This window comes from Brachybacterium sp. Marseille-Q7125, from assembly GCF_023062615.1.
Lineage (GTDB): Bacteria > Actinomycetota > Actinomycetes > Actinomycetales > Dermabacteraceae > Brachybacterium.
Genome location: NZ_JALLAL010000020.1, coordinates 1 through 51,161, shown reverse-complemented (window position 1 = coordinate 51,161; position 51,161 = coordinate 1). Strand labels below are relative to the sequence as shown.

46 protein-coding genes and 1 riboswitch are annotated in these 51,161 nt (G+C 71.0%); of the genes, 27 read left to right on the top strand and 19 right to left on the bottom strand.

Annotated elements, in window-relative coordinates; genetic code table 11:
• Positions 1 to 225: 225 nt before the first annotated feature.
• Positions 226 to 975, bottom strand: a complete 750-nt coding sequence (locus MU407_RS06975) for a nucleotide exchange factor GrpE (RefSeq protein WP_102236442.1) — start codon at positions 973 to 975, stop codon at positions 226 to 228.
• Entirely contained in the window at positions 975 to 2,840 is a 1,866-nt protein-coding gene (dnaK, locus tag MU407_RS06970; protein ID WP_246956413.1) for a molecular chaperone DnaK, read from the bottom strand. Before dnaK ends, MU407_RS06975 begins: the two co-directional genes overlap by 1 nt.
• A gap of 479 nt (positions 2,841 to 3,319) precedes the next feature.
• Between dnaK and MU407_RS06965 the strand changes: the two genes are divergently transcribed.
• The 3 genes from MU407_RS06965 to MU407_RS06955 all read left to right on the top strand — a co-directional run bounded on the left by MU407_RS06965 (position 3,320) and on the right by MU407_RS06955 (position 5,856).
• Positions 3,320 to 4,249, top strand: a complete 930-nt coding sequence (locus MU407_RS06965) for an endonuclease/exonuclease/phosphatase family protein (RefSeq protein ID WP_246956411.1) — start codon at positions 3,320 to 3,322, stop codon at positions 4,247 to 4,249.
• Between the two features lie 202 nt (positions 4,250 to 4,451).
• Positions 4,452 to 5,273, top strand: coding sequence for a fused MFS/spermidine synthase (locus tag MU407_RS06960; protein ID WP_246956409.1), 822 nt, complete (start codon positions 4,452 to 4,454; stop codon positions 5,271 to 5,273).
• A 238-nt stretch (positions 5,274 to 5,511) separates the two neighbouring features.
• Complete coding sequence (locus MU407_RS06955) at positions 5,512 to 5,856, top strand: hypothetical protein (RefSeq protein ID WP_246956407.1); 345 nt, start codon at positions 5,512 to 5,514, stop codon at positions 5,854 to 5,856.
• Between the two features lie 138 nt (positions 5,857 to 5,994).
• Here MU407_RS06955 and MU407_RS06950 read toward each other — a convergent pair whose 3' ends face one another.
• Positions 5,995 to 6,594, bottom strand: coding sequence for a class I SAM-dependent methyltransferase (locus tag MU407_RS06950; RefSeq protein WP_102236446.1), 600 nt, complete (start codon positions 6,592 to 6,594; stop codon positions 5,995 to 5,997).
• A 105-nt stretch (positions 6,595 to 6,699) separates the two neighbouring features.
• Between MU407_RS06950 and MU407_RS06945 the strand changes: the two genes are divergently transcribed.
• Together MU407_RS06945 and MU407_RS06940 are read left to right on the top strand one after the other, a co-directional pair.
• Positions 6,700 to 8,019 (top strand): glycosyltransferase, encoded by a 1,320-nt coding sequence (locus MU407_RS06945; protein WP_246956405.1) that lies wholly within the window; start codon positions 6,700 to 6,702, stop codon positions 8,017 to 8,019.
• The gene (locus MU407_RS06940) at positions 8,016 to 8,804 is read left to right on the top strand and encodes a PIG-L family deacetylase (protein ID WP_246956403.1); all 789 of its coding nucleotides are present in this window, start codon (positions 8,016 to 8,018) and stop codon (positions 8,802 to 8,804) included. The genes MU407_RS06945 and MU407_RS06940 overlap by 4 nt, the downstream gene beginning before the upstream one ends.
• 9 nt (positions 8,805 to 8,813) lie before the next feature.
• Here MU407_RS06940 and MU407_RS06935 read toward each other — a convergent pair whose 3' ends face one another.
• Positions 8,814 to 9,518, bottom strand: a complete 705-nt coding sequence (locus MU407_RS06935) for an endonuclease/exonuclease/phosphatase family protein (RefSeq protein ID WP_246956401.1) — start codon at positions 9,516 to 9,518, stop codon at positions 8,814 to 8,816.
• A complete protein-coding gene (locus MU407_RS06930; protein ID WP_246956399.1) occupies positions 9,518 to 10,582 on the bottom strand; it encodes an ADP-ribosylglycohydrolase family protein in 1,065 nt (354 codons plus the stop codon). Before MU407_RS06930 ends, MU407_RS06935 begins: the two co-directional genes overlap by 1 nt.
• Before the next feature lie 67 nt (positions 10,583 to 10,649).
• Here MU407_RS06930 and MU407_RS06925 point away from each other — a divergent pair, with 67 nt between their 5' ends.
• The 8 genes from MU407_RS06925 to MU407_RS06890 all read left to right on the top strand — a co-directional run bounded on the left by MU407_RS06925 (position 10,650) and on the right by MU407_RS06890 (position 18,054).
• A complete protein-coding gene (locus MU407_RS06925; protein ID WP_246956397.1) occupies positions 10,650 to 11,444 on the top strand; it encodes a hypothetical protein in 795 nt (264 codons plus the stop codon).
• A gap of 38 nt (positions 11,445 to 11,482) precedes the next feature.
• Positions 11,483 to 13,498, top strand: a complete 2,016-nt coding sequence (locus MU407_RS06920; protein ID WP_246956395.1) for a M13-type metalloendopeptidase — start codon at positions 11,483 to 11,485, stop codon at positions 13,496 to 13,498.
• The gene (locus tag MU407_RS06915) at positions 13,495 to 14,061 is read left to right on the top strand and encodes a hypothetical protein (RefSeq protein ID WP_246956393.1); all 567 of its coding nucleotides are present in this window, start codon (positions 13,495 to 13,497) and stop codon (positions 14,059 to 14,061) included. The genes MU407_RS06920 and MU407_RS06915 overlap by 4 nt, the downstream gene beginning before the upstream one ends.
• Positions 14,062 to 14,081: 20 nt before the next feature.
• Positions 14,082 to 14,186: riboswitch (TPP riboswitch) on the top strand.
• 44 nt (positions 14,187 to 14,230) lie between these two features.
• Positions 14,231 to 14,866 carry an ECF transporter S component gene (locus MU407_RS06910; RefSeq protein WP_246956391.1) on the top strand — a complete coding sequence of 212 codons (636 nt, stop codon included), beginning with the start codon at positions 14,231 to 14,233 and terminating at the stop codon, positions 14,864 to 14,866.
• Entirely contained in the window at positions 14,863 to 16,983 is a 2,121-nt protein-coding gene (locus MU407_RS06905) for an ATP-binding cassette domain-containing protein (RefSeq protein WP_246956390.1), read from the top strand. The genes MU407_RS06910 and MU407_RS06905 overlap by 4 nt, the downstream gene beginning before the upstream one ends.
• A 90-nt stretch (positions 16,984 to 17,073) precedes the next feature.
• The gene (locus MU407_RS06900; protein WP_246956387.1) at positions 17,074 to 17,280 is read left to right on the top strand and encodes an antitoxin MazE-like protein; all 207 of its coding nucleotides are present in this window, start codon (positions 17,074 to 17,076) and stop codon (positions 17,278 to 17,280) included.
• Positions 17,277 to 17,603: a type II toxin-antitoxin system PemK/MazF family toxin gene (locus tag MU407_RS06895; protein ID WP_246956385.1), complete on the top strand. Its 327-nt coding sequence runs from the start codon at positions 17,277 to 17,279 to the stop codon at positions 17,601 to 17,603. Before MU407_RS06900 ends, MU407_RS06895 begins: the two co-directional genes overlap by 4 nt.
• A gap of 37 nt (positions 17,604 to 17,640) precedes the next feature.
• Positions 17,641 to 18,054 (top strand): ankyrin repeat domain-containing protein, encoded by a 414-nt coding sequence (locus MU407_RS06890; RefSeq protein ID WP_246956383.1) that lies wholly within the window; start codon positions 17,641 to 17,643, stop codon positions 18,052 to 18,054.
• On the opposite strand, the gene MU407_RS06885 is transcribed toward MU407_RS06890, so the two are convergent.
• The 4 genes from MU407_RS06885 to MU407_RS06870 all read right to left on the bottom strand — a co-directional run bounded on the left by MU407_RS06885 (position 18,023) and on the right by MU407_RS06870 (position 20,775).
• Entirely contained in the window at positions 18,023 to 18,511 is a 489-nt protein-coding gene (locus MU407_RS06885; protein ID WP_246956381.1) for a GNAT family N-acetyltransferase, read from the bottom strand. The genes MU407_RS06890 and MU407_RS06885 overlap by 32 nt on opposite strands.
• On the bottom strand, positions 18,504 to 19,574 hold the full coding sequence (locus tag MU407_RS06880) for a DNA-formamidopyrimidine glycosylase family protein (RefSeq protein ID WP_246956380.1): 1,071 nt from the start codon (positions 19,572 to 19,574) through the stop codon (positions 18,504 to 18,506). The genes MU407_RS06885 and MU407_RS06880 overlap by 8 nt, the downstream gene beginning before the upstream one ends.
• Positions 19,574 to 20,083, bottom strand: coding sequence for a ribose-5-phosphate isomerase (locus MU407_RS06875; protein WP_246956378.1), 510 nt, complete (start codon positions 20,081 to 20,083; stop codon positions 19,574 to 19,576). The genes MU407_RS06880 and MU407_RS06875 overlap by 1 nt, the downstream gene beginning before the upstream one ends.
• 83 nt (positions 20,084 to 20,166) lie before the next feature.
• On the bottom strand, positions 20,167 to 20,775 hold the full coding sequence (locus MU407_RS06870; RefSeq protein ID WP_246956376.1) for a DsbA family protein: 609 nt from the start codon (positions 20,773 to 20,775) through the stop codon (positions 20,167 to 20,169).
• A gap of 110 nt (positions 20,776 to 20,885) precedes the next feature.
• On the opposite strand from MU407_RS06870, the gene MU407_RS06865 reads away from it, so the two are divergent.
• Complete coding sequence (locus MU407_RS06865) at positions 20,886 to 22,673, top strand: ABC transporter ATP-binding protein (RefSeq protein WP_246956374.1); 1,788 nt, start codon at positions 20,886 to 20,888, stop codon at positions 22,671 to 22,673.
• On the top strand, positions 22,670 to 24,541 hold the full coding sequence (locus tag MU407_RS06860; protein WP_246956372.1) for an ABC transporter ATP-binding protein: 1,872 nt from the start codon (positions 22,670 to 22,672) through the stop codon (positions 24,539 to 24,541). Before MU407_RS06865 ends, MU407_RS06860 begins: the two co-directional genes overlap by 4 nt.
• 49 nt (positions 24,542 to 24,590) lie before the next feature.
• On the opposite strand, the gene MU407_RS06855 is transcribed toward MU407_RS06860, so the two are convergent.
• Positions 24,591 to 25,883, bottom strand: coding sequence for a hypothetical protein (locus tag MU407_RS06855; RefSeq protein WP_246956370.1), 1,293 nt, complete (start codon positions 25,881 to 25,883; stop codon positions 24,591 to 24,593).
• A gap of 10 nt (positions 25,884 to 25,893) precedes the next feature.
• Here MU407_RS06855 and MU407_RS06850 point away from each other — a divergent pair, with 10 nt between their 5' ends.
• The 5 genes from MU407_RS06850 (at position 25,894) to MU407_RS06830 (ending at position 32,563) form a co-directional block, all read left to right on the top strand.
• Positions 25,894 to 27,264 carry a serine/threonine-protein kinase gene (locus MU407_RS06850; RefSeq protein WP_246956368.1) on the top strand — a complete coding sequence of 457 codons (1,371 nt, stop codon included), beginning with the start codon at positions 25,894 to 25,896 and terminating at the stop codon, positions 27,262 to 27,264.
• Positions 27,265 to 27,522: 258 nt separating this feature from the next.
• The gene (locus MU407_RS06845; RefSeq protein WP_246956366.1) at positions 27,523 to 28,176 is read left to right on the top strand and encodes a DUF402 domain-containing protein; all 654 of its coding nucleotides are present in this window, start codon (positions 27,523 to 27,525) and stop codon (positions 28,174 to 28,176) included.
• Positions 28,177 to 28,353: 177 nt separating this feature from the next.
• The gene (pepN, locus tag MU407_RS06840; protein WP_246956363.1) at positions 28,354 to 30,903 is read left to right on the top strand and encodes an aminopeptidase N; all 2,550 of its coding nucleotides are present in this window, start codon (positions 28,354 to 28,356) and stop codon (positions 30,901 to 30,903) included.
• A 208-nt stretch (positions 30,904 to 31,111) separates the two neighbouring features.
• On the top strand, positions 31,112 to 32,062 hold the full coding sequence (locus tag MU407_RS06835; protein ID WP_246956362.1) for a mechanosensitive ion channel family protein: 951 nt from the start codon (positions 31,112 to 31,114) through the stop codon (positions 32,060 to 32,062).
• A gap of 27 nt (positions 32,063 to 32,089) precedes the next feature.
• Complete coding sequence (locus tag MU407_RS06830; RefSeq protein WP_246956359.1) at positions 32,090 to 32,563, top strand: globin; 474 nt, start codon at positions 32,090 to 32,092, stop codon at positions 32,561 to 32,563.
• Positions 32,564 to 32,575: 12 nt separating this feature from the next.
• Here MU407_RS06830 and MU407_RS06825 read toward each other — a convergent pair whose 3' ends face one another.
• Positions 32,576 to 33,190 (bottom strand): thioesterase family protein, encoded by a 615-nt coding sequence (locus tag MU407_RS06825; RefSeq protein WP_348648019.1) that lies wholly within the window; start codon positions 33,188 to 33,190, stop codon positions 32,576 to 32,578.
• Between the two features lie 32 nt (positions 33,191 to 33,222).
• Here MU407_RS06825 and MU407_RS06820 point away from each other — a divergent pair, with 32 nt between their 5' ends.
• Together MU407_RS06820 and MU407_RS06815 are read left to right on the top strand one after the other, a co-directional pair.
• On the top strand, positions 33,223 to 34,164 hold the full coding sequence (locus tag MU407_RS06820; RefSeq protein WP_102236471.1) for an acyl-CoA thioesterase II: 942 nt from the start codon (positions 33,223 to 33,225) through the stop codon (positions 34,162 to 34,164).
• Positions 34,161 to 35,861 carry an anti-sigma factor gene (locus MU407_RS06815; RefSeq protein ID WP_246956357.1) on the top strand — a complete coding sequence of 567 codons (1,701 nt, stop codon included), beginning with the start codon at positions 34,161 to 34,163 and terminating at the stop codon, positions 35,859 to 35,861. The genes MU407_RS06820 and MU407_RS06815 overlap by 4 nt, the downstream gene beginning before the upstream one ends.
• A gap of 358 nt (positions 35,862 to 36,219) precedes the next feature.
• On the opposite strand, the gene ettA is transcribed toward MU407_RS06815, so the two are convergent.
• The 3 genes from ettA to MU407_RS06800 form a co-directional block, all read right to left on the bottom strand.
• The gene (ettA, locus tag MU407_RS06810; RefSeq protein WP_102236473.1) at positions 36,220 to 37,902 is read right to left on the bottom strand and encodes an energy-dependent translational throttle protein EttA; all 1,683 of its coding nucleotides are present in this window, start codon (positions 37,900 to 37,902) and stop codon (positions 36,220 to 36,222) included.
• 348 nt (positions 37,903 to 38,250) lie between these two features.
• Positions 38,251 to 38,955, bottom strand: coding sequence for an HAD family phosphatase (locus MU407_RS06805; RefSeq protein ID WP_102236474.1), 705 nt, complete (start codon positions 38,953 to 38,955; stop codon positions 38,251 to 38,253).
• A complete protein-coding gene (locus MU407_RS06800) occupies positions 38,955 to 40,082 on the bottom strand; it encodes a PDZ domain-containing protein (RefSeq protein ID WP_246956355.1) in 1,128 nt (375 codons plus the stop codon). The genes MU407_RS06805 and MU407_RS06800 overlap by 1 nt, the downstream gene beginning before the upstream one ends.
• Before the next feature lie 142 nt (positions 40,083 to 40,224).
• Between MU407_RS06800 and MU407_RS06795 the strand changes: the two genes are divergently transcribed.
• The 3 genes from MU407_RS06795 (at position 40,225) to MU407_RS06785 (ending at position 43,292) form a co-directional block, all read left to right on the top strand.
• Positions 40,225 to 41,811 (top strand): zinc-dependent metalloprotease, encoded by a 1,587-nt coding sequence (locus MU407_RS06795; protein ID WP_246956353.1) that lies wholly within the window; start codon positions 40,225 to 40,227, stop codon positions 41,809 to 41,811.
• On the top strand, positions 41,795 to 42,424 hold the full coding sequence (locus MU407_RS06790; protein WP_246956351.1) for an NUDIX domain-containing protein: 630 nt from the start codon (positions 41,795 to 41,797) through the stop codon (positions 42,422 to 42,424). The genes MU407_RS06795 and MU407_RS06790 overlap by 17 nt, the downstream gene beginning before the upstream one ends.
• A gap of 361 nt (positions 42,425 to 42,785) precedes the next feature.
• Positions 42,786 to 43,292, top strand: coding sequence for a hypothetical protein (locus MU407_RS06785; RefSeq protein ID WP_246956349.1), 507 nt, complete (start codon positions 42,786 to 42,788; stop codon positions 43,290 to 43,292).
• Here MU407_RS06785 and MU407_RS06780 read toward each other — a convergent pair.
• Entirely contained in the window at positions 43,270 to 43,866 is a 597-nt protein-coding gene (locus MU407_RS06780; RefSeq protein WP_102236479.1) for a M48 family metallopeptidase, read from the bottom strand. The genes MU407_RS06785 and MU407_RS06780 overlap by 23 nt on opposite strands.
• Positions 43,867 to 44,560: 694 nt before the next feature.
• On the opposite strand from MU407_RS06780, the gene MU407_RS06775 reads away from it, so the two are divergent.
• Entirely contained in the window at positions 44,561 to 44,719 is a 159-nt protein-coding gene (locus MU407_RS06775; protein ID WP_102236480.1) for a DUF5679 domain-containing protein, read from the top strand.
• Positions 44,720 to 45,021: 302 nt separating this feature from the next.
• Here MU407_RS06775 and MU407_RS06770 read toward each other — a convergent pair whose 3' ends face one another.
• The 3 genes from MU407_RS06770 to nudC all read right to left on the bottom strand — a co-directional run bounded on the left by MU407_RS06770 (position 45,022) and on the right by nudC (position 48,951).
• Complete coding sequence (locus tag MU407_RS06770) at positions 45,022 to 45,315, bottom strand: WhiB family transcriptional regulator (protein WP_102236481.1); 294 nt, start codon at positions 45,313 to 45,315, stop codon at positions 45,022 to 45,024.
• A 394-nt stretch (positions 45,316 to 45,709) separates the two neighbouring features.
• Entirely contained in the window at positions 45,710 to 47,833 is a 2,124-nt protein-coding gene (locus MU407_RS06765; protein ID WP_246956347.1) for an ATP-dependent DNA helicase UvrD2, read from the bottom strand.
• 200 nt (positions 47,834 to 48,033) lie between these two features.
• Positions 48,034 to 48,951 (bottom strand): NAD(+) diphosphatase, encoded by a 918-nt coding sequence (nudC, locus tag MU407_RS06760; protein ID WP_246956345.1) that lies wholly within the window; start codon positions 48,949 to 48,951, stop codon positions 48,034 to 48,036.
• 268 nt (positions 48,952 to 49,219) lie between these two features.
• Here nudC and MU407_RS06755 point away from each other — a divergent pair, with 268 nt between their 5' ends.
• On the top strand, positions 49,220 to 50,203 hold the full coding sequence (locus MU407_RS06755) for a phosphotransferase (protein ID WP_102236484.1): 984 nt from the start codon (positions 49,220 to 49,222) through the stop codon (positions 50,201 to 50,203).
• A gap of 120 nt (positions 50,204 to 50,323) precedes the next feature.
• On the opposite strand, the gene MU407_RS06750 is transcribed toward MU407_RS06755, so the two are convergent.
• Positions 50,324 to 50,995 carry a PD-(D/E)XK nuclease family protein gene (locus MU407_RS06750; RefSeq protein WP_246956343.1) on the bottom strand — a complete coding sequence of 224 codons (672 nt, stop codon included), beginning with the start codon at positions 50,993 to 50,995 and terminating at the stop codon, positions 50,324 to 50,326.
• Positions 50,996 to 51,161 lie beyond the last annotated feature (166 nt).

The window sequence follows — 51,161 nt, the reverse complement described above, 5'->3', positions numbered from 1 at the left end:
GTTATTCTGGACGTCTGGGGGGTGCGTGTTTCTCCTCTCCGCCGCCTCGACCCACAGGTAGGCGAGAGACTCGGTGACATCCGTATCATGGCGCTGTTCTCCCCAAACAGTAAGATTCTGGAAGTGAGGGGGGACTGCAGCGCACGGGGGGGGGGGGGGGGAGGGGGGGGTGGGGCCGGGGGGGGGGGGGGGCGGGGGGGCCCCGCCTCGCTGTGGGGGCGTTGGTCAGGCCGGGCCGCGGGTGCCTACGCGAGCGGGCCGCAGGACGCGGTCCTTCATCACGTAGCCGGGCTGCATGACCACCGCGATGGTGGGGGACTCAGCGTCCTCGTCGTCCTCGTGCATGAGCGCCTCATGGCGGGTGGGGTCGAACTCCTCCCCCACCTTCCCGTAGCGGGTCATGCCGTGGGAGGCGAGGACCTCCTCGAGCTTCTGGGCGATCGCGTGGAACGGTGTGCCTTCGGCGATATCGCCGTGCTGGCGGCCCAGCTCGAGGTCATCGAGCACGCCGATCAGCGAGGAGAGGACCCGCGCCACGGCGGCCTCCTTCGCGACCTCCGCGGCGCCCTCGATGCGGCGTCGGGAGTTGACGTACTCGGCCTGCTCCCGCTTGAGCTGCTCGGTGAGGGTGGCCACGGCCGCCTCGAGCTCGGCGATGCGGGCGGCGGAGGCATCCTGGCCGTCGGAGGCCTGCTGGTCCGTGCCCTGCTGTTCCGTGCCGGGGGCGTCCTTGCGGGCCTCCTGCTCGAACAGCTCGGCCGCGGCGGCGTCGATCGGGTCCATCGGCTGATCCTGCGCTGCCTGCTGACCCTGCTCCGCCGGCCCGTCGGCCGCTGGGGAGTCCGGGGCGGGGGTGTCCCCCGTGGGGCGGCTCGCGCCACCCTCGGGGGTCACCTTCCGCTTGTCGGTGAAGGAGAACCTCGGCTCGCCCTCAGGGCGCTGCGCGTCGTCGGGAGTGCTCTGGTTCTCGCTCATCACTTGTTCTCCTCGTCCTCGTCCACGATCTCGGCGTCGACCACGTCATCGTCCTCAGTGGACGCACCCTCGGGCTGCTCGCCCGCGGCACCGTCGGCACCCTCGGCCTGAGCCTGGGAGTAGATCGCGGTGCCCACGGCCTGCAGAGCCTCGTTGAGGCTGTCGCGCTTGGCTTCGAGGTCCGCGGTCTCCGCGTCCTCCTTGGCCAGAAGCTCCTTGGCCTCCTTGATGGCGTCCTCGGCGGGGGTCTTCTCCGCGTCGCCGATCTTGTCCGCGTTGTCCTTCAGCAGCTTCTCGCCCTGGTAGACGAGCTGCTCGAGAGTGTTGCGGGCGTCGGCGTTCTTGCGGCGCTCCTCATCCTCGGCGGCGTGGGCCTCGGCGTCCTTCACCATGCGGTCGATGTCCTCCTCGGACAGCGCCGAGCCACCGGTGATCTGGATGGACTGCTCATTGCCGGTGCCGCGGTCCTTCGCGGTCACGTGCACGATGCCGTTGGAGTCGATGTCGAAGGTGACCTCGATCTGCGGGATGCCACGGGGGGCCGGGGCGATGCCCGTCAGCTCAAAGGTGCCCAGCATCTTGTTGTCCCGGGTGAACTGACGCTCGCCCTGGAACACCTGGATCGCCACGGAGGGCTGGTTGTCCTCAGCGGTGGAGAACACCTCAGAGGTCTTGGTGGGGATGGCCGCGTTGCGCTCGATGAGCTTGGTCATCACACCGCCCTTGGTCTCGATGCCGAGGGAGAGCGGGGTGACGTCCATGAGCAGAACGTCCTTGCGCTCGCCCTTCAGCACCGCGGCCTGCAGGGCAGCGCCCACGGCCACGACCTCATCGGGGTTCACGGACTTGTTGGGCTCCTTGCCGCCGGTGAGCTCCTTGACCAGCTCCGAGACGGCCGGCATACGGGTGGAGCCGCCCACCAGCACCACGTGGTCGATCTCGGACACGGAGATCGCCGCGTCCTTGATGACCTGGTGGAAGGGCGCCTTGGTGCGCTCGAGCAGATCCGAGGTCATGTCCTCGAACTGGGCGCGCGAGAGCTTCTCATCCAGGTGCAGCGGGCCGTTCTCCGTCATGGAGAGGTACTGCAGGGAGATCGAGGTGGAGGTGGAGGAGCTCAGCTCCTTCTTGGCCTGCTCCGCGGCCTCCTTGAGGCGCTGCAGGGCGATGCGGTCCTTGGAGAGGTCCACGCCGTCCTTGTTCTTCACCTGGGAGATCAGCCAGTCCACGATCTTCTGGTCCCAGTCGTCGCCGCCCAGGCGGTTATCGCCCGCAGTGGCCTGGACCTGGATGGCGGCGCCGTCCTCGTCCTTGGAGACCTCCAGCAGGGACACGTCGAAGGTGCCGCCGCCGAGGTCGAACACGAGGATCTGCTCGTCGTCCTTGCCCTTCTCGAGGCCGTAGGCGAGGGCCGCGGCGGTGGGCTCGTTGATGATGCGCAGGACGTTCAGGCCTGCGACGGTGCCGGCGTCCTTGGTGGCCTGACGCTCGGCGTCAGAGAAGTATGCGGGCACGGTGATGACCGCGTCGGTCACGGTCTCGCCCAGGTAGGACTCGGCATCCTTCTTGAGCTTGCCGAGGGTGCGGGCGGAGATCTCCTGGGGGGTGTACTTCTTGTCGTCGATCTCCACGGTCCAGTCAGTGCCCATGTGGCGCTTGACGGAGGAGACGGTGCGGTCGACGTTGGTGACAGCCTGACGCTTGGCGACCTCACCCACGAGGACCTCGCCCTGCTTGGAGAAGGCGACGACCGACGGGGTGGTGCGCGAGCCCTCCGCGTTGGCGATCACGGTGGGCTGACCGCCCTCGAGGACGGCGACGGCCGAGTTGGTGGTGCCGAGGTCGATTCCGACGACACGGGACATAGTTGCCTGCCTTTCCGCGGCATGTGCCGCGAGCTGGTTCGGTGGGCGCCGTCCGGGACGCTCCCTGAGGGGCATCCGGGCGACTCCGCCGGCCGCCGGGGCCGACGGCAAGATCTGAGTTGTACGGGCTCAAGTAGAGGGACGCCGGGCCTGAGGTGTCAAACCCCGCGGCACCCTTCTTGAGTGCATCAGGCTCAACTCTGGTTCAGGCGGATTCATTCCCGGGTGGGCGAACTGTGAGGGAGGGCACGTTACGGAGTAGGGCGCCGATGCGAAGCGGCGCCGATGTGGTGGGGTGCCGGCACCGCTGCGGCCCGTGCGCCCCGCGCGGTCGGAGCCCGCGGCCCGCCTGACCGGGCAGCCTGGTGCGCGCACGGGGAGCGGGCCCGGTCGAGATCCTGTGGAGACCCTGCGCCCGCGCTGCGCCGCACGGCAGAGGTGTCCGATGATCATTCCAGCGACCACAGGAAGGGGAGTCGATGACCGGCAAGCTGCTGCTGAGGAGCCTCGGCTGGATGCTGCTCATCCTCGGCGGGACGGGGGTGCTCGTGCTCGGCACCTTCCGCCTGGTGCCCGCGACGCATGCGCTGAACGTGTGGACGCTCGCCGCCTCAACGTTCATCCCGTGGCTGTGGATCCCGGCGCTCGTGGCATGCGCGGGTCTCGCGCTCATGCTGCACAGAAGGTGGCGCTGGATCGCTGCCGCGGTCACGGTCGTGACACTCGCTCTGATGGCCTGGCCGCTCGTGCCCCTGGATGCGGACCGCCCCTCCAATGCCGAGGTGAGTGAGGTCAGCGCCCTCATCACGGAGGACGTGGACGTGCTCGCCTTCCAGGAGTACACCCCGGCCTTCGCCGCGCAGCTCAAGGCCGCCGGGGTGCTTGAGGAGTTCCCGCACCAGGTGGGCACGGCGGAGGAGTCCGCGGCCGGGTCGATGCTGCTCTCCCGCACGCCGCTGGCGATGGTGGCGCGCGCACGGGGCACCGTGTTCGAGAACCTCGTGGCGAGCACCGAGGTGGACGGTATGACCTGGCATATTGCGGCGATCCACACCGCTCCGCCGACGATGGGCGGGCCGCGCTGGGAGCACGACGGGGCAGCTGTCGCGGAGATGCTCGCGCAGTTCGCCGGCGAGCACCTCGTGGCCGTCGGCGACTACAACGCGATCGCCCAGCACTCGATCCTGCGCGAGATGACCGACGACGGCATGGTCCGGGACCTCGCCGGGCCGCACACTGGGGCGCTGCGCTGGCACCCCACCTGGCCGACCGGCGGCATGATCCCGCCGTTCGCGCGCATCGACCACGCACTCGTCTCGCACTCCGTGGTGGGGCCCGTGCCCGAGTACCACCAGATCCTTGGCAGCGACCACGCCGCGCTGCGCGTCACCGTCGGCCCGCGGGAGTGACACCGCCCGGCCCGCGGGAGTGACACCACGCGGGGCGCAACTCGCGAGCGCGGCACCGCGCGAGCCACGGGAGCGGCATCGGGCGCAGACGTGACATCGCCGCCCCGCCCCTCGGCCCGGCGCGCCATGAGCTGGCGGCTGTTCCCACCCCAAGCGCACGAGCCTGCGCAGCCCTGAGCCGCCCATCGCGCACACTGATCCCATGAGCCCTGATGCCCTTCTGCCCGGCGCGCAGCGCAGCGCGCAGCTGAGCTTCTCCGATCAGGCCGCGTGGATCGTCAAGGACGAGGTCGTGGGCGGCTGGGTGCTGCAGATCGGCGGGGTGGAGCAGTCCCATGTGGATCTCGAGGATCCCACGCGCGTGGTCCACGAGTACCTGCGCCGCATGGCGACGGTGCTGGATGTGTGCTGGCCGGCGGGCCAACCGATCCGCGTGGCGCACCTGGGCGGTGGAGCGCTGACGCTCCCCCGCTACGTGCAGGCCACCCGGCCGGGCTCGGCGCAGCTCGTGATCGAGATCGAACGGGAGCTGCCGACCCTCGTCACCACGGCGCTGCCGCTGCCGGAGGGCACCGATCTCGAGGTCGTGATCGGCGATGCGCGCGAGCAGCTCGCTGCGCTGGAGGGCCGACGCTTCGAGGCGATCGTGCTGGATGTCTTCTCCGGCTCCGAATCCCCCGCGCACCTAACCACGTGCGAGTTCTACGCCGAGGCTCTGGAGCACCTGGAACCCACGGGGATGCTGCTGGTGAACGTGGGTGATGACGCGGGGCAGCGCTTCCTTACCGCGCAGGTGCGCGAGCTCGAGCAGGCGACGGCGAGCGCAGGCCTGCCCGGGGTGTGGACGCTCACCGACGCGAACCTGCTGGAGCGCCCGGCCGACGGGAACATGGTGCTGCTGGCGGGCGGGGCGCTCGCCTCCCCCGCCATGGCCAACTGGGCCGATGCGTGGCGGGCCGCCGGGCCGCATCCCGCCGCGGTACTCGACCCGGAGGAGACGATGCGGGTCTTCCACGGGCGGTGACGTCCCGACTCTCACAGCGCACCCGACACCCCGCTCTGCGCTGCCCCCTGGCCTGCTCCGCACTGTGCGTTCCGGGCACCTTCCCCGTCGGCCCATCAGATCTGCCCCACGCTTCGCCCACGCTCCATATCCTCTGCAGTAACCGCACCCGCGAGAACGACCTCTCCCGTGAAGGAGGGGTAGGCGCTCGAGGCGCGCCTGCGCTCGTCTGTCGCACCCCGCCCCTACGGTCTAAGGCATGTCCTCGCTGCGTTCCTTCCCCACGCACCTCCCCCGCCCCACGCCCTTCTCCGGGCAGGAGGCTGCCCATCAGGAGCGGGAGTCGATCCGCGCCCTGCTGCTCGAGCGTCGGCCGAGCCTCGCGCGTCGGCTCTCGGTGGGACCGAGCGGTGCGCTCGTGATCCCGCTGCCCGGTGGCGGCAGCGTGGAGGTCGGCAGGATGCGCCGACGGGGCGCGGCGCGTTGGGTGGTCGTGGCGCCGACGGCGGACGCACCGGGCGGGGTGAAGGTGCGCGAGCCACACACGCTGGGCGGGATCACCCGTGCGGTGCTCACCGCACTCGACAGCACCGACATGCGGTAGGTCAGCGCCGACGGGGGTACGCCAGCGCCGACGGGCGCTTGATCGCTCAGCGCCGACGGGCACCGGGATGCCGTCAGCCTGCTGCGGCAATACCGGAATAGGCGAGCCCAGTGCGGCGCAGGGCCGCGGGATCGCTTTTCAGCGCAGCTTTCGCGCCAGTGTCGTGATGACGTGCCAGTGCTTCTTATCGGCCAGGAAGCGGCCGTCCTCATCGCGCACTGTGCGGTCGATGATGTGGAAGTCGCGGAACATCGCGTCGATCTGCGGCAGTGGCAGGGTGGCGACATCGGGCCGTTCAGCCCACGAGTCGTTCTCCCCGAACAGGTCCACCGCCATCACACCGCCGCGCGGCAGCGCCGCCACCAGGCGGTCCCACACCCGCGGCAGGGCATCCGGGCCCAGCAGCCCCAGCGTGTACGTGGAGTAAACGATCTGCGCGGTGGGGAACTGCTGCACATCGGTGATATCGGTGTGGTGGAAGTGCACGGTGCCGCTCATGCGCTCGTTCTCCACCAGGCGCGCGGCGAGGGTGTCGTCACTGTCGTAGGCATGGACCATCCAGCCGCGGCGCGCGAACTGCAGGGCATCCGCGCCCGCTCCGGCGCCGATCTCAAGCACCACTCCGGGGGACCGTTCGCCGCCGGCCGCCGTGATCGCCTTCGTCACGAGCCGACGTGCGGGGCGGCCCGCCGCATGGGCGTTCAGCGCCGCCCAGTCCACCTTCTCCGCCGTGTCCATGCCTGCCAGGCTCCATCAGCTGTGGTGACCTTTTCAACTTTCCGTGACCCAGACCGCCCCCGGCTTCACCGCTGGCGAACAGACGCCCAGCCTAGTATGAGGCGCATGTCTCCCGATGTGCTGCGCATCGCAGCGATCTGCCTGCACACCTCCCCGCTCGACGAGCCGGGAGCAGCCGATGCAGGTGGCATGAACGTCGTGGTCCTCGAACAGTCCAGAGCTCTGGCGCGCCGCGGCCACACCGTCGAGATGTTCACCCGCCGCAGCTCCCCCGACCAGCCGGACACAGTCGAGGTCGCCGAGCGGCTGCGCCTGCACTATCTGGATGCGGGACCGGCCGAGCCGCTCGCCAAGAGCGCGATGGAACAGGCGATCACGCCGTTTCGTGAGCAGCTGCGCGCCCGATTCGCGGCGCTCACGCCCGCCACCGAAGACCCCGCGCATCCCGCCGCCCCACACTCCGCAGGCTCCACCGGAGACGCCCCGACGGACACCGCCACCGCCTCCTCCGCCACGCCGGTGGATCTGATCCACTCGCACCACTGGTTCAGCGGGGTTGCCGCGCTGCCCGTCGCCCGGGAGCTCGGCATCCCCCACCTGCAGTCCTACCATTCGGTGGCCGCACCGGAGGGCTCACGCACCCTGGATGCCGGGGAACCCGCAGAGTCGGGGGGCCGCCTGCCCGGGGAGCGCTTCGTCGCCCAGGGATCGGACCTCGTCATCGCGGTCTCCACCGCGGAGGCCCGCACCGTCGCTGAGCGCTACGACGTGCCCGAGACGCGCCTCGCGACCGCTCGGCCCGGGGTGGATGCCGCCTGCTTCCGCCCTTGCGAGGACCTGCGCGAACGCCGCGAGCAGCCGCGGCTGCTGTTCACGGCGCGACTCCAGCCGCTCAAAGCCCCGGACCTCGCCCTGGAGATCCTCGCGCACCTGGATCCCGCGCTCGAGGCGCGTCTGGTGCTCGCCGGCGGTGTCTCCCAGGATTTCTCCGACTACCTCACCGAGCTGCGGGAGCGCGCGCAGGAGCTGGGTATCGCGGACCGCGTGGATTTCGTCGGCTCCCTGGATCGTGACGCCCTGGCCGACCAGATGCGCTGCGCCACCGCTCTGCTGCTGACCAGCTGGTCCGAGACCTTCGGGCTCGTGGCACTCGAAGCACAGGCCAGCGGCACCCCGGTGATGGCCTGGCGCTGCGCCGGCGGGGTGCGCGAGGCCGTGGGCCCGGACGGGCTGATCCTCGAATCCCGCGACCCCGACGTGTGGGCAGAAGCGCTGCAGACCCTGCTCGCGGATCAGGAGCGCTACGCGCGCGCCGTCGCATCCTCCCGCGAGTTCGCGATCTCGCGCTCCTGGGACGCGACCGCCCTCGCCCTCGAGACCGCCTACCGCACGGCCCTTCCCTCACGACCGGCAGGAGACTCATGAGCACCAACCCTTGGGATCTGCTGGATGCGGCGAGCACCGTCGTCGCCTTCCACGCCCACCCCGATGACGAGGCCCTGGCCACCGGGGCGCTGCTGACCGCGCTGACCGCCCGCGGCACCCGCGTGATCCTCGTGACCGCCACCCGCGGGGAGGAGGGCGAGATCGTGCCCGGCACCGTGGCCGACGGGGAGCAGCAGCCGCTCGAGGAGATCCGGGAGGGGGAGATCGCCGCGGCGACCGCCGCACTCGGCATCGCCGAGCGGCACTGGCTGGGCACCGCCCCGGCCCTCGCCCCCGATGCCGCTCCTCGCCGCTACCGCGACTCCGGCATGCAGTGGGTGCGGCCGGGACTGGCCGGCCCGGCGGACACCGCGGGCGAGGACAGCTTCACCCATCGACCCCTCGATGATGCCACCGCGGATCTGGCGGCGCTGCTGCAGAGCGTCCAGCCCGATGTGCTGCTGAGCTACGACGATGAAGGCACCTACGGCCATCCCGATCATGTGCGCGCCCACCTCGTGGCCCGCGCCGCGAGCGAGCTGACCGACGTGCCGTTCGTGCAGGTCGCGAGTGATCCGCAGGCCGCCCAGGAGGTGCGGGAGCATCCGGGGACCGCGGAGGCGGTGCATCGGGCGCTGAGCGCCTACCGCACCCAGCTGACCGTCGTGGATCCGGCCCCAGCCAGCGATCCCGCATCGGAATCCATCCCGATCCGGCACGTGGGCGGGCAGGATGATGCGGTTCCTCTGGCCACCGGGCTGCGCCCGCTGGAGACCAGCGCCTGAGCTTCCGCGTCAGAGGGTGACGTCCAGCAGCGTGGGCAGGTGATCGCTCGCCGCCGCGAGCCGCTCGGCGCTGACCGTGCGGGTCTCCCGGACGGCGCGGGATTCGCGCACCCGCACCCCCTCGGTGACGAGGATCGCGTCGATCCGCCGGGTCGGGGCCTTCGCGGGAAAGGTGTGCTCGCTCTGGGAGGCGGGATCGCGCAGCAGCGGCTGCAGGAAGCTGCGGGCCGCCCCTTGCGCCGTCTCGTTGAGGTCCCCGCCGATGATGACGGGCGCCCCTGCCCCGCGCACGAGAGCGGCGATGTGCTCGGCGTGACGCATCCGGTTGTCCTCCTGCAGCGCCAGATGCGTCGAGGAGACCACGACCGCGCCACCGCCGGGCACGGACAGCCGCACCGCGGCGACGCCACGCGGGTACGTCGAGTTCAGATCGGAGAGGGTCTGGGCGACAGGGTGGGCGCCGCGGCGGATCACCTGGGCGGCCACCGCCTCCGTCGCCAGAACCGCGAGGCCCCGGCCGAAAAGACCGCCGCCGACGAGGACCCGACGGTCCACCTGGCGGGCGAAGCGCGCGAGCCGCAGACCCGGCAGCACCAGGCGCGGCGCCTCCTGCACGAGCAGCACATCGGGGTCCAGATCCTCGATCGCAGCGGTGACGGCGGGAATGTCGCCGCGCAGCTCCCACAGATTCCAGGCCATCACCCGCAGATCCATCAGCTCTCCTGCTCCTCAGGCCCCACCATCGGCGCGATCACGCGCTCGACAAGAGAGGTCAGCTCCTCCACCCCGTAGCCGGGCCAGCCGAACAGGGTGCGCCGCCACTCCGGGGGCACGGCCTTGGGTCCCAGCGCCGCCCCCAGCAGCGCTCCGGTGATGCAGGCGACGGTGTCGGTGTCATACCCGGCGCCGACGGCGACCTTGAGCGCCGTGACCATGGCATCACGCTGCGCGAACTTCCCCTCCGGGAGCGGGGTGACCGCGCTGATCGCCGCCCAGGCGACCTGGAAGGCACCGACGACCCAGCCGTTGCGGCGGAAGCTCACGGGGGAGGAGATCTCCGCCTCGTCGATCCGCTCCGCCCACAGCTCACGCCGCTGCGCCTCGAGCCGCGGCAGCCCGATGCGCACATCCACCTCGCCGCTGCGCACGGCATGCCGCACCGCAAGCCCCCACAGCAGGCACGCCTCGAGAGTGTCCGGGTGCACATGTGTCAGTGCGCACACCGTCTCGATGCCGGCTGCGGCGTCGTCCTCGCTCGAGAGCAGGTACGGCAGCACGGAGGCATGGGCACGCATGAGCGAGCCGTTGCCGGCGTTGGCAGGCAGCTCGGTGTGGGCGGTGCGGGCGGCGCGCCGGAAGTCCTCGGCACGCGGGGCGTAGTGACCGCTCTCGCGCGCCGAATCGGCGGCGGTGCGCATCACGTGGGAGGTGAGGGAGCCGATGTCCGGGGTGCCCAGCGACCACGAGTACCACTCACGGGCGATGTGGTCCTGCGCGGCGGGAATCCGCAGGTCATGGTGCTCTCCGGCGGCGAGCGAGGCTTCGAGCACGACGATCGCCATAGCGGTGTCGTCGGTCCACTCCCCCGGCTGCCAGCCCAGGACGCCACCGCCGATCATGTCGATGTCCTCGGCGTCCAGCACGGGGCCCTGGAATTCGAAGGGAGCCCCGAGGGCGTCGCCGGTGGCGGCGGCAATGACCGAGCCGATGGCCCGTCGGCGCTGGATGGGCGTGAGCCCGGATCCGTTCGACGTCGTCGTCGTGTCCTCGGCGCTCATCTCTCTCCTCCTTCCAGGGGCAATGTTTTCACACCAGTACCCTGGTGGGGACGTGTGAAGGAGCCTCATGACCAACACCCCGGCGGCCGCCCGGCCGCACTGTGCTGACCCACATGACCATACCGGTCACGACCATCCTCCCACCGGCGCGGAGCTGGTGCGGGACCTGGTCAAGGGGCTGTCGATCCAGGCGCTGCTGATCCCCGCCCTGGCCCTGGTGATGCTCATCGCGATTCTGCCCCTCGCGCCGACGACGCCGCTGCCGCTGCTGGTCGGTGTGGTGCTGGGCGGGGTACAGCTGGCGCTGCTGGTAGGAACGAGCGTGATCGTCTCCCGCCGGCTCGCGCAGATGGCTATGAATCCGGGCCTCGCGGCGGTGCGCAGCGTCCTCGATGAGGTGCTACGCGTCGGGGCGGTGCTGCTCGCGGTGCTGCTGTGGCCCGCGGACGTCCGCACCGAGCTGGGCGTGTGGATCGGTGCGGGCTGCGCGCTGGTGTGGCTGATCCTCGCGACGGCGCAGACGGTTGCGACCCGTCGGCGCATCGCCCGGCCCGGGGACTGGTCCAAGGAGGCGATCTCCACGCTGCTGGCTCACCGCGTGGGGGCGCGCGACACCGTGGTGATGCGCCTGCTGGATGTGGTGGGCATGATCGCCTTCCAGATCGGTGCGACGGTGCTTGTGATCCTCTCGCCGATTCTCGCCGCGGGCACCGCGGTGCTCTCGCTCGGCTCGGCGCTCGCGACGCTGGTGCTGCAGCGCCGCTCCCCCGCGGAGCGCTCCCGCAGCCCGTGGGCCTATGCCCCGCTGCTGCTGGGCCTGCTGACCCTGCTACTCGCGGTGCTCGCGAGCGTCATCCCCTGATCCACCCCTGTTCCATCCTCTTTTTCCAGGAGACATCGATGTCCACTGAACCCCGTCCCTCCGGTATCGACCGCGACCACGTGGATTCCTCCGTGCGCGTTCAGGATGACCTGTTCGGTCACGTCAACGGCGCCTGGCTCGCGGAGCACACGATCCCCGCTGACCGGTCGAGCGATGGTGCCTTCCATGCTCTGCGCGATCTGTCCGAGGAGCGGGTGCGGGCGATCGTGGAGCAGGCCGCGGCCGATGTCGAGGCCACCCCGGGTACCGCGCCCGCTGAGCTCGATGACCACGCGAAGATCGGCCTGCTGTACAGCATGTTCATGGACACCGCAGCGATCGAGGAGAAGGGCCTTGTGAGCCTCGAGGAGCTGCTGGAGACCTTCACCGCCGCGACGGATCTGCCGGCGCTTGTGCAGGCGATGGCTGCCCCGGATTCGGGCACCTCGGCGCTCCTGGCGTATGTGTGGACCGATGACGATGACTCCTCCCGCTACCAGGTGAAGCTGCACCAGGGCGGGCTGGGTTTGCCCGATGAGTCGTACTACCGCGAGGAGCGGTACGCCCAGATCCGCGACGCCTACGTGCAGCATCTGGAGAACCTCGCGCAGCTCGCGGCGCTGCCGGGGCGCGATGGCCTGCCGGAGGGTGATGCGGCGACGCTGGCGCGCACGGTGATGGATTTTGAGACCCGCCTGGCGGCCTGCCACGTGGATGTGGTCCGGGTGCGGGACCGCGAGAAGTCGCACAACCCGATGGATGCCGCCCAGCGCACGGAGCTGGCGCCGGCCTTCCCGTGGGACGCGTTCTTCACGGGCACCGGCGCTCCCGCCGCGGCCATCGAGGTGGTCTCCGTCAGCCAGCCGGAGTACGTCACGGCCGCGGCGCAGCTGCTGGCCGATGAGCAGCTGCCGGTGCTGCGCGCCTGGCTCATGCTGCACGCCGTCTCCTCCTACGCCCCGTATCTCACCGAGGCGCTGGTGGCGGAGGATTTCGCCTTCAGCGGGAAGGTGCTCTCCGGGGCGGAGGAGCTGCGGGAGCGGTGGAAGCGGGGCGTCGCCTTCGTCGAGGGCGTGGTCGGTTTCGCCGTCGGCCAGGAGTATGTGGCCGAGCACTTCCCGCCCGCGCATAAGGAGCGGATGGACGAGCTGGTGGAGGCGCTGCTGGCCGCCTACCGCGACTCCATCTCCAACCTGGAGTGGATGACTCCGGCAACGCGCGAGAAGGCGCTCGAGAAGCTCGAGAAGTTCACTCCGAAGGTGGGCTACCCGGAGAAGTGGCGCACCTACGAGAAGCTGACGGTGGTGCCGGGGGATCTGGTGGCCACGCTGCGATCCTCCCGCCGTTTCGAGGCGGAGTTCGAGTATGCGAAGGTGCTGGGCCCGGTCGATGAGACCGAATGGCATATGACCCCGCAGACGGTCAACGCCTACTACAACCCGGGGGCGAACGAGATCGTGTTCCCCGCGGCGATCCTGCAGCCGCCGTTCTTCGACGCCGAGGCCGATGACGCCGTGAACTTCGGGGGGATCGGCGCGGTGATCGGCCACGAAGTGGGGCACGGCTTCGATGACCAGGGCTCGAAGTTCGATGGTGACGGCACCCTGCGCTCCTGGTGGACGCCGGAGGATCGCGAGGCCTTCGAAACCCTCGCGGCGCGTCTGGTGGAGCAGTACTCGCAGCTGTCCCCCCGGGAGCTCGATGACAGCCATACCGTCAACGGCGCCCTGACCATCGGCGAGAACATCGGGGACCTGGGCGGGCTGTCCATCGCGGTGAAGGCCTATCTGGCCAGCCGCAGCGAGTCGGAGGTCCGCGAGGAGCTCGATGGGATGACGGGTCTGCAGCGCGTGTTCTGGTCCTGGGCCACGGTGTGGCGCGGGAAGAACCGTCCGCAGGAGGCGATCCGACGCCTGGCGATCGACCCGCACTCCCCCGCCGAGTTCCGCTGCAACACCGTGGCGAGCCATCTCGAGGAGTTCCACACGGCCTTCGGCGTCGTCCCAGGTGATGGCATGTACTGCGCCCCCGAGGACCGGGTGAGCATCTGGTGAGGCCTGAGACCCCGTTCTATGTGGGCACCACCCGCCCCTCCTCCGTGGGGTGGACGCGCATCGGCGTGACAATGCTCGCGGGAGTGGCGGTGGCGCTGCTGATGCTGCAGCGCGGGAACGCCCCGGCGGCGGTGGCGGGCATCGTGATCTTCGCGCTGCTGGCGCTGTGGACGTGGATGACTCAGCACACCCGCTTCATCGTCGACGGCCACGGGGTCACGGTGAGCCTGGGCGGGTTCTGGCCGCAGAAGCCCTGGCCGCTCGCGGATTTCCGCACCGTCCAGCTGCGGGACATTCCGCAGTCCCGCACCGGTGTGAGCGTGGGCGGCTACGGCTGGCGGCGCACCACCGTGATCACCCCGGAGCCGGAGGAGCTCGCCCCCGTCGGCTCCCGCAAGATCTTCACCCTGCGGGAGAACCGGGCGCGCTACCGGGCGCTCGTGACCCGGCCGGGGCTGATGGTGGAGATCATCGGGCATGAGGCTCCGCATTACCTCATCAGCCCCGAGGATCCGGTAGCGACGGCCGAGGCGGTGGACCAGGCGATCCGCGCCCGCCGCTAGAGGTAGACTGCCTGATCGTCATCCGCTGACAGGGGAGCACCATCGGGTGCTGAGAGTGCGCATCCGCGCAGACCCTCGAACCTGATCCGGTCAACACCGGCGTAGGGAGTCGGGAATTCCGCACAGCACAGAGTGTGCCGTGCGCCCCTTCCATGAGGAAGGAGACGAGATGACTGAGACGACCGAGACCACCGGCACATCCGCCACCACGGGGGGCCGACGGGCCGGCTCCTGGCGCACGATCGACCTGCTGGTCACCGTGCTGATCGGCGCCGCCTTCGGGGTCGCATTCCTGGGCTACGGCCAGCTGTACACCCTGATCGGCCCGCTCACCTCGGCGTTCAAGCCTGCCGAGGGCCTGCTGATGGGGATCTGGTTCCTGCCCGCGATGGTCGCGATGCTCCTGGTGCGCAAGCCCGGGGCGGCGCTGCTGGCGGAGATGATCGCCGCCGTGCTGTCGATGCTGCTCGGCTCCCAGTGGGGCTGGGGCACCGCGATGTCCGGCCTCGTGCAGGGCATGGGCGTGGAGCTCGCCTTCCTGCTGACCGCCTACCGCCGCTTCACCCTGCCGGTCGCGATGCTGGGCGGCGTGATCGCCGCGGCGGTGGAGTGGCTGTACGAGAAGTTCTCCTACTACCAGGACATGGCCTGGAGCGCCTCGTTCCTCATGCTCGCCATGTGCCTGATCTCCGGCGCTGTGCTGTGCGGCCTGCTGGGCTGGGCGGCGAGCCGTGCCCTGGTCGCCACCGGGGCGGTGGACACCCTCGCCGCCGGGCGGGAGCACTCGCGCGCCGCGGCGGTGTGAGCAGCCCGCACCCCACCACCGGCCTCGCCCTGCGGGTGGCGGGGCTCTCCTGGCGTCCGCTCACGCGGCAGGAGCCCACGATCGACGGGCTCGACCTGGAGATCCCCGCCGGGCAGAAGGTGCTGCTGACGGGCGCGAGCGGCAGCGGGAAGTCCACGGTGCTGCGGGCGCTGGCGGGTCTGCTGGATCCCGAGGACGGCGAGGGCCGGGGGCTGCCTGCCCCGCCGTCCCGGCCCGGCGAGCGCGGCCTGCTGCTGCAGAATCCCGCGCATGCGCTGGTCGCCGTGTCGATCACGCGGGATGTGGCGTTCGGGCCGGAGAACGCGGCGCTGCCTCGGCCGCAGATCCACGAGCGAGCCCGCGCCGCCCTTGCGGCGGCGCGGGTTCAGCTGGATCCGCGGCGCGCCCCGCTGGATTCGTCCGGTGGCCAGCAGCAGCGCATCGCTCTGGCCGGGTCGCTGGCGCTGGACCCGCAGGTGATGCTGCTGGATGAGCCGACGAGCATGCTCGATGCGGCGACGGCCCGCGAGGTGCGCGAGGCGGTCCTCGAGGCGGCCGAGGGCAGCACGCTGGTGCTCGCCGAACACCGCTTTGCTGACTGGGTTCCGCACATGGACCGGATGATCGTGCTCGGGGATCGAGCACGGATCCTCGCCGACGGGCCGCCCGACCAGGTGCTCGCCGAGCAGCGGGGCCTGCTCGAAGAGCTCGGCGTGCTCGCCGCTGATTCCGGCGCCTTGGATCGGACCGCCACCGCAGCATCGACAGCACAGTCTCACGCCGAGGGCACGTCCCAGTCGACCAGCACCGAGGTGGCGGCCCTGCATCAGGTGACGGTGCCGCAGCGAGGCCTGCTCACCCCGGTGGACCTCTCGGTTCCGGCCGGGAGCATCACGGCGCTCACCGGCCCGAGCGGTGCCGGGAAGACGACGGTGCTGCGCACCCTGCTTGGGGAGATGAGCCCAGGCACCGGCAGCGCGCATCGGCCGCCGCGTGAGCGCATCGCCGCGGTGCCGCAGGATCCCGCGCACTCCTTCGTCGCCTCGACGGTGCGCGAGGAGCTGCTGGCCTCCCCCTGGGCGGATGATGAGCAGCTCGCGCAGCACCTGCTGGAGCGAGCCGGCCTCGCACACCTGCAGGGGGCGCAGCCGCATCGTCTCTCCGGCGGGGAGCAGCGGCGTCTCGCGATCGCCGCGGCGCTCGCCCAGCAGCCGGATCTGCTGGTGCTCGATGAGCCGACGGTGGGCCTGGACGCCGCACGCCGCGCCGAGGTCGCCGCCCTGCTGCGGGAAGCCGCGGCGGAGGGCTGCGCAGTGCTGATCGCGACGCACGATGCGGAGATCATCGAACTCGCGGACCGCCATATCTCCCTGCCCGCCCCGGCGGCGGAGCCGCCGCTCACACTCCCCCGCCCGATCCCCGCGGATCACCTGAATCCCCTGACGCTCAGCCTGATCGGCATTCTCGCGCTGATCGGTTCCTTCGCAGTGCAGACCTGGCAGGGCGGGCTGCTGGCCCTCGCCCCGACGGTGCTGCTCGCGCCGCTCGCGGTCCGGACCCTGCGCGGCGGCGCGCTGCGGATGCTGCCGGTGCTGCTGTCTGCCGCGGGGCTCGCCTGGACCACGGCCCTGCTGGGCGATGCGCCCTCGCTCTCGCGCGAGGCCTGGCTCGTCGGGCTCAAGGAGGCTGCGCGGATCACCGCATTCGTCGCTCCCGGGGTGCTCGCGCTCGGCAGTGTGCAGCCCACACCGCTCGGCGATGCGGTGGCGCAGCATCTGCGGGCACCGGCCCGCGTGGTCGCGGCCTCCGTGGTGGCGCTCGTGCGGGTCTCTCACCTGGGGCGCCAATGGGACATCCTCACCGCCACCCGGGTTCGACGGGGCCTCGGTACCCGCCGCTCGCCGCGACTGCTCGCGAGCAGCACCCTCGCACTGCTCATCGACACGCTGCGCGGCGCCGAGCAGCAGGCCCTCGCCATGGACTCACGTGGCTTCGCGACCGCGCAGAGGCGCACCTGGGCTGAGCCCAGCCGCTTCACCCGGGCGGACCTCCTGGGCGGGGCGATCGCCATGCTGTTCCTGGTGTGGCCGCTGGTAGCCGAGCTGGTGGTGGGCTGAGGTGCCCTCCACCGTGAGGTGGGGAGGCTCGTGAGCTGCCGCGCAGTTTCCCGGTCGACCGACCCTCGGCGTTACATGTAACATTGAGGTATGACGATCAGCCAGCGTGTGAGCGACCATCGTCGGCGCATGCGCGCCCGCGGATATCGGCCGGTCCAGATCTGGGTCCCGGATGTGCGTACCGCCGCCTTCGCCGAGGAAGCGCAGCGGCAAGCTCGGCTCGTCGCGCGCGCCGACGCGCACACCGACGACCAGGACTTCACGGAGGCCATCTCGGTCAGCTGGGATGACGCGTGAAGCGCGGGGAACTGTGGACCGTCGCCGGCGGCGTCTATGCGTCGACACCACGCCCGGCTCTGATCCTGCAAGATGACGTCTTCGGGGAGACATCGTCCGTCACCGTCGCACCACTGACCTCCACGCTGACCGATGCACCACTGCTGCGATATCGGGTCGAGGCGAACGACATCTCAGGCCTCGCGACGGGCAGCGACGTGATGATCGACAAGATCACGACCGTGCGGCGCACACACGTCAGAGCGCGGGTGGGACGACTGAGCAGCCAGCAGATGATTGAGGTAGAACGCCTGATCGCGGCGTTCCTCGGACTCGCCCGCTGACCCGAAGGCCCTCTCCCGCACCCTCTAGGCTGGGGTCATGACCTCCCATGATGGGGCCGATGCGCCCGACGATGATGCGATCGATCTCGCCCACGCCCTGCTGGATGCCGCCCGCAACGGCGATGCGGCGTTCCTGCTGCCGGTGCTGGATCAGGGTGCGCCGATCGACCTGCGGGCCGCCGATGGGAACTCCCCGCTCATGCTCGCCGCGTACCACGGGCATACGGCGCTCGTGCGCGAGCTTGCCGCCCGGGGCGCGGACGTGGATCTGCTGAACGAGCGGGGGCAGTCTCCGCTCGCCGGTGCCGCATTCAAGGGCTTCCCCGAGGTGGCCCGGGTCCTGCTCGAGGCCGGCGCAGACCCCGACGCCGGCGCGCCGAGCGCCCGGGAGACCGCGCAGTACTTCCAGCGCGAGGAGATCAGTGCGCTGATCGCTCAGTGCGAGGGCTGATCCTCGGGGCGTCGAGCACCATCGCCACATGCTCGATGCCGGCCTCCATGAACACCTCGCTCACGGTGCGAAAGCCCATCGACGTGTACCAGTCCTCGAGGTAAGCCTGCGCGTCGATGTGCACCCCGCCGTCCCCGGCGATCTCGCGGGCCCGGGCGATGCCGGCCTCCATAAGACGCCGCCCCAGGCCGCCGCGGCGGCGGTCCGCGCGCACGGCCATGCGCCCGATCCGCACCGTTCCGTCGGCCTCGCGCAGGATCCGCAGATGCGCGATGGCCTCACCATCCTCCTCGACCCACAGCAGCTCGGTGCTCTCCTCGAGCTCGCGGCCGTCGAGGTCTGCGTCGGTCGCCCCCTGTTCGAGGGTGAACACGTCCTGCCGCAGCTTCGCCAGCTGGTAGACGGTGCGGGCGTCGAGGTCCAGCAGGTGCGCGCTCTTCACGATCAGCTCAGGCATGGGCGTCACCGTACTGCGTGGCCGCCGGAACCTCGGCGAGCGCCCACGGCGCAGCGGGATGCTCGCGGGTCCAGCGAGCGGGCCGGGTGCGGCGGGTCTGGCAGCGGGGGCACCAGAACACAGTGCGCCCGGTCATATCGGCGCTACGGATGATGGTGCCGCACAGGCGGCAGGGCAGGGTCTGGCGGTGGTAGACGTAGAAGGACTGCTCACGAGGCACCACGCCGGGGTCCTCATCGCCGTTCTGGCGGGTGCCGCGGGAACGTTCGATGATCCGTGCCTCGATCTCGCGGTGCTCCACCTGGGTGGTGACGATCCGTCCGGTGCGCGCCCCGTAGGTCATGAGGGCCACGAGGTCCTCCCACATGTCCTGAAGCAGCCCCGGGCCCAGCTCGGTGCCGGGCACGAAGGGGTCCAGGCGGGCCCGGAACAGCAGCTCGGCGCGATAGATGTTCCCGATTCCCGCGACGATCTTCTGGTTCATGAGCAGGGTGCCGATGGGGCTGCGGGAGCGGCGCACCGCCGCCGTGAACCTCGTGCGCCCTGCGTCCCCGGCGTGGTCGGCGCGCAGCGGATCTGGTCCCAGGCGCGCGAGCACCGCCGCGCGGCCGGCGGCGTCGAGGACCTCGCAGGCTGTGGGACCGGTGAGGTCCGCCAGGCCCGTCGGCCCCATGATCCGCAGCCGCACCGTCTCGCGCGGCACCAGCTGCCGCCAGTTCTCACCACCGGCGAGGGCATCCTCGCGCTCTCCCATCCGCACGCGTGGTGCGCCGATCGCATGGGCATCCGCGAAGCCGGGCTCCCCGGCGAAAGTCCACGAGCCGTACAGCCCCAGGTGCACGTGCACCCAGCGCACCACGGGCGCGTCCAGCTCCACATCGGCCGACGGGGCGAAGGCCAGGAACAGGTGCTTGCCCGCCGCTTCGGCGGCCAGCAGCACCATGCCGTCGAGGTCGGCGGCCTCGAGGAAGCGGCCCTGGGGGCTCGAGGTGCGCACGCGATGCCCGGCAAAGGCACGGCCGAGCGCCGCGGCGAGCCGGTGGACGGTATGCCCCTCCGGCATCAGTCGGTCGTGGCGCCCGCAGCGGGGGTGTTCTCCTCAGGGCCACCAGCGTCCTCGTAGCCGCCGGTGCGCTCGTAGCGGGCCATGAGGTCGATGCGGCGCTGGTGCCGCTCGGCGCCGGAGAACGGCTCGGCGAGGAACACGTCGATCAGCTGCTCGAGCTCCTCCTCGCTGTGCTGGCGGGCGCCGACGGAGATGACGTTCGCGTCGTTGTGCTCACGGGCCAGGCGCGCGGTGTCCTCGTTCCACACCAGGGCGGCGCGCACCCCGGCGACCTTGTTCGCGGCGATCTGCTCGCCGTTGCCGGAGCCGCCGATCACGATGCCGAGCGCGCCGGGCTCGGCGACGACGGCTTCGCCGACCGCCGTGCAGAACGGCGGGTAGTCATCCAGCGCGTCATAGGTGTGGGCGCCGTGGTCGGTGACCTCGTGGCCCTTGGCCTGCAGCTGCTCGACCAGCCGGTTCTTGAGCTCGAAACCGGCATGATCGGTGCCGATGTGGATGCGCATGCGGGGGTGCCTTTCAGTGCGGGGGCGACAGTGCGGTGCGGGGTGCGACAGGGCGGGGATGCGCCGGGCAGGGGCGCGGCGGGTCAGTCGAAGATGGGGCCGACGGTGCGGGTGCGCTTGATCTCGAAGAACCCGTCGACGCTCGCGAGGGCCGCGAGACCATCCAGCAGAGCGCCGGCCTCCTCCCCCTTCGGGGCCGGGGAGATGACGGGCCCGAAGTAGGCGCGGCCGGTGCCGAACGAGATCACCGGGGTGCCCACCTCATCGCCCACCAGGTCGATCACAGCCTGCTGGCGGCGGCGCAGCTCATCATCCAGGGAGGTGTCCTCGTACGCGGTGATGAGCTCCGCATCCAGGGAGGTCGCCGCTAGGCCCGCCTCCGCGGCGGCGCGCAGATCGCCGTGGCCGCCCACATGGTGGTGGGTGCCGAAGGCGGTGTAGTACGCGGCGACATCTTCCTGGCTGCCCTGCTGCGTGATGGCCAGGGCCACGCGGGCGGGGCCCCACGCGGCGTCCATCGCCTCGCGGTAGCCGGGATCCAGGTCACGGCCCTCGTTCAGGGCGGACAGGGACATGATCGAGAAGGTGACATCGAGGTCGCGGACCTCGGCGGCGTTCAGCAGCCAGCGGCTGGTCATCCAGGCCCAGGGGCAGGTGGGATCGAAGAACATCTCGACGCTCTGCGTGGTCACGGCAAGCTCCTTCACGGCGCGAGGCACCGGTAGCGGTCGGTGATGCGTTCCATCATCTCACCTCGAAAAAGACATTGCGTCTGTGCGCGCAGGTGGTGTGGGATTCTGGGGTGCCTCGCCGTGATCGCTCCCCATCGTCCAGCACATCATCGCGCCCCACCTCCGCGGCGCCGTCGGTGATGCGCTCGATCCTGCGCGGCCACCGTCGGCGCATCCCGGGGGTCATGGCGCTGAGCATCCTGGTCGAGGCCGTGGATATGGCGATCCCCGTCGTGGTGGGCCTCATCATCGATGTAGGGATCGTGCGCGGGAACCTCGCCCTGACGCTCGCCGGGGCCGCCGGCATCTTCGTGGTGCGCCTGCTGTCCACCTGGGCGTGGGCGCTGCTGTTCGAGATCTCCCAGCGGGCCCGCATGTATGAGCGGCACCGCCTGCGGGTGGCGGTGACCGGCGCGGTGCTGGATCCGCGCTCGCGGCAGGTGCGTCGGCCCTCCGGGGAGGTGCTGTCGATCGCGACCTCCGATGCGGACAAGGCCAGCGATGTGATCGACCTGCTGACGTGGGCGGCACCCGCCTCCGCCGTCGTGCTGGCCGCCTGCGGGTGGATGGCCTGGCTGGATCCGTGGCTGGGGCTTGCGACCCTCATCGGCATCACGGTGATGATCCTCGTGATCCGGGTGATCTCCCCCGTGCTCTCGGACCGCTATGACGCCCAGCAGTCGAAGGCCGCCGATGCCGCCGCGACCGCCACCGACCTCGTCCACGGGCTGCGGGTGCTGCAGGGCCTGGGCGTGCAGTCACGCGCCCGCGCCCAATACCGTCGGCGCTCCCGCATTGCCCTGGACGCAGCGCTGGTCAACGCCCGCTACTCCGGGATCGCCGGAGGCCTGACCACGCTCGTGACCGCCGGGATGATGGCGGCGGTGGTGATCATCGCCGCACAGCGCACCATCGCAGAGGCCATGACGGTGGGCACCCTCATCGCCGTGGTGGGCGTGGCCCGCAACACGATGGGCATGCTGCAGGGCCTGTCCGGCATCCCGGTGTGGTGGGCCTCGATGTCCACCTCGGGTCGGCGCGTACGCGACCTGCTGGCGGACCTCGGCCGGACGATCGATGACCCGGACCTGCAGATTTCGACACTGCGCGAGGCCCATGACGACCGCGGCGAGACCCGCCGCGGGGAGCGACGCGGCGCCGCCGGCGGACTGCATCTGCACGGTGTGGATGCCGGCACCCTGCGCGGCCTCACCCTGCAGGTGCCCGACGGGCGCGTGGTCGCGCTCGCCTGCGCGGATGTGCGCGATGCGGAGTCGGTGATCGCCGCGGTCTCCGGTCGCTCCGAGTGCGCCGGGGTGCATGTGGGCGCCCAGGAGATCACACCGGAGAACCGTTTCAGCACCCGCGCAGATCTGCTCGTGGAACCGCATGTGGTGGATCTGTTCGATGGGACGCTGCGCGAGCAGCTCGCCACCCGCTCCCCCGCCTCCGCGGCCCCCGGCTGGGAGGAACGGGCCCTGCACGCGGCGGGGGCGGAGGATCTGCTGCGGATCCTGCCCGAGGGTTTCGACACCCGCATCCTGGATCGCGGCGCGAACCTCTCCGGCGGCCAGCGTCAGCGGATCGCCCTGGCCCGCGCCGTCGCCGCCGACGCACCGGTGCTCGTGCTCCATGACCCCACCACCGCGGTCGATGCCGTCACCGAGGGGCATATCGCCGAGGCGCTCGTGGCCGCCCGCCGCAGCGAGGACCGCGCGACGCTGCTGGTCACCCGCGCCCCGGCGCTGCTGCGTGAGGCCGATGAGGTGGTGTTCATGCGCGGCGGCCGGATCGCCGCGACCGCCGACCACACCGTGCTGATGGACCGCGACGATTACCGGGAGATGGTGCAGCGATGAGCCGACGCAGCACGCAGGCCGCGCCGCTCGCGGATCTCACAGACGTGGACTGGGATGCCTCCCCTGAGGAGCTGCTGGCCGCCGATGCCACGGCCGCACGCCAGCTGGATGAGCATGCCCAGATCCTGCCGATCGCCGATGTCCCCACCACGCTGCGGCACATGCGGGCACGGCTGTGGCGCTACCGCGGGATGGCGCTGCTGACCTTCCTGGTCGTCACCGCCGGTGCGGTTGCCGCAGCCTGGATGCCGCGTCTGATCGGCGGGGCGGTGGACCTCGTTGTCTCCGGGGCCACGAGCGCGGATCTGTGGCGCCAGGGCGGATTGATCATGCTGGCCGGCGTGCTGCAGGCGGCGCTCACGGCGCTCGGGTGGTCGCTCGTGAGCGCGCTCGGGCAGCGGGTGCTGGCGGGCATGCGCGAGGACGTGATCGACCGGGCCCTGGACCTGCCTGCGCAGACCATGGAGATCACCGGGATCGGCGATGCTCTCTCCCGCGTGGCCGATGACGTGGATGTCACGGCCCGGGCCGTGAACAACGTCGTGCCGAACCTGATCCAGATGGGCTTCTACGTCCTGGTGACGATGCTCGGCATGGTCACCCTCTCCCCGTGGCTGCTGATCCTGCTGGCCGTGGTGGTGCCGATGTATCTGGGTGCCGCCGTGTGGTACCTGCGGCGCACCGCCCCGATCTACCGGCGGGAGCGCGTGGCGATGGGGGCCCGCGCCCAGGGTCTGCTCTCGGCGATCCACGGCATCCCCACCGTGCACGCCTATGGCATCGAGCGCCGCGAGACCCGTCACGTCGCGGTGCTGTCCGAGGCGGCGGTGGTGCTCGGCATGCGGGTGATGACGATGGTCGTGCGGCTCGTGCGGTTCATGGTGTGGCCGGAAAACATCGCGATCGCCCTGGTGCTGATCCTGGGCTACGTGATGGTGAACGTCTCCGGCGCCCCGGTGGGGCTTGTGACCGCGGCGGCGCTGTACCTCATCAGCCTGCTGTGGCCGATGATGAACCTCATCTTCAGCCTCGATGATGTGCAGGCGGCCGCCGCGTCCCTCACCCGCATGGTGGGGGTGATCGAGACGATCGATCCCGCGGCCTCCCCCGGCGCGGAGGTCCCCGCGGATGCGTCGATCCGTCTGCGCGGCGTCTCCCACGCCTACCTCGAGGATGAGGACGGCACCGAGCATGTGGTGCTGCAGCCGATCGACCTAGACATCGCCGCCGGGGAGACGATCGCGCTGGTCGGGGCGTCCGGGGCGGGGAAGTCCACGCTCGCCTCGATCCTCGCCGGCACTCTCGAGCCACGCCACGGCCGCGTGCTGCACGGCGGTGCGGATCTGCGCCGCGCGGCCCTCGAGGCGATCCGGTCGCACGCGAGCATCGTCTCGCAGGATGTGCACGTCTTCCGCGGCACTCTCGCGGAGGATCTGCGGCTGGCCCGCCCCGAGGCGACCGAGGAGCAGCTGCTTCAGGCGCTGCGGATCGTCGATGCGGAGGCGTGGGCGCTCGAGCTGCCGCAGGGCCTGGACACCGAGGTGGGTGAGAAGGGCGAGCGGCTGACGGCCGAGCAGTCTCAGCAGCTGGCGCTCGCGCGGATCGCCCTGCAGGATCCGCAGGTGCTGATCCTCGATGAGGCCACGGCCGATGAGGGCTCCTCCGGGGCGCGCGTCCTCGAGCGTGCGGCGCTCGAGGTGGCCCGCGGCCGCACCACGGTGATCGTCGCCCATCGGCTCTCGCAGGCGAAGGAGGCGGACCGGATCCTCGTCATGGAGGACGGCTCCGTGGTGGAGCAGGGCACGCATGAGCAGCTGGTGGCGCTCGGCGGAGTGTACGGACGGCTATGGGAGGCCTGGTCGGGCTGACCGGTACGGCGGCGCGGTCCCGGCCTGCATCCCGACGGTCCCGGGCCTCTCAGCCGCGGCGGCGCAGCACGAGCACCCCACCGGTGAGCAGGACGATGCCCAGAAGCCCCAGCGCCCCGGCGCCGGCGAGCATGGCGACGCGCTGCCAGTCCAGGGTGCTGTCGTCGCGACCGAGGTCCAGCACGTCCTCGCTATCCTGCGCCTGGCCCTCGACCTCGAGGGTGAGGATCAGCCGCACCGGCTCTGAGCCCTCGGGCTTCTCGGACTCGGCGTCGACCGTGCGGGGCAGGCGGGTGATGATGACGCGCTGCTGACCGGGCAGCCAGGTGGAGGCGATCCCAGAGTCATCGGCGCCGCGATTGCCCAGCGCCAACGGGGCGGGCATGCCACCGCCGGCGATATCTCCGACTGCCCCGATCTGCCAGCTGCCGCCGCCGACGGGCACGAGTTCGCGGGCGCTGTTGTGCACGCGCAGGGACATCTGCCCGGCATCCGGCGGAGCGGCGGTGATCTCGGTGCGCCAGCGCAGACGCTGCCCGAGCTCGACGGGGATGGACAGCACCGCGCTCTGCCCGGGGTTCAGCTCGAGCACCACGGAACCCGGGCCCACCTCCTTCGGATCGGCGAGGGACCGCCCGGGGGTGAGCGGCTCGGCATCGGCGGGGGCGATGGGGCTCGCGCCGTCGTCGTCCTGGGGTTCGGTGACCGACGGCTGTCCGGCGGCCAGTCCTGCCGGCTGTACAGCCACCTGCACTTCCATGGGCAGCGGCTGCTCGGCGAAGACCTCGCCGCGGCGCTGCACACGCAGGAACAGGGCGCTGCCGGGGCATTCCTCCGGCCCGAGCGCCCCGGACAGCACCGTGGCGGTCACCGGCCCCGCACCGGTGCTCGGATCGCCGATGCCCTGCTCGGAATCGGCGATGCAGGAGTCCCCGGAGGCGGTCACCACGGTGAGATCCGCGTCAAGCCGCGTGCCATAGGAGTCCTCGATCCCCTCCGCAGGAGCCGGGGCGGCGATGGTCGCGGCCGCGTGGATCCGCTCCCCCGGGTCAAGCTCCACCTTGTAGTACTTCACGGTGCCGCCCTCACCCTCGGCATCGGGCCCGGTCTCGAAGGAGTCGCGGTACTGGCCCGGCTCGATCGTGGTGGCCTGCGCGATCGAGGAGCCGCCGGCCACCTCGGTGCCGGTCGCGGCGTAGGCGCCCTCGGGGATGGAAGGCTCCTCGGCCGGGTCCGCGGCGGCGGGGATGACGCTCAGCGGAGCGAAGGTCAGCAGGAGGCACCCGATGAGCGCGGCCCCCAGGGAGCGGCGGGGTCGGCGGGCGCGCGAGTGCTCTAGCATGTGCCCCATCATGGCCGATGTCATCGCCGGTCGCATCGCACTGATCGACCCTCTCGCCCGCGGCGCCTCCGGGTCGCTGTGGCGCGCCGTGGACCGCCGATACGAGGCAGTGTGCGCCGCGAAGGTGATGCTCCAGCGCGATGGCGCGGAAGTGCTGCGCTTCGTGCGCGAGCAGACCGTCGGCGGCGCACAGGATCTGGGCTCGCATCCGCATCTGCTGCCGCCGTACACATGGGTCGCCGAGGATGACACGATCGTGCTGGTCATGCCACTGATCCACGGCGGGACGGTGGCCGATGCGCTCCGGGAGCAGGGGGCGCTCAGCCCCGGACTCGTGGCGCATCTGCTGCGGCAGCTGCTGGATGGCCTCGCGGCCCTGCATGCGGCCGGCTGGGTGCACCGCGATGTGAAGCCCGCGAACCTGCTGCTGCAGCTCAGCGGGGAAACGGCCCCGCATCTGCTGCTCGCGGATTTCGGAATCGCCCTGCACGAGCAGGACATCCGCCTAACAGACACCGGGATGGTGGCTGGCACCCCCGGCTTCATCGCCCCCGAGGTACGGATCGGCGAAGGCTCCGGCGGGTCACAGGATGTGTGGGCCGCGGCGGCCTGCGCCCTGGAAGCGCTCGAGCCGGTGCGGCTGGCGGATCTGCCCGAGGCGGAGCAGCAGGATCCGGCGCTGCGGGTGCGCCGCGTTCTGGCGGCGAGCAGCGATCCGGCCGCGCGTTCGCTCATGTGGGTGCTGCTGCGGATGCTGGATCCGGATCCGCTCATGCGTCCGAGCGCCGCGGAGGCCCGGGATCTGCTGCCGGTGGCGGATCCGTCGGCGTCCGAGTCGTGGTCGCTGCGCGCCGACGGCGAGCCCTTCGTCGTGCGTGATCGGATTCCCGCGCCGCCGCCGGGTTCGGTGCCCGCCGCGGAGGTGGGGGCCGATGGGCCCGGCAGCATCGCCCCGGCGGCTCCGGGTCTGCATGAGCGCATCACCGCGCAGAGCCATCCCACGCGAGTTTCCACCTCAGCGCCCGGGCAGTCACCATCGGGCGCTGCGCGTTCTGCGTCTGCACCATCCCCGGTGGCCACGACCCCGCTGACCCCGCAGTCCGCGGCGCCGGCCTCAGAGCAGACCCCAGCACGTGGGGCCTCCCCAGCCGGCGGGGCCGCCCCCGTCGGGGCCGCCGGATCGGTCGCCTACTCCCCCACCCCCGTCTCCCCGTTCCTGCCGCTCGAGCCGGGCTCCCTGGGGCCGGCCACGGATCCGACCGTGCCGCGCGAGGTGGCGCGACGCCGAGCCGTCCGCACGGTGCTGGGCAGCGTGATGCTGGTCGGGTCAGCGGTGTGTCTGGTGGGGGCGGGGACGCTCGCGGTGCTCGCTCTCGGCTGATGGGGCTGGCGCTGAGGTGGCGGGGCTCCCGCCGAGCTGATAGGGCTGGCGCTGAGCTGATAGGGCTGGCGCTGAGCTGATAGGGCTGGCGCTGAGCTGATGGGGCTGGGCTGGGCTGACGGCGCGCCGCCGCGGATGGATCTGCCGACGCGGTAGGGTCGAGCCATACGCCTACCCCTTCTCGGGCAGAGCAGCCCCGGCCCGGTGGCCGGACGGTACGGGGCGTCCGCGGAGGCCGAGCCGGCCAGGAACCCCACCATGTCTTCGACCCCGCGCTGGTCGCCCGGCGACCAGGTGACCTGGACCTACTACACCCCACAGCACCCCACCCGCACCGTCCGCCCCGGCACCGTCGTGCTCGATGACGACCGCGGGGTGGTGGTGTGGATCGCCCCCGGCACCGAGGTGCTGCTGCCCGTCCTCGAATCCGGGGCGGCGCTGCGCCGTGCCGGCGATGAGGGCATGTTCACCGCCCGTCGGGTGCAGTCCAAGCAGCTGTGGACCGGCAACGGCATCCTCATGATCGGCCTGCCGGACAAGCCCTATTCGATCTGGCTGTTCTACAAGGACGACGGGTCGCTGGGCTGCTACTACGTGAACCTCGAGACACCGTATGAGCGCACCTCCGAGGGAGTGCGGACCCGTGACCTGGTGCTGGACCTGGTGGTGCTGCCGCGCCGCGACTGGCACTACAAGGACGAGGACGAGCTGGAAGGCGCCGAGCGCACCGGCTACTTCAGCCCCGAGGAAGTGGCGGGCATCCGCGAGGCCGGACGCGAGGCGGAGCAGCACATCGCCGAGTGGACCTACCCCTTCGCCGCCGGTTACGAGTACTTCTTCCCCGACCCGAACTGGCAGATTCCACGCCTGCCCGAGCACTACAGCTGGGAGCTGGACCTCACGCGGCGCTGACCTGCTCCGCAAACAGCTGCGCGTGATGCCGAAAAGCATCGTTTTCGACTCGAAAGTGAGTCGGAACCGTTGCTTCATCGGGAATCACTTCGCGCAGCGACGCACCTGCCCGCCACGCCCCGCACCCGAGGACCTGTTCGCCTGCGGGTCCCGCGGCCGGGTGGCAGGATGGTGCCCATGTCATCCGAGAACCTCACCCGGGACGAGGCGCGCCGTCGCGCCTCCTTCCTCAGCACTGATACCTACGCCATCCGCCTGGACCTGACCACGGATCCGCGGACCTTCCTCACCGAGACCACGCTGCGTTTCTCCTCCACGGAGGCAACCGAGACGTTCGTGGACTTCATCGGCGAATCCGTGCAGGAGATCGAGCTCAACGGCGAGCTGCTGGCCGATCCCGCCTCCCACTTCGACGGGGCCCGCGTGAAGCTGCCCGCCCTGGTCGAGGGCGAGAACACGCTGCGGATCCTCGCCACCGGCCGCTACATGAACACCGGCGAGGGCCTGCACCGCTTCGTGGACCCCGTGGACGATGAGGTGTACCTGTACACCCAGTTCGAGGTCTCCGACGCTCGGCGCATGTTCGCCTGCTTCGAGCAGCCCGACCTCAAGGCCACCTACCAGCTGACCGTCACCGCCCCCGACCACTGGCGGGTCATCTCCAACGCCCCCACTCCGGACCCCTCCGCGGCCGGCGAGAACACTGCGACCTGGGCTTTCGAGCCCACCGAGCGGATCTCCACCTACCTGGTGGCGCTCATCGCCGGGAACTACCAGGGCGGGGAGGGCTCCTGGCAGACCCGCGACGGCCGCACCATCCCGATGGGCGTGTACGCGCGCGCGTCGCTGGCCGAGCATGTGGATGCCCAGAACGTCATCGACGTCACCGGTGCCGGCATCGACTTCTACGAAGAGGCCTTCGACCAGGACTTCCCGTTCCGCAAGTACGACCAGGTGTTCGTGCCCGAATACAACATGGGCGCAATGGAGAACCCCGGGGCGATCACCTACGTCGAGTCCTACGTGTTCCGCTCCGATGTCTCCGACGCAATCCGCGAGCGGCGCGACCTCACCATCCTCCACGAGCTCGCGCACATGTGGTTCGGGGACCTGGTGACCATGCGCTGGTGGGATGACCTGTGGCTGAACGAGTCCTTCGCTGAGTACGCCTCCACGCTCGCCTCCGCCGAGGTGACGCGGTGGACCGACGCCTGGACCACCTTCGCCCTGTCGGAGAAGGGCTGGGCCTACCAGCAGGACCAGCTGCCCTCCACCCACCCGATCGTCGCCGACATGGTGGACTTCGACGCGGTCGAGACGAACTTCGACGGCATCACCTACGCCAAGGGCGCCTCGGTGCTGCGCCAGCTCGTGGCCTACGTGGGCCGCGAGGAGTTCTTCGCCGGGGTGCGCACCTACTTCGCCAAGCACGCCTGGGGCAACACGGAGCTGACCGATCTGCTGGTCGAGCTCGAGAAGACCAGCGGCCGCGACCTCACCACGTGGGCGCAGCTGTGGCTGCAGCAGGCCGGCGTGAACACTCTCACCCCGGAGATTGAGAAGGACGCCGACGGGACGGTCACGCGCTTCGAGGTCCTCCAGACCGCCCCGGAGGAGCATCGCACCCTGCGCCCGCACCGGCTGCGCATCGGCGGCTTCACCGTGCAGGACGGCGCCCTGGTGCGCACCACCTCGGTGGAGACCGACGTGGACGGTGAGCGCACCGAGATCCCCGAGCTCGCCGGGCAGACGGCCGATCTGTGGCTGGTCAACGACGGCGACCTCGCCTACGCGAAGGTGCGCCTGGATGAGGATTCTCTGGCCGTGGCGATGGAGCATCTGCGCGAGCTCGAGGATCCGCTGGCCCGCACACTGCTGTGGTCGGCCGCCTGGGACATGGTGCGCGATGCCGAGCTCCCCAGCCGCCGCTACCAAGAGCTGCTGCTGACGAACCTGTCCGGGGAGACCTCCTCCTCGGTGGTGCGGACCCTGCTCCAGCAGCTGGAGACCGTCAGCGGCCCCTACGCCGCCCCCGAGCAGCGGGGCGTGCGCACCGCAGAAGCCGCGGACGCCGTGTGGGAGCTGGCGCAGGCCGCCGAGGCCGGTTCGGATACGCAGCTGCAGCTGGTGGAGACGTTCACGCGTCTGGCCCGCACCGAGGAGCACCGCCACACCCTGGAGGGGCTGCTGGGCGGGCAGGTCACGCTGCCGGGCCGCGAGATCGACACCGATCTGCGCTGGAAGATCGTGATCGCCCTGGCGATGCTGGGCGGGATCGACTCCGCGGGCATCGACGAGCAGCTCGCGGCCGATGACACCCAGTCCGGCCGCAAGCAGGCCCTGACCGCCATGGCGGCGCTGCCCACCGAGGTCGCCAAGGCCAAGGCGTGGAAGCGCACCGTCAAGAAGGACGAGCTGGCCAACGAGTCGATCACCGCGGTGGTGCAGGGCTTCCGCCGGGTGGCCGATGAGTCACTGCTGGCGCCCTACCGGCAGCGCTACTTCGATGTGATCCAGAAGGTGTGGGACACCCGCTCCAATGAGATCGCGACCCGTCTGGTGGCCGGCTACTTCCCGCACGCTTACGGCGGCCAGCAGGTGCTGGATGCGGCCGATGCGTGGCTGGCCGAGCATGAGGATGCGCCCTTCGGGCTGCGCCGCATCATCGTGGAGGGCCGCGACACCGTGGCCCGCCAGCAGCGGGTGCGCGCCGCCGATATCGCCTGACGCCCCACGTGCCCCGTCGGCCCCCTGTGCGCCATGCCGTGTGCGCAGGGGGCCGCATGGCGTGTGCGCAGGGGCCGATGGGCACGGGGCCCGTCGGACGCAGTGACCGTCGGACGCTGAGATAGATTGCGCACTCGGAATACCCGGGGTGAGGGACCTCGCCCCGGGCATCCGGCGTCTGCGGCGCAGCGGGCGTTAGGGTCGGAGCATGCCTGATCTGCTTCTCTCCCCCGGCTCGCTGCTGGCCTCCCCGTCCCCCGGTGAGGCCCTCACCCTCGCGGACCAGGCGGTGAGCTGGCTGTTGACCCGCGGTCTGAAGATCGTCGTGATCCTCGTGGTCGCTGCCGTGGTCAGCTGGCTGGTCTCCTGGCTGCTGCGGCGCTTCTTCACCACGATGGTGGACTCTTCCTCGAAGCTGTCGTCGGTCACCGGCTCGGTGATCCGCCGCGATCCGCGCTCGCAGAAGGCCGCGCAGGCCCGCCGGGAGCAGCGCGCCGACACCCTCTCGAGCGTCTCCCGCAACATCGCGCGCATGGTGGTGTGGGCCGTCGCGACCGTGATGATCCTCTCGGAGATCGGGGTGAACGTCGCCCCCGTGATCGCCTCCCTCGGCGTGGTGGGGCTCGCGGCTGGCATCGGCGCGCAGACCATCATCAAGGACGTCATCGCCGGGGTGGTGATGCTGTTCGAGGACATCGTCGCCGTCGGTGACTGGGTGGACCTGGAGTACGCCGAGGGCACGGTGGAGTCGGTGAACCTTCGCGCCACGCAGGTGCGTGGCCTGGACGGGGTGCTGTGGACGGTGCGCAACGGCGAGATTATCCGGGTGGGCAACTATGCGCGCGGCTTCTCCACGGCAGTGGTGGTGCTGGACATCGACGCCGGCGCCGACGATGCGACCGTCACCCACGTGGTGCAGGACGTCCTGGACACCTTTGCCGCCGATGAGGAATGGGGCGAGCTGCAGCTGACGCCGGCCGAGCTCAGCGGCATCCTCGATGTGGACGGCAACCGGTATCAGCGCCGCGTCACCGTCCGTACCCCGCCCGGCGAGCAGTGGGGAGTGGAGCGCGAGCTGCGCGCCCGCATCCGCGCCGGTTTCGCCGCGAGCGACATCGCCTTCGCCATGCCCCGCTTCGTCGAGGCCCACCGCGCCTGAGGCGCCCCACCGGGAAGGACCCACCCCATGACGATCCCCCTGCAGCCGGCCGGACCGCCCCGCAGCGACGATGGCGAACAGATCAGCTTCTACGAAGCCGTCGGCGGCGCGGCGACGTTCACGGCGCTCGTGGACCGCTTCTACGAGGGAGTGGCCGATGATGAGCTGCTGCGCCCCATGTACCCCGAGGAGGACCTGAGCGGCGCGAAGCATCGCCTGGCCACGTTCCTCATGCAGTTCTGGGGCGGCCCCAAGACCTACGGCGCTGAGCGCGGCCACCCGCGGCTGCGCATGCGCCACGCCCCCTTCCCCGTCTCCCCTGCGGCCCGCGATGCGTGGCTGCGGCATATGCGCACCGCGGTGGACTCCCTCGAGCTGCCGCCGCTGCACGAGCAGACGCTGTGGGACTACCTCGAGCGGGCGGCGCACTCGCTCGTGAACACCTACGACGGCGGCCCCGCACCCGCGGCCGGACAGGATGTGCCGGACCGGCTGAACTGAGGCAGGACTGGCTCAGTCGCGGAAGGTGAGCGCCGGGGCCTGGAACCGCTGCAGACGCGCCCGGGAGTCCTCATCGATCCGCACGGGCTTACCGGTGGACGCATCCACGAGCACCACGACGGTGCGGGCGCGCGCATACGGCGCTGCCGCCTGCGGGTCATCGCGCGTGATGACCTGGTAGTCCACATCCAGGCTCGCCCCGCCGATCCGCGGGATCCACAGCCGCACGAGCACCCCGTCCCGTCGGTACCCCAGCTGCCGGGCGTATTCGATGCGCTGGGAGGCGATCACCGTATGCACCGTCGAGCCCGCCCCGGAGGTGGGCAGGGCGATGCGCGGGGTGGGAGCGCCGAGCGCGACCTGCTCCTCGGGCGCCGGCCAGAACGCCGCGATCCGTGCCTCCTCCAGCAGGCGCAGCATCGCGGCATTGTTCACATGCCCGTAGGCGTCCAGATCCGTCCAGCGCACATCGACCGGGATGTCCAGGAACGCGGACGCGTCAGCATCGGTGGGGGCCGACGGGGCCCGTGAGGCGGGGGCGCTGTCCGGACGGGCGGCATCCGAGGCGGTCTCAGTGACAGCGTCCGCAGCGGAATCCGGGGCGGGGGCAGTGGAGTCTGAAGTCATGTCTGCCATGCTAGGCCGCTACGATCGAGCCCATGACCTCGCGCTCTCCGGACCCCGCCCAGGTGGCCTCCAGCCTCGTGGACCTGCTGAACCTCGAGCCGGTGCCGCTCGAGGAACACCTGGCCGCCCCTACCACGGTCGCCGCCTTCCGCGGGGACTCCAGCCCCCAGCCCGGCGGGCACGTGTTCGGTGGCCAGGTCATGGGGCAGGCGGTCACCGCCGTCGGCCGCACCGTCCCCGAGGGGCGGCGCATCCACTCGATGTACTCCTATTTCCTGGCGCCCGGCGATCCGGAGCATCCCATCCGCTTCCAGGTCGATGCGCTGCGCGACGGCGGCTCCTTCTCCGTACGCCGCGTGCTGGCCACCCAGCCCGGTCGCGACGGCGGGGACGAGCGCACCATCCTCGCGATGACCGCGTCGTTCCAGGAGCAGCAGGAGGGGCTCGAGCATTTCGAACGCGCCCCCGAGGCGCCGGACCCCGAGGGTCTGCCCACCACCGCGGAGGTCCTCGCCGACATCGACCACCCGGTCGCGCAGTACTGGGCTACGCAGCGCCCCATCGACATCCGGCACGTCACCGACCCGATCTACCTGCGCCCCGACCCGGCCAGCGACATGGCCGATGCACAGATGGTGTGGATGCGCACCCTCGCCCCCGTCAACGCCCCGGCGCTCACACACGATGCGATCCTCGCCTTCGCAAGCGACTACACGCCGTTTGAGCCGATCCTGCGTCGGCAGGGCCTGAGCTGGATCACCCCGGGGCTGCGGCTCGCCACCGTGAATCACGCGATCTGGTGGCACCAGCACGTGGATGCCAATGACTGGCTGCTGTACGTGCAGCGCTCCCCCTCCGCCGCGGGCGGGCGGGGCCTCGCCCAAGGGCATATGTTCGACCGCTCCGGGGCGCTTGTGGCGACCGTGACCCAGGAAGGCATGATCCGGGTCAAGCCGCAGCAGGGACCCGCATGAGCGAGATCCGCGGCACCGGGGAGATCCCGGCGGTCCTCGAGGACACGATCGACCTGAGCGACCGCCTCGACCCGGTGCGCTCGCTGCTGCGCCGGGCGGCGCTCGGCGACCAGCAGGCGGCAGCATCCCTCGTCGGCACCCTAGCGCCGCGCATCCACGGACTCGCCGTGCATGTCACCGGCTCCACGGCGAAGGCAGAGAAGGCGACCATCTCCGTGCTGCGCTCGGTGCTGCGCGATGCCGCGGCCCTGGCTGCGAGCGGCCTGCCCGGGGAGGCGGCTGTCCTGGACCGGGCCCGTCGGGCCGTGGTCACCGCGCGGGCCGATGGTGATGTGCGCTCCCTGGTGGGCCCGGAGTCCCCGCTGGATCGCACCCGGGACCGTCGGGAGGCGGAGGTGCTGCGGGTGCTGCTGGATCTCGCGCCGCACGAGCGCGTGATCGTGGAATCCGCCGCGCAGGGTCGCTTCACGATGACCGGCCCGGAGCGTCAGCGCGCCGCGGTGCTATTCTCCACGGTGCTGGATCGGCTGGTGTCACTGGGCGGGACCGATGATGTGGAGACCCGCGCGCTCGCAGCGCTGGATGCCCTGGCTCTGGCCGATGCGGGTGAGCAGCAGCGACTGCGCGAGCTCACCGCCACCGCGGAGACCGCGATCGTGCATCGGCATGCGATCGAGGGCGCGGCGCGCCTGACCGTACTGACCGCGGTGCCGCCCTCGCACGATCTGCGGATCCCGGTGCTGGAGGGCTTCGGCGCAGCGCCTGCGGGCGGCGCTGCGCAGGTGACCGATCTGCCGCTGCCGGGGGTGGGGCCGCCGCCCGGGGCGGCAGGGTCGATCGCGCCGACAGGTGCCGGTGCCGCGGGCAACACCGTGCCGGGCGGTTCCCCGTCGGGTACCACCCCCGCCCCCACGGGACCGCTTGCACCGGCGCCGGGGCCTGAGACCGCCTATCGAGGCGACTACGCGACCCCGGTGCTCGGCACCGATACGCAGCGCCGGATGGTGGGGCCGCCCGCCATGGCCGGGGGGATGCGCTCGGGCACCTCCGCGTCCTCCGCCGCGACACCCCTGCCGCCGGATGCGGAACCGGCCCCGATGCACCCGGGTGAGAGCGCTGACGCGGATGCGTCGGCCCCCTCCTTCGCGTTCCGTCCGGCCGATGAGGCCTCGCGGTCCCGTCGAACCCGCCGGCAGCAGCGGCGCCGTGAGCGCGAGCAGCGGTGGAAGCCCCGCCGTGCCCCCTGGCTCTCCCGCAGCGTGGCGGTGATCGCCCTGGTGGCCGCACTCGTACTGGGAGGGCTGCTGTGGGATGTGCGGCGTGATCTGAATGCCTCGCAGGACTTCACCCACGCCTGGGCCGAGGCCACCATGGCTGATGGCGCGCAGATCGTGCGCGGGGCCAGCGACAACGGGACGTGGCTGGCGGTGATCACGGCCGACACCGTGGTGCTGCGCGCCGAGGGCGTGCAGGAGTACGAGGGCGAGGTCCTGCAGCTGTGGGGCCACCACGAGGGCGTGGATCGGGACCTCGGGGTGCTGGAGGTCGGGGCCGATGGCGTCATCGAGGTCAGCGCCGAGGCGGAGGTGGACAAGCTGTTCATCACCCGCGAGATGAAGCCCGGTCAGCAGTCCGGCAGCCCCTCCCCGCGCATCGTCGCGAGCCTGGACCCGGCGCTGAACACCATCGGAGGCTGACGCACCGCCGCAGGGCGCTCCCCGCACACGCTGCCCGCACCCCACGCACCCATGCTCGCCTGCACCCGACTCGCGGCCTGCGCCCCCGCGCCCATGCTCGCCTGCACACCACTCGCCGCCTGCGCCCCGCGCCCCACGCGCCATGCTCGCCTGCACACCACTCGCCGCCTGCGTCCGCCCGCGTCCCTGAGTGCGTAAATGTGAGCTTTGGTGGCATGTTCGGCAGGAACATGCCACCAAAGCTCACATTTGCGGGTGGGCCGACGCGGGCACGCGCGGGCGGGCCAACGCGGGCACGCGCGGGCGGGCCAACGCAGGCGCCGCGCAGACGCGCCCGGCAGCGCCCCCGCGCCCGGCGTCAGTCGCGGGTGAGGCGGCGGTAGGTGACGCGGTGCGGGCGCGCCGCCTCCTCGCCCAGGCGATCCACCTTGTTCTTCTGGTACGCCTCGAAGTTGCCCTCGAACCAGTACCAGTTCGCGGGATTCTCCTCGGTGCCCTCGTAGGCCAGGATGTGCGTGGCCACACGGTCCAGGAACCAGCGGTCGTGCGTGACGACCACGGCGCAGCCCGGGAACTCCAGCAGTGCGTTCTCGAGCGAGCTCAGGGTCTCGACGTCCAGGTCGTTGGTGGGCTCATCGAGCAGCAGCACGTTGCCGCCCTGCTTGAGGGTCAGGGCCAGGTTCAGCCGGTTGCGCTCACCACCGGAGAGCACGCCGGCCTTCTTCTGCTGGTCCGGACCCTTGAAGCCGAACTTGGAGACATAGGCGCGCGAGGGGATCTCCACCTTGCCCACCTGAATGAAGTCCAGCCCGTCGGAGACGACCTCCCACAGGGTCTTCTCCGGGTCGATGTTCTCGCGGTTCTGGTCCACGTAGCTGAGCTTCACGCTCTGGCCGATCGTCAACTCGCCGCCATCCAGCGGCTCGAGGCCCACGATGGTCTTGAACAGCGTGGTCTTGCCCACGCCGTTGGGGCCGATGACGCCGACGATGCCGTTCGGCGGCAGCGAGAAGGACAGGTCGTCGATGAGCACGCGGTCGCCGAAGCCCTTGCGGATGTTCTTGGCGTCGATGACCTGGTTGCCCAGCCGCGGCCCCGGCGGGATCTGAATGTCCTCGAAGTCGATCTTGCGGGTGCGCTCGGCCTCAGCAGCCATCTCCTCGTAGCGGGCCAGACGCGCCTTGGACTTGGCCTGTCGGCCCTTGGCGTTGGAGCGCACCCACTCCAGCTCCTCCTTGAGGCGCTTGGCGAGCTTGGCGTCCTTCTTGCCCTGGACCTCGAGGCGCTTCTCCTTGGTCTCGAGATAGGTGGAGTAGTTGCCCTCGTAGGGGTAGAGGTGCCCGCGGTCCACCTCGGCGATCCACTCGGCCACGTGGTCGAGGAAGTAGCGGTCGTGGGTAACGGCGATGACGGCGCCCTCGTACTGCTGCAGGTGCTGCTCGAGCCACAGCACGGATTCGGCGTCGAGGTGGTTGGTGGGCTCATCCAGCAGCAGCAGGTCCGGCTTCTCCAGCAGCAGCTTGCACAGGGCCACGCGGCGGCGCTCACCACCGGAGAGATGGGTGACGGGCTCATCGCCGGGCGGACAGCGCAGCGCGTCCATAGCCTGCTCGAGCTGGGAGTCGAGGTCCCAGCCGTTCGCGGCGTCGATCTCGGTCTGGAGCTTGCCCATCTCCTCCATCAGCGCGTCGAAGTCAGCATCGGGCTGACCCATCTCTTCGCCGATCTCGTTGAAGCGCTGGACTTTGCGGTACAGGTCCCCCATCCCCTCCTGGACGTTCTCCAGCACGGTCTTGGATTCATCCAGCGGCGGCTCCTGCAGGAGGATGCCCACGCTGTAGCCGGGGCTGAGGCGCGCCTCGCCGTTGGAGGGCTGGTCCAGGCCCGCCATGATCTTCAGGATGGTGGACTTCCCGGCGCCGTTGGGGCCCACCATGCCGATCTTCGCGCCCGGATAGAAGCTCATGGTGACGTCATCGAGGATGACCTTGTCACCGACGGCCTTACGGGCCTTGTACATCGTGTAGATGAACTCTGCCACAGTGTTCTCCCTGGTGGTTCAAACGTTTCGCGGCCTCGCGCAGGGGGCGGGCCTCCGGGCAACGATACCGGGTGAGCGGCGGGATCACCCCGCGTGCACTCCGGCGTCGGCCCGACGAGGGGCCGCGGCGTCCCCGCGGTGCATCAGCTCACTCGCCGGGGCCGCCGACGGCAGCCTCGCGGGCCCCAGCGTTGTCCTGCTGCATCTACGGGGCGACGAGCGCGCGGACAGAACGCGGCGGTGGCCTGAGCAGCGATGGCCTGACCGGCAGTGGCCTGATCAATCGGTGGCCTGATCGTCGGCGCTCCGTCGCTCGAGCGCCGGTCCCGTCGGCCCCCGTCGGGACGGTCAGTCCAGGGCCACGCCCCGCTCGGCGAGGACCCGCCGGGCGATCTTGGCCCCATGCTCGCCGCTGTCCGCTGCCCCCTCGCTCTCGCCCTGTTCGCCGTTGCGGGGCCACAGGTGTGCGTCGATCCCGAGCTCTCGAGCGGCGTCGACGTTCGCCTCGCGGTCGTCGAAGAAGATCACGGCGGAGGGGTTGCTCACCCCGCCGGTCTCGTGGGAGAGCACTTCGAGCAGGATCCGGTAGATCTCCGGATCGGGCTTGAGCATGCCTTCTTCCCCAGAGATGATCGCGAAGGAGAAGGCCTCGAACCAGTCCGCCTGCCGCACCGCTTCCCCGAAGCCGCGCGAGGCATTGGACAGCAGCACCAGGCGCACCTGGTTGCGCGCCAGGTCATGCAGGAGGGCACGCGAAGCCGGGTCCAGGCGCAGGAAGTAGCGGTTGTCCGCGTCCTGCAGTTCGGCGACCTCCGGCTCGCTGAGGTTCTCCACTCCCACCGCGGCGGCGACCGCACCCCAATAGTCGGCGGCGCTGATCTGGCCGGCGTCGTAGGCGGCGCGCTCGCGCCACAGCGCCTCCTGAAGCGCCGCCGCATCTCCGCCCAGCAGCTCGTGCAGATCCGGCACCGGGTCGTGCCCGGCAGAGAGCACCCCGCCGAAGTCGAACACGACGGTGGGGGCCGGGGCGGTGCGTCGGGTGCGTCTGCTCATCAGGAACTCACGTCCTCACAGGTGGGCAGGCCCTCCACCGTGCCGGTGGCGGCGATGGTCTCGGTGGCCTGCAGGGCGTCGTCGAAGGTGGAGACGGCCACGACCTCGAGGCCCTCGGGTTCAAAGCCGATGACCTCCTCGCAGTTCGCGGCGGGGGCGAGGAAGAACTCCGCCTCGGAGGCCTGGGCGCCCACCATCTTCTGGCGGATCCCGCCGATTGCGCCGACCGCGCCGTCCTCCTCGATGGTGCCGGTCCCGGCGATGCGGTGGCCGCCCGTGAGCGCCCCCGGGGTCAGCTCGTCGTACACCGACAGGGAGAACATCATCCCGGCGCTGGGGCCGCCGATCGCGCCGACACCGATGTTCACGTCGAAGGGGAAGTCGTGGCCGCGGCCCAGGAGGATGCCCATCTGGCGCGCGCCGTCCACGACGTGGGCGGGGACCTTAACGTCCAGCTCCTCGCCGTCGCGGAGAATCCGCAGCGGGATCTTCTCCCCCGCGACGTCGCCGATGAGCGTCTGGGCGGAGGCCACATCGGTCGGTTCCGTGCCGTCCACGGCGAGGATCACGTCCCCGGCCTGCAGGGTCCCATCGGCCGGGGCGCCCTCCTGTACCCCTGCCACCAGGACCGTGTCCTCGTAGTCGATATCCAGCTCATCGAGCGCGACGGCGACCGCTCCCTGCTGGGAGGAGCCCATCGCGACGGTGTTCTGCAGCGTGGTCTCCTCGCGGGTCTGCCCCTTGGGGAACAGCAGCTCGCGCGGCATCACCATGCGGGAGCGGTCGAACCAGGCGACCACCACCTCGACAGGGGTGACGGTGTACCCGGGGCCGCCGTCCACGGAGACGGTGGTCATCATGAGCGTGCCATCGGTCGGGTAGGTCTGAACGCCTTCGATGGTGAGAATCTCCTCGTCCTCGTACTCGCCGAGCACGTCGATCGCCGGGCCGGGGCTCTCGATCACATACGGCACCGGCATCAGCATCCCGCCCAGCAGCAGGGCGCACAGCACCAGCAGCGAGCCGATCGCCAGGCGCGGACGGAACAGCTGGGCGTCGTCGACCGCGCGACCGGCGAGGGCGCGCAGACGGGAGCCGCGCGAGGGCGCGGGAGCAGGAGGGGTCACGCGGCCATTGTGCCCCACCAGGTGTACGGAGCCCGCTGCGCCCCGGGCTCGCTGCGCCCAGAGCGAAGCGGACCGCAGGATGGAGGCTGGATCCAGCAGGCCGTGGGTACGCTGGGTGACCAACGCGACGCTGGAGGTGGCCATGAATGACCAGCCGAACCCGGGCGGCCCCGGGGGTATGGACGAGGAGGCCCTGAAGCGCTTCCTCGAGGAGACGTTCGGGCAGGCCCTGCCCGAGGGAGCGCTCGATGGGATGGATCTGTCGGCGCTCGCGCAGCAGGCCAACCTGCCGCAGGATCCCGCGGTGCTGCGGGCTGCCGCCGCGCAGATGCAGCAGATGTTCACCGGCGGCAACGAGGGCGTGAACTGGCAGCTCGCCGAGGATGTGGCGCGCCGCACCGCCGCCGGGCAGGAGGGCATCCCGGGGGCGCCCGATCCCTCCGGCACCCCCGGCGACCCGGGGCCGAGCGACGAACAGGTGGCGCAGCTGCGGCAGGCAGCGCAGGTGGCGCGACTGTGGCTGGATCCGGTGCTCGCGATCGATGTGCCCTCCACGGAGCTGGAGGTCTACAGCCGCGGGACGTGGCTGGCGCGCACCCTGCCGCGCTGGAAGCCGATCGTGGAGCCAGTGGCCATGTACATGGCCGGCGCGATCGGCGAGGCGATCTCCGCGCAGCTGGGGCAGATGGGCGGAGCCGAGGGGATCCCGGGGATGCCGGGCATGCCGGGGATGGCCGGGATGGATCCGGCGGCGATGATGGAGCGCATCGGCGCCACGATGTTCGGGGTGCAGTTCGGTCACGCGATCGGCGCTCTCGCCCGGGAGACTGCGGGGACGACGGATCTGGGGCTGCCACTCGGGCGCGAGGGCGAGCCTGCGCTCGTGGCCGCGAACGTCGAGGACCTCATGGCGGCGCATTCCCTGGACCCGGGGGCGGCGCGGATCTTCCTGGCCGCCCGCGAGATCGCGCACACCGCCCTGTTCGATGCCGCGCCGTGGCTGGGCAAGGCCCTGTTCTCAGCGATCGAGGACTACGCGCGCGGCATCACCCTGGATCTGGATGCGCTCGATGAGATGGTGCGCGGCATGGATCTCTCGGATCCGCAGGCGCTGCAGGCGCGCAAACCCGAGGAGATGTTCACCTTCACCCGCCGTGCCTCCCAGGAACGAGCGCTCGAGGAGCTCGCGACGACGCTCGCGCTCATCGAGGCGTGGGTGGATCACGTGACCACGCAGGCGCTCAGCGGGAAGCTGCCGGATCTGGAGGCGATGCGGGAGGTGCTGCGGCGCCGCCGCGCCGCCGGCGGTCCCGCGGAGCAGATGCTGTCCTCCACGATCGGCATCGAGCTGCGCCCGCGCCGGGTGCGGGAGGCCCTGGCCTGGTGGGAGAGCGTGCTGGCGACCGAAGGGGCCGAGGGCCGCGAAGCCAAGTGGGATCATCCGGATCTGCTGCCGAGCGCCGAGGTGCTCTCCGGGCGCCCGCAGGCCCCAGCCGAGGGGGCTGGGGCGCAGGAGGCCGAGGAGCTCGCCGACGTGTCCCTCCCCGAGGACTTCGACGCGGAGCTCGCGAAGCTGCTGGCCGGGGACGGCGCGGAGGATGCGCCGCGGGAGAACGACCGCGGCGGGATCGCCGATCCTGAAGGTCCCGCGAGTGATGAGTCCGGGGCCGGTGGGTCCGGTGCCGACGATGCAGATGAGTCCGGCGACGGTGATGGCACCGCACGCTGAGGGCACCCCGGAGCCTGCTGTCCCGAATCTGGGCCTCGTGCGCGCGCAGCTCGCCGCGGCAGCGAGCTCCGTCTCCGGGCCGCAGCGGGCGGAGGAGTACCTGGATCTGCTCGAGCGCTCCCCGCGGGCGCTGTACCGCGATGGCGGTCCCGTGCATCTCACGGCCAGCGCGATCGTCGTGGATGCGCCCGGTGAGCAGGTGGCCCTCGTGTGGCACCGCAAGGGCGAGTTCTGGGTGCAGCCGGGCGGGCATCTCGAGCCCGGGGAGATCGATCTGGAGCTCGCCGCCCGACGCGAGGTCGCCGAGGAGACGGGGCTTGAGGAGCTGGAGCGCGTCGGGGACGGCCCGGCGATGCTGCACCAGCATGATCTCTCCGCGGCCTTCGGTCGCTGCCGAGCGCACTGGGATGTGCAGTACCTGCTGCGCGCACCAGCCCCGGCCAGCGCGGTGCCGTTGCGGGCTAGCGATGAGTCGCCCAAGGTGCGCTGGGTGCCGTGGCCGCGGCGGCCCGGCCGTGCCGGGCGCGATCTGTCGGCCCTGCCCGCGGGCACTGTGGCGGACCTGCCGGAAACACTGGCGGCGCTCGCGCGCCTGGTCGATGCACAGCGCTGAGCGAAGGCAGGCCGGTCGGGAAACCATCCGACGTCGCCTCTATCCGAAAGTCGCCGTGGGGCAGGTGGGACTCGCACCTATGACTCTTCCATAGCACACCAGGATGAGCGCCCGAGAGCTAAGCCCGTGCAGCTCAGGGGGCAGCAGTGGCAGAAGCAGGCGGCGCGTCTGCGACGACGGCACGCTGCACGGACGCTTCCCCGCCCGACGGCGGCCGGGAGCCGTTTCCCCCTGACCTACACGCGCACCGGACCGTTCCCTGACTCTCATCCGATCCTCGCGGTTCCCGGCGGCCCCGGGCTCAGCATCTCGATGATGTACGCCTCTGTGCGGCACTGGGCGCGCAATGGAGTTCGACCTCGTGGGCACGATTGCGTTCCGCGAGCTGAACTACGCCCCGGAGCCCGACGGGCTGCCCTTCGACCCCGGTGTCGCCATTGCGGAGTTGGCGGAACGCTTCCCGGCGTTCGCGGGCGAGCCCTATGACCTCGCGGCAGCGGCGCAGCAGGCACCGATGCCGCTCATCGCGCTGTCCGGGGAACGGGATCTGCGCACTCCCCGCACCATAGCCGAGTGGATCGTCTCGCTGGCACCGCGGGGGCATCTCCTCGAGCTGCCCAGCAGTGGGCACAGCCTGCTGGATGTGAAGCAGAAGGTGGCGCGCGAGGTGCTGAGGGCCGCCAGTCTGGGCGGAGCGGATGCTGTGCTAACAAGAGCCGATGCTGTGCTCACAAGAGCCGATGAGATCTCCGCGCTCGCCGCCGCGAGCACAGGCAACGGGCCCGGGATCTATGTGCGTGCGGTGATGCGCCTCTCAGAGCTCATGCCTCATCGGCTCTCGGGGCTCATGCCTCATCGGCATCGCTGAGCGGTCCGGGCCCGCCAGGCTGGTGGGTGGCCCAGGTGACGCCGTCTAGAAAGGCGTTCGCCCGCTCGGCATCGGGGTAGTTCGCCATGAGGGCCCGGAACTCAGGGCCATGGTCGGGGACCAGCAGGTGCACCAGTTCGTGCATCATCACCGCGCGCACCACATAGTCGGGCATGCCCTGCAGACGGTGGGACAGGCGGATGGTCGCATCAGCGGAGGTGCATGAGCCCCAGCGGCGGTTCTGCCGCGTGGACCAGGTGACCGATGCGGGGCGCGCCCGGCCGCCGAGGTAGGTGTCGCTGACCTCTCGCGCGAGCGCGAGCAGATCCGCGTCGGAGCGGCGGGGCGGGGCATTGCGCTGCTCCTTGTCGCGCAGCTGCTGGACCATCTGCTCCACCCAGCGCCGTTCCTCCCGTCGGCTCATGGACGCGGGGATGGACACGACCAAGTTGCCGTCGCTGCGGGCGATGGAGACGGTGCGGCGCCGACGAGCGGAGCGGCGCACGAGCACACGCTCCCCGCGGGGCCCGGTGACGTGGTCGTGCGCGGTGAGTTCGGAGGTGCGAGCAGGCATGGAGGCAGACTGCCACGAACAGGTCACGAAGTTTTTTCGTCCACAACGGTGCACACTGAAACCTCTGGTCAGAGCTTTGTGGACGGCCCGGATGCAACGTCCTCCACAATGCGTTCCTCATCGTGAACACGTCATCCACAGTCCGGGCCGAGTTGTCCACAGAGCGTCCCCGAACGCGCTTTGACCCGCTCGGCGGGGAGGGGTTAGGTTTCCCTCCACGTGGAACCCCTGGATAACTAGCAGGACGCACACGGGGAAGGTGCGCGTGGTGCTGAGCGCCCCGGGGGTTCCACGGCCCTCCGCCCCCTGCGGCGCACGGGGCCTACGACGTCGGCTCGTCGTGCGCACTTCCTCGGCTCCTACGAGCCTGCTTGATCCCGAAGCGCACGACGAGCCGCCCCCGTCGGGCGGTGTCCTAGCCATCGGCCCGCGTCCTCTCCCGCCGGGCAGCTTTATCTCCGGCCGGGCAACGTCATGTCCCACCAAGCTGTACCTTTTCTCGTCGAGCCGCTCTCTCCCCGTCGGACTGTGTCCTCTGCCCGGTCCCGCGGTCATGGGCAGTGACACTGTCCACAGCGGACTTCTGATTCGTAGCGGCGGGCGGAGCGCCGCTATGGTGGATCGGTCCCGGCTCGGGCGGCGCAGTGTCGCCGGGTGCGGGAGGACACTGTTCACCCCGTGATGAGGAGCGGATATGGCCGACGAGACCTACGCCGGAGAGTTCTACTGCGTCAAGTGCCGCGAGAAGCGTGAGGCTGAGGGCAACGTGGTCGTCTCCAACGGCCGCCGCATGGCCAAGGCCGTGTGTCCCGAGTGCAGCACCAAGCTCAACCGCATCTTGGGCAAGGCCTGATCGACGTACTGCGAGCCCGCGAGCGGTAGGAGAACAGGCAGTCAACACCGCCTGATCGACGTACTGCGAGCTCGCGAGAGCCCCCGGTCACCCATGAGGTGGCCGGGGGCTCTGCTGTGCGGCTCGGCGCGGTCCGGACAGCCCGACCATGCCTCGCCCGGTCCCGGTCGACGCCGACACACCGTGCCCGATACGCCGAGTACACCGAAACGTGCCAGAAATGCCACGTATCGGTGCACTCGACAGGCAAAATCCGGCGTGGCGCGGCAGCCCACCGGTCCGGTCACCAGCACCTACTCGGCTCAGGCGGCGTCGGCGACGGGGTGCTTGCGGGGCCGACCACGGCCGCGCTTGACGGCGATGATCTGGCCGGATTCGAAGATGGCGCCGCCCCACACGCCCCAGGGCTCGGCGCGCTCGAGGGCACCGGCGCGGCACTGCTCCATGAGGGGGCAGCGGGCGCACAGCTCCTTGGCGCGTTCGAGGTCCGCAGGCCGTTCGGCGAAGAACAGGTCCGCCGCATCGGCGTCGTGGCAGGGCAGGGCGGCCGCACCGGCAGGTGCGGTCAGAGAGAAAGTAGTCAGAGAAGTAGTCATCGTCTCGCTGCTTCGAGGTCCGTGGGTGGGGACTGCCCCGTGGGCGGGGCGGGGGCGCGGCGGCGGTGCCGCGCCGGCAGCGAGGGGATCCTCGTCAGCTCAGGCTGGGCACCGCGGGGGCCTTGCCCCGTTCGCGCGGCTGGAGGGAGGGCGCGCCAAGGGGCTGCCCGGTCACTCCGGCGAGATTCCTGATGTTGATCATGTGGGCCACCCCCTTTCTGTGCGCGCTCCCCGGTTCCCCGGGTCACGTCTGCGGACGTTTGACGCCGTTGAGCCTACACGCCCTTCTCCCGGGCGCGAAACTATTTTTTGACCTGCAGTGATGTCGACGTGGGGCAACCGGCCACCAGAGCGCCACCACGCTCACGAGGGCATCCGACGCCGGCCCCGCGTCTCAGCCTCCGCCCAGCAGCTCCAGCAGCTCATCCCCGAACTGCTCCATCTTCGCCGGGCCGATGCCGGGAATCGCGAGCAGCTCCTCACGGCTGCGGGGAGCACGTTCAGCCGCGGCCTCGAGCGCGGCGTCGGTGAGGATCGCGTAGGCGGGCACGCCCCGGGAGGCGGACGTGCTGCGGCGCCAGCTGCGCAGCTCACGCAGCAGCTCGGCACCGGCCGTGGGAGCACAGCCTGCGTGGCGTCCGCGGCGCTGATCGGCGGCGCTGACGAGCCCCTGCTCGCACACCCGGCAGTGGGTGTGCATGGTCGCGCTGCGGCGCCCGGTGCGGCGAGGCGTCGCCGCGCGAGCGGTGCGGGGCGCATCGGGGTGCTCGAGCACTCCCTCGAGGAAGCGGGAGGCCTTGCGGGAGCCGCGCGCCCCGGGCGTACGGGCCGCTGCCCAGGAGACGGTCAGCAGGTCCTTCGCCCGGGTGAGCGCGACGTAGAACAACCTCCGCTCCTCCTCGACCTCGGCGGGGGTGGTGGCCATGGAGATCGGCAGCAGCCCGTCGCTCGCCCCGACCACGAACACCACCGGCCATTCGAGGCCCTTGGCCGCGTGAATGGAGGCGAGCGTGACGCCGTCCACGACGGGGGCGGCCTGCGCCTCGGCACGCTCCTCGAGCTCGCGCACCAGATCGCTCATCGTCGCGCCGGGCCGGGCGATGATCGTGTCGGCGAGCCCCACCAGCGCGTTCAGCGATTCCCACCGGTCGCGCACCGAGCCGGTGGTCTCGGGCGCGGTCTCGGACCAGCCCTGCTGCCCCAGCACATCGCGGACGGCGCGAGCGGGGTCCAGCTGTTCCACGCGTGCGGCGGCGCGCAGAGACACCATGGCCCGCCGCACCTCCTGGCGCTCGAAAAAGCGGTCGCCGCCGCGCACCAGGTAGCCGATGCCGCGGGCAGTCAGCGCCTGCTCGAAGGCCTCGGACTGGCTGTTGGTGCGAAACAGGATCGCCATCTCCGCGGCAGGACGGCCCGCGGCGATCAGCTCCCCGATGCGCTCAGCGATTCCGTCGGCCTCCGCGGGGTCATCGGGGAAGGTCTCCACCACGGGCGGCTCCCCCGCCGCACGCTGGGAGGTGAGGGTCAGGCGAGTTTCGCGAGTGCGGCCCTGAGCGCCGTCGAGCACCGCATTGGCCATCCGCACGATCTGCGGGGTGGAGCGATAGTTGCGCTCGAGCCGGATGGTGTGCGCGCGGGGGAACTCCTTGCGGAAATCCAGCAGGTAGGAGGCGCGGGCCCCGGCGAAGGTGTAGATGGTCTGGGCAGCATCCCCCACCACGCACAGGTCATCGCTCGTCCCCAGCCACAGCCGCAGCAGGGCGTGCTGCAACGTGGAGACGTCCTGGTACTCGTCGACGACGAAGTGCTTGTACTGGCCGCGGATCTCGCGGGCCACGTCGGCGCGTTCGGTGAGGAACCCGACCATGTGCAACAGCACGTCCTCGAAGTCGATGACGTCGTTCTCCTTCTTCACCTCCTCGTACTGGGTGAGGATGCGGGAGATGGTGCGAGCATCGAAGCCGTCCACGCCGGGCCGACGGGTCTGTTCGGCGATCTCGGGGTAGGACTCGGGGGTGAGCATGGACACGCGTGACCATTCCACTTCGGCGACGATGTCCCGCAGGGCCGCGCGGTCCACGTCCAGGTGCAGGCGTCGGCAGGCCGCTCCGACGCCCGCGACCTTGCTGGGCATGATCTCGGGCATCCGTCCGCCGACCACGCGGGGCCAGAAGTGTCGCAGCTGCCGCAGGGCGGCGGCGTGGAAGGTGCGGGCCTGCACGGCGGGCACTCCGAGGTCGCGCAGGCGCGAGCGCATCTCCGCGGCGGCCTTGGCGGTGAACGTGACAGCGAGGACGTGGCGGGGGTTCAGCTGTCCGGTCGTCACTCCGTAGGCGATGCGGTGGGTGATGGCGCGGGTTTTGCCGGTGCCGGCGCCGGCGAGCACGCACAGCGGCTGCCCGAAGCTCGCGGCAACCTCGCGCTGCTCCGGGTCCAGGGCCTCCAGCAGTGCCTCGGGGCTCGCAGGCGGCGCCTCCGGACGTGCGGCGGCGGTGTCAGCAGCGGGGGTGTCAGTCATCACCGATCATCCTGCCAGGCGGGGCTGACACTCCGCCGGGCCACCCCGGGCATTGTGGATGAACCGCCGATGGGGAGGACGTTGCGTCGCGTGCCATTGCGTCGCGTGCGATCGAGCCGTGCCATCGCGCCACGTACCGTCGCGCCGCGTGCCATCCAGTCACCGGACCCGCTGTGCTCGCGTCCCCGCCCCACCCTCGCTCACGCGTCGGCGGAGCGGCCATACCAGTCGTCGATCAGCGCCCGGCCCATCGAGGCCGGGCCCGGCAGCTCGATGGTCCCGGCGGCGAGCTCCTCCGCGAGCTCCTCGCGTGTGTACCAGTGGGCTTCGGCGATCTCGTCCTCCTGCAACGTCAGCTCCCCGCCCTCCGGGGCCCAGGCACGGTAGCCGAGCATGAGGGAGCGCGGGAAAGGCCACGGCTGGCTGCCCACGTACTGAACCTCCGTGACCTGCACCCCGACCTCTTCGGCGACCTCGCGCTCGACGGCGTTCTCGAGGCTCTCCCCCGGTTCCACGAATCCGGCGAGCACCGAATGGAAGGCCCCGCGGAAGTGGGCGTTTCGGGCCAGCAGCAGGCGATCCTGCCCGTCGCGCACGGCCATGATCACGGCCGGGTCGGTGCGGGGGAACTGCTCGGTGCCATCCTCGCGGCAGCGCAGCACCCAACCGGCCTGCTCGGGTTCGAGCGCCCCGCCGCACAGGGGGCAGCAACGCGTGGAGCGGTGCCAGGCGCCCATCGCGGTCGCGGCGGCGGCGAGATCCGCATCGTCCTCGGCCAGGTGTTCGGCCACGCGCCGCAGGTCGCGCAGATCGCGCCCGGGGTCATCGAGCTCGGCCGACGGGGCGGGCAGCTCGACGGCGAGGATCCGCAGCCCGTCACGGCGGCCCAGCAGCACGAGGGGCTGCATCGTGCCCTCGCGCGGGTCCTCGCTCTCGAGCTCCACCCGCAGCGTCCCCTGCTCGTCCTCCCGCACCGCGACCGCACCGGCCCGGGTGACGAGGTAGCGGGCATCCTCACCAGGGTCGAGGATCCCCACCTTCCCGCGCTCGAGGGCGTCGCGATCGGAGGTGTGCGGGGTCAGTGGTGTGCGCAGGTGGGTGCCGCGAAGAATGGCCATGCTGCGAGCCTAGCCACCGCTCGCGTCCGGCCTCAGCGCCCAACCTCAGCGCTCGCTCCGCCTGACTCCCGCCTGCGGCGTCCGGTGCCGCGACACGCAGGCCCGCGCCGCCGAGTGCACCGATCTGTGCCGTTTCTGCCACGAATCGGTGTACTCGGCGGAGTAGTACGGCGGGTCGCCAGGGCAGCGCGGCGCGGCTCTCCTCACGCCCGCGGACTCCCCCGCGCCCTTCCCGAAGCGGGGCCGGTGTGCCGGGTACGGTGGATCCGTGCATCGCAACTCCTACTCCTTGGCCGCTCTCGCTGCGGCGGCGGTCCCCGGCCTGGTGCCGGTGCGGACCACGCCCGTTCCCGTCCCTGTGGAGGACCTCGATGTGGCCGGGGTGGTGAGCGAGGATGGCCGCCGGGTGATGGTCTTCTCGCCGTCCACGACGGCGGCCGGGGTGCGGCTGGAGCGGGATCTGAAGGTGGCCGATGCGCTCTCCGGCACGCCGCTGCGCGCGGTGATCCCGCCGGTGCTGGGTTTCGTGAAGCTCGCCGAGGGTGGGCGCTGCGCGGTGACCGAGTCGCCCGTCGGCGCCCCGCTGATGCTGGATGACCTTCAGCGCTCTTCGGATCTGGCGCGGTCGCTCGGGCAGGTGCTCGCGCGCATCCACGCGGTGCCGCGCTACGCGGCGGAGGCAGCCGGAGTGGAGTCCTTCACCGCGGAGGTGCTGCATGATCAGCAGTCCCAGCGGGTGCGCCAGGTCCGGGAGGGCGGGTATCTGCCGGCGGCGGTGGCGCAGCGCTGGGAGGCTCTGCTGGAGGATGCGGAGCTGTGGGATTTCACTCCGCAGTTCGTCCACGGCGACCTCTCGGAGGAGTCGCTGTTCTCCAGTGGGCATCGGATCAGCGCGGTGCGGGACTGGTCCTCTGCGCAGGTGGCGGATCCGGCGAGCGATCTGGCGTGGCTGGTGAGCACCCTGGAGCCGGAGCGGTTCGATGAGCTGCATGCCGCCTACCGCGAGGAGCTGCCGATCGAGCCGCATCCGCGGCTGATGGAGCGCGCGCAGGCGCTGGGCGAGTTCGCGGTGGCCGAGTGGCTGCTGCATGGTCTGCAGGTCGAGGACGAGGACATCGTCGCCGATGCGCAGGGCATGATCGCGGATCTGGATGCGGATCTGGCGCAGCTGGGCCGGGAAGAGGCCGAGCGCACCTACGCCGAGCTCAGCTCCCGCGACGGCGCCGACGACGGCCCCACCCAGGACGACTGAGTCGGCAACGCCCAGGACGACTGAACCGGCCCCGCACTAAGGCAGAACCAGCCCCGCCCAGGACGGCTGAACCGGCCCCGCACGACGCCTGAGCCGCCGCCACCCAGACCGATCGCGCTCTCAGCCCCCAGCGACCTGCCCGGTGAGCATCTGCTCGATCCGTTGCCGGGAGGGGTGGCGGCGCACTTCATGGGTGTGCTGATCAGGCACGAAGAAGAACGCGGTGCGGATTCTCGACAGCGCCAGTCCGGTCGCCTCATGCCAGGCCAGGCGGTAGATCGACAGCTGCAGCGAGCGCTCGCGCAGGCTGCGGGCATCGGGGGTGCGGCCGGTCTTCCAGTCCACGATGATCACGCCCTCGCTGCCGTCGCTCCCCTCGGGGTCGGCGAAGACGGCGTCGATGATGCCGCGCACCGTCACGTCCCCGAGCCGGGTGTGGACAGGATGCTCCACCACCAGGGGGGTCCGCGCCGCCCAGGGCGAGGCCTGAAACGTCTCGCGAAGGCTCGCCGCATCGAGGGCACTCTGCTCATCCTCGATATCGGTGAGCTCGGCGAGGTCCTCGAGGTCCAGCAGCGCGGAGCCGGTGAAACGGTCCTCGAGCCAGGCGTGGAAGGCGGTGCCGCGAGCGGCCGCGGCGGAGGGGCGGCGCGGCACGGGCCGCAGCAGATCCAGGGCGGCGCCCGCGGGGTCCTGGGCCTGGCGCACCACCTGTGAGGCGGATAGTCGCGGCGGGGAGTGCACGGCCGGGGGTGCGGCCTGCTGGGCGAGGTCCGCGATGGCGCGGCGCACCAGCTCAGCCAGCTGCTCATCCTGCGGCTCCTCTCCGCTGCTGTGCGCGGTCTCGAGCAGCTGGGCGGCGCGGGGGCGGGCCCGCGCGGGCCGTCTCTTTTACACATCCGGCGCCGGCCGCGGCAGTCCCTCGGGCGAGTTCCGTGGGGGCCGCCGTGTCGCAAGG

What these genes read in the sequence shown, in the direction of transcription:
- MU407_RS06955 (WP_246956407.1), top strand. Translation starts at nt 5,512, where the DNA reads ATGTCCTCGCTGCGTTCCTTCCCCACGCACCTCCCCCGCCCCACGCCC.
- dnaK (WP_246956413.1), bottom strand. Translation starts at nt 2,840, where the DNA reads ATGTCCCGTGTCGTCGGAATCGACCTCGGCACCACCAACTCGGCCGTC.
- MU407_RS06790 (WP_246956351.1), top strand. Translation starts at nt 41,795, where the DNA reads ATGGCACCGCACGCTGAGGGCACCCCGGAGCCTGCTGTCCCGAATCTG.
- MU407_RS06910 (WP_246956391.1), top strand. Translation starts at nt 14,231, where the DNA reads ATGACTGAGACGACCGAGACCACCGGCACATCCGCCACCACGGGGGGC.
- MU407_RS06805 (WP_102236474.1), bottom strand. Translation starts at nt 38,955, where the DNA reads ATGAGCAGACGCACCCGACGCACCGCCCCGGCCCCCACCGTCGTGTTC.
- MU407_RS06825 (WP_348648019.1), bottom strand. Translation starts at nt 33,190, where the DNA reads ATGACTTCAGACTCCACTGCCCCCGCCCCGGATTCCGCTGCGGACGCT.
- MU407_RS06965 (WP_246956411.1), top strand. Translation starts at nt 3,320, where the DNA reads ATGACCGGCAAGCTGCTGCTGAGGAGCCTCGGCTGGATGCTGCTCATC.
- MU407_RS06770 (WP_102236481.1), bottom strand. Translation starts at nt 45,315, where the DNA reads ATGACTACTTCTCTGACTACTTTCTCTCTGACCGCACCTGCCGGTGCG.
- MU407_RS06975 (WP_102236442.1), bottom strand. Translation starts at nt 975, where the DNA reads ATGAGCGAGAACCAGAGCACTCCCGACGACGCGCAGCGCCCTGAGGGC.
- MU407_RS06925 (WP_246956397.1), top strand. Translation starts at nt 10,650, where the DNA reads ATGACCAACACCCCGGCGGCCGCCCGGCCGCACTGTGCTGACCCACAT.
- MU407_RS06950 (WP_102236446.1), bottom strand. Translation starts at nt 6,594, where the DNA reads ATGGACACGGCGGAGAAGGTGGACTGGGCGGCGCTGAACGCCCATGCG.
- MU407_RS06885 (WP_246956381.1), bottom strand. Translation starts at nt 18,511, where the DNA reads ATGCCTGAGCTGATCGTGAAGAGCGCGCACCTGCTGGACCTCGACGCC.
- MU407_RS06780 (WP_102236479.1), bottom strand. Translation starts at nt 43,866, where the DNA reads ATGCCTGCTCGCACCTCCGAACTCACCGCGCACGACCACGTCACCGGG.
- MU407_RS06765 (WP_246956347.1), bottom strand. Translation starts at nt 47,833, where the DNA reads ATGACTGACACCCCCGCTGCTGACACCGCCGCCGCACGTCCGGAGGCG.
- MU407_RS06795 (WP_246956353.1), top strand. Translation starts at nt 40,225, where the DNA reads ATGAATGACCAGCCGAACCCGGGCGGCCCCGGGGGTATGGACGAGGAG.
- MU407_RS06815 (WP_246956357.1), top strand. Translation starts at nt 34,161, where the DNA reads ATGAGCGAGATCCGCGGCACCGGGGAGATCCCGGCGGTCCTCGAGGAC.
- MU407_RS06900 (WP_246956387.1), top strand. Translation starts at nt 17,074, where the DNA reads ATGACGATCAGCCAGCGTGTGAGCGACCATCGTCGGCGCATGCGCGCC.
- MU407_RS06945 (WP_246956405.1), top strand. Translation starts at nt 6,700, where the DNA reads ATGTCTCCCGATGTGCTGCGCATCGCAGCGATCTGCCTGCACACCTCC.
- MU407_RS06845 (WP_246956366.1), top strand. Translation starts at nt 27,523, where the DNA reads ATGTCTTCGACCCCGCGCTGGTCGCCCGGCGACCAGGTGACCTGGACC.
- nudC (WP_246956345.1), bottom strand. Translation starts at nt 48,951, where the DNA reads ATGGCCATTCTTCGCGGCACCCACCTGCGCACACCACTGACCCCGCAC.
- MU407_RS06890 (WP_246956383.1), top strand. Translation starts at nt 17,641, where the DNA reads ATGACCTCCCATGATGGGGCCGATGCGCCCGACGATGATGCGATCGAT.
- MU407_RS06835 (WP_246956362.1), top strand. Translation starts at nt 31,112, where the DNA reads ATGCCTGATCTGCTTCTCTCCCCCGGCTCGCTGCTGGCCTCCCCGTCC.
- MU407_RS06855 (WP_246956370.1), bottom strand. Translation starts at nt 25,883, where the DNA reads ATGCTAGAGCACTCGCGCGCCCGCCGACCCCGCCGCTCCCTGGGGGCC.
- MU407_RS06820 (WP_102236471.1), top strand. Translation starts at nt 33,223, where the DNA reads ATGACCTCGCGCTCTCCGGACCCCGCCCAGGTGGCCTCCAGCCTCGTG.
- MU407_RS06935 (WP_246956401.1), bottom strand. Translation starts at nt 9,518, where the DNA reads ATGGATCTGCGGGTGATGGCCTGGAATCTGTGGGAGCTGCGCGGCGAC.
- MU407_RS06960 (WP_246956409.1), top strand. Translation starts at nt 4,452, where the DNA reads ATGAGCCCTGATGCCCTTCTGCCCGGCGCGCAGCGCAGCGCGCAGCTG.
- MU407_RS06875 (WP_246956378.1), bottom strand. Translation starts at nt 20,083, where the DNA reads ATGCGCATCCACATCGGCACCGATCATGCCGGTTTCGAGCTCAAGAAC.
- MU407_RS06880 (WP_246956380.1), bottom strand. Translation starts at nt 19,574, where the DNA reads ATGCCGGAGGGGCATACCGTCCACCGGCTCGCCGCGGCGCTCGGCCGT.
- MU407_RS06930 (WP_246956399.1), bottom strand. Translation starts at nt 10,582, where the DNA reads ATGAGCGCCGAGGACACGACGACGACGTCGAACGGATCCGGGCTCACG.
- MU407_RS06775 (WP_102236480.1), top strand. Translation starts at nt 44,561, where the DNA reads ATGGCCGACGAGACCTACGCCGGAGAGTTCTACTGCGTCAAGTGCCGC.
- pepN (WP_246956363.1), top strand. Translation starts at nt 28,354, where the DNA reads ATGTCATCCGAGAACCTCACCCGGGACGAGGCGCGCCGTCGCGCCTCC.
- MU407_RS06830 (WP_246956359.1), top strand. Translation starts at nt 32,090, where the DNA reads ATGACGATCCCCCTGCAGCCGGCCGGACCGCCCCGCAGCGACGATGGC.
- MU407_RS06860 (WP_246956372.1), top strand. Translation starts at nt 22,670, where the DNA reads ATGAGCCGACGCAGCACGCAGGCCGCGCCGCTCGCGGATCTCACAGAC.
- MU407_RS06940 (WP_246956403.1), top strand. Translation starts at nt 8,016, where the DNA reads ATGAGCACCAACCCTTGGGATCTGCTGGATGCGGCGAGCACCGTCGTC.
- MU407_RS06920 (WP_246956395.1), top strand. Translation starts at nt 11,483, where the DNA reads ATGTCCACTGAACCCCGTCCCTCCGGTATCGACCGCGACCACGTGGAT.
- MU407_RS06850 (WP_246956368.1), top strand. Translation starts at nt 25,894, where the DNA reads ATGGCCGATGTCATCGCCGGTCGCATCGCACTGATCGACCCTCTCGCC.